The 57671-nt window shown below is 44.1% G+C and carries 45 protein-coding genes and 3 pseudogenes; 19 read left to right on the plus strand and 29 right to left on the minus strand.

What is annotated here, in order from left to right:
* The 9 genes and pseudogenes from JMX93_RS00005 to JMX93_RS00045 all read right to left on the minus strand — a co-directional run.
* Window positions 1-253, minus strand: a pseudogene (locus JMX93_RS00005) (TRAP transporter small permease); the annotation flags it as partial.
* A gap of 168 nt (window positions 254-421) precedes the next feature.
* Window positions 422-1069, minus strand: coding sequence for a 3-oxoacid CoA-transferase subunit B (locus JMX93_RS00010; protein ID WP_198333213.1), 648 nt, complete (start codon window positions 1067-1069; stop codon window positions 422-424).
* Complete coding sequence (locus JMX93_RS00015; protein WP_499203473.1) at window positions 1066-1740, minus strand: 3-oxoacid CoA-transferase subunit A; 675 nt, start codon at window positions 1738-1740, stop codon at window positions 1066-1068. The genes JMX93_RS00010 and JMX93_RS00015 overlap by 4 nt, the downstream gene beginning before the upstream one ends.
* A 59-nt stretch (window positions 1741-1799) precedes the next feature.
* Complete coding sequence (gene pobA, locus JMX93_RS00020; RefSeq protein ID WP_499203474.1) at window positions 1800-2990, minus strand: 4-hydroxybenzoate 3-monooxygenase; 1191 nt, start codon at window positions 2988-2990, stop codon at window positions 1800-1802.
* 103 nt (window positions 2991-3093) lie between these two features.
* Window positions 3094-3717, minus strand: coding sequence for a protocatechuate 3,4-dioxygenase subunit alpha (gene pcaG, locus JMX93_RS00025; protein WP_198333217.1), 624 nt, complete (start codon window positions 3715-3717; stop codon window positions 3094-3096).
* A 3-nt stretch (window positions 3718-3720) separates the two neighbouring features.
* Window positions 3721-4449: a protocatechuate 3,4-dioxygenase subunit beta gene (gene pcaH / locus JMX93_RS00030; RefSeq protein WP_499203475.1), complete on the minus strand. Its 729-nt coding sequence runs from the start codon at window positions 4447-4449 to the stop codon at window positions 3721-3723.
* A gap of 63 nt (window positions 4450-4512) precedes the next feature.
* A complete protein-coding gene (locus tag JMX93_RS00035; RefSeq protein ID WP_499203476.1) occupies window positions 4513-5688 on the minus strand; it encodes an alpha/beta fold hydrolase in 1176 nt (391 codons plus the stop codon).
* The gene (gene pcaF / locus JMX93_RS00040; protein WP_499203477.1) at window positions 5685-6896 is read right to left on the minus strand and encodes a 3-oxoadipyl-CoA thiolase; all 1212 of its coding nucleotides are present in this window, start codon (window positions 6894-6896) and stop codon (window positions 5685-5687) included. The genes JMX93_RS00035 and pcaF overlap by 4 nt, the downstream gene beginning before the upstream one ends.
* Before the next feature lie 371 nt (window positions 6897-7267).
* Complete coding sequence (locus tag JMX93_RS00045; protein ID WP_198333221.1) at window positions 7268-7993, minus strand: GntR family transcriptional regulator; 726 nt, start codon at window positions 7991-7993, stop codon at window positions 7268-7270.
* A gap of 383 nt (window positions 7994-8376) precedes the next feature.
* Between JMX93_RS00045 and JMX93_RS00050 the strand changes: the two genes are divergently transcribed.
* Entirely contained in the window at window positions 8377-9423 is a 1047-nt protein-coding gene (locus JMX93_RS00050; RefSeq protein WP_198333222.1) for a Rieske 2Fe-2S domain-containing protein, read from the plus strand.
* A 104-nt stretch (window positions 9424-9527) separates the two neighbouring features.
* A complete protein-coding gene (locus tag JMX93_RS00055; RefSeq protein ID WP_198333223.1) occupies window positions 9528-10481 on the plus strand; it encodes a PDR/VanB family oxidoreductase in 954 nt (317 codons plus the stop codon).
* Between the two features lie 171 nt (window positions 10482-10652).
* Here the strand turns inward: JMX93_RS00055 and JMX93_RS00060 are convergent, their stop codons facing one another.
* Window positions 10653-11708, minus strand: a complete 1056-nt coding sequence (locus JMX93_RS00060; RefSeq protein ID WP_499203478.1) for a TRAP transporter substrate-binding protein — start codon at window positions 11706-11708, stop codon at window positions 10653-10655.
* A 384-nt stretch (window positions 11709-12092) separates the two neighbouring features.
* Window positions 12093-12875, minus strand: coding sequence for an IclR family transcriptional regulator domain-containing protein (locus JMX93_RS00065; protein WP_227685988.1), 783 nt, complete (start codon window positions 12873-12875; stop codon window positions 12093-12095).
* Between the two features lie 39 nt (window positions 12876-12914).
* Here JMX93_RS00065 and JMX93_RS00070 point away from each other — a divergent pair, with 39 nt between their 5' ends.
* From JMX93_RS00070 to JMX93_RS00085, 4 genes and pseudogenes are all read left to right on the plus strand, one after another.
* Entirely contained in the window at window positions 12915-14273 is a 1359-nt protein-coding gene (locus JMX93_RS00070; protein ID WP_499203479.1) for a lyase family protein, read from the plus strand.
* Window positions 14274-14399: 126 nt separating this feature from the next.
* Window positions 14400-15446: a TRAP transporter substrate-binding protein gene (locus JMX93_RS00075; RefSeq protein WP_499203732.1), complete on the plus strand. Its 1047-nt coding sequence runs from the start codon at window positions 14400-14402 to the stop codon at window positions 15444-15446.
* 39 nt (window positions 15447-15485) lie between these two features.
* A complete protein-coding gene (locus tag JMX93_RS00080; protein ID WP_499203480.1) occupies window positions 15486-16397 on the plus strand; it encodes an MBL fold metallo-hydrolase in 912 nt (303 codons plus the stop codon).
* A gap of 103 nt (window positions 16398-16500) precedes the next feature.
* Window positions 16501-17092: pseudogene (locus JMX93_RS00085) on the plus strand (IS1595 family transposase).
* Between the two features lie 192 nt (window positions 17093-17284).
* On the opposite strand, the gene JMX93_RS00090 reads toward JMX93_RS00085, so the two are convergent.
* The 10 genes from JMX93_RS00090 to JMX93_RS00135 all read right to left on the minus strand — a co-directional run bounded on the left by JMX93_RS00090 (window position 17285) and on the right by JMX93_RS00135 (window position 33159).
* Window positions 17285-19651: a TonB-dependent receptor gene (locus JMX93_RS00090; protein ID WP_499203481.1), complete on the minus strand. Its 2367-nt coding sequence runs from the start codon at window positions 19649-19651 to the stop codon at window positions 17285-17287.
* A gap of 226 nt (window positions 19652-19877) precedes the next feature.
* The gene (locus JMX93_RS00095) at window positions 19878-20528 is read right to left on the minus strand and encodes an RraA family protein (protein ID WP_499203482.1); all 651 of its coding nucleotides are present in this window, start codon (window positions 20526-20528) and stop codon (window positions 19878-19880) included.
* On the minus strand, window positions 20506-22641 hold the full coding sequence (locus JMX93_RS00100; RefSeq protein WP_499203483.1) for an IucA/IucC family protein: 2136 nt from the start codon (window positions 22639-22641) through the stop codon (window positions 20506-20508). Before JMX93_RS00100 ends, JMX93_RS00095 begins: the two co-directional genes overlap by 23 nt.
* Before the next feature lie 5 nt (window positions 22642-22646).
* Complete coding sequence (locus JMX93_RS00105) at window positions 22647-24539, minus strand: IucA/IucC family protein (RefSeq protein ID WP_499203484.1); 1893 nt, start codon at window positions 24537-24539, stop codon at window positions 22647-22649.
* 201 nt (window positions 24540-24740) lie between these two features.
* Window positions 24741-26168, minus strand: a complete 1428-nt coding sequence (locus tag JMX93_RS00110; protein ID WP_499203485.1) for an MFS transporter — start codon at window positions 26166-26168, stop codon at window positions 24741-24743.
* A 91-nt stretch (window positions 26169-26259) separates the two neighbouring features.
* Complete coding sequence (locus JMX93_RS00115) at window positions 26260-26865, minus strand: GNAT family N-acetyltransferase (RefSeq protein WP_499203486.1); 606 nt, start codon at window positions 26863-26865, stop codon at window positions 26260-26262.
* A gap of 55 nt (window positions 26866-26920) precedes the next feature.
* Window positions 26921-28303, minus strand: coding sequence for a lysine N(6)-hydroxylase/L-ornithine N(5)-oxygenase family protein (locus tag JMX93_RS00120; protein ID WP_443557190.1), 1383 nt, complete (start codon window positions 28301-28303; stop codon window positions 26921-26923).
* Between the two features lie 73 nt (window positions 28304-28376).
* On the minus strand, window positions 28377-30185 hold the full coding sequence (locus tag JMX93_RS00125) for an IucA/IucC family protein (RefSeq protein ID WP_499203487.1): 1809 nt from the start codon (window positions 30183-30185) through the stop codon (window positions 28377-28379).
* On the minus strand, window positions 30172-31716 hold the full coding sequence (locus JMX93_RS00130) for a pyridoxal phosphate-dependent decarboxylase family protein (RefSeq protein ID WP_499203488.1): 1545 nt from the start codon (window positions 31714-31716) through the stop codon (window positions 30172-30174). Before JMX93_RS00130 ends, JMX93_RS00125 begins: the two co-directional genes overlap by 14 nt.
* A gap of 93 nt (window positions 31717-31809) precedes the next feature.
* Window positions 31810-33159, minus strand: a complete 1350-nt coding sequence (locus JMX93_RS00135; RefSeq protein WP_193013522.1) for a diaminobutyrate--2-oxoglutarate transaminase family protein — start codon at window positions 33157-33159, stop codon at window positions 31810-31812.
* Between the two features lie 725 nt (window positions 33160-33884).
* Here JMX93_RS00135 and JMX93_RS00140 point away from each other — a divergent pair.
* Window positions 33885-34064: pseudogene (locus JMX93_RS00140) on the plus strand (IS256 family transposase); the annotation flags it as partial.
* A gap of 153 nt (window positions 34065-34217) precedes the next feature.
* Here the strand turns inward: JMX93_RS00140 and JMX93_RS00145 are convergent.
* From JMX93_RS00145 to JMX93_RS00180, 8 genes are all read right to left on the minus strand, one after another.
* Window positions 34218-35003, minus strand: a complete 786-nt coding sequence (locus JMX93_RS00145) for a 2-keto-4-pentenoate hydratase (RefSeq protein WP_499203489.1) — start codon at window positions 35001-35003, stop codon at window positions 34218-34220.
* Between the two features lie 9 nt (window positions 35004-35012).
* Complete coding sequence (locus JMX93_RS00150; protein ID WP_193012716.1) at window positions 35013-35867, minus strand: alpha/beta fold hydrolase; 855 nt, start codon at window positions 35865-35867, stop codon at window positions 35013-35015.
* Window positions 35868-35956: 89 nt separating this feature from the next.
* A complete protein-coding gene (dmpG, locus tag JMX93_RS00155) occupies window positions 35957-36979 on the minus strand; it encodes a 4-hydroxy-2-oxovalerate aldolase (RefSeq protein ID WP_499203490.1) in 1023 nt (340 codons plus the stop codon).
* Between the two features lie 24 nt (window positions 36980-37003).
* A complete protein-coding gene (locus tag JMX93_RS00160; RefSeq protein WP_443509776.1) occupies window positions 37004-37930 on the minus strand; it encodes an acetaldehyde dehydrogenase (acetylating) in 927 nt (308 codons plus the stop codon).
* Window positions 37931-37982: 52 nt separating this feature from the next.
* Window positions 37983-39260 carry a 3-(3-hydroxy-phenyl)propionate transporter MhpT gene (gene mhpT / locus JMX93_RS00165; protein WP_499203491.1) on the minus strand — a complete coding sequence of 426 codons (1278 nt, stop codon included), beginning with the start codon at window positions 39258-39260 and terminating at the stop codon, window positions 37983-37985.
* A gap of 51 nt (window positions 39261-39311) precedes the next feature.
* The gene (locus JMX93_RS00170; RefSeq protein WP_499203492.1) at window positions 39312-40262 is read right to left on the minus strand and encodes a 3-carboxyethylcatechol 2,3-dioxygenase; all 951 of its coding nucleotides are present in this window, start codon (window positions 40260-40262) and stop codon (window positions 39312-39314) included.
* An 86-nt stretch (window positions 40263-40348) separates the two neighbouring features.
* Window positions 40349-41983, minus strand: coding sequence for a bifunctional 3-(3-hydroxy-phenyl)propionate/3-hydroxycinnamic acid hydroxylase (locus tag JMX93_RS00175; RefSeq protein ID WP_499203493.1), 1635 nt, complete (start codon window positions 41981-41983; stop codon window positions 40349-40351).
* 610 nt (window positions 41984-42593) lie between these two features.
* Window positions 42594-43490 carry a LysR family transcriptional regulator gene (locus JMX93_RS00180; RefSeq protein WP_443215144.1) on the minus strand — a complete coding sequence of 299 codons (897 nt, stop codon included), beginning with the start codon at window positions 43488-43490 and terminating at the stop codon, window positions 42594-42596.
* A 1134-nt stretch (window positions 43491-44624) separates the two neighbouring features.
* Here JMX93_RS00180 and urtA point away from each other — a divergent pair.
* The 12 genes from urtA to JMX93_RS00240 all read left to right on the plus strand — a co-directional run bounded on the left by urtA (window position 44625) and on the right by JMX93_RS00240 (window position 57383).
* Window positions 44625-45917: an urea ABC transporter substrate-binding protein gene (gene urtA / locus JMX93_RS00185; RefSeq protein ID WP_499203733.1), complete on the plus strand. Its 1293-nt coding sequence runs from the start codon at window positions 44625-44627 to the stop codon at window positions 45915-45917.
* 125 nt (window positions 45918-46042) lie between these two features.
* Complete coding sequence (urtB, locus tag JMX93_RS00190; protein ID WP_499203494.1) at window positions 46043-47794, plus strand: urea ABC transporter permease subunit UrtB; 1752 nt, start codon at window positions 46043-46045, stop codon at window positions 47792-47794.
* 10 nt (window positions 47795-47804) lie between these two features.
* Entirely contained in the window at window positions 47805-48875 is a 1071-nt protein-coding gene (gene urtC / locus JMX93_RS00195) for an urea ABC transporter permease subunit UrtC (RefSeq protein WP_499203495.1), read from the plus strand.
* Window positions 48875-49840: an urea ABC transporter ATP-binding protein UrtD gene (gene urtD, locus JMX93_RS00200; protein ID WP_499203496.1), complete on the plus strand. Its 966-nt coding sequence runs from the start codon at window positions 48875-48877 to the stop codon at window positions 49838-49840. Before urtC ends, urtD begins: the two co-directional genes overlap by 1 nt.
* A gap of 46 nt (window positions 49841-49886) precedes the next feature.
* Entirely contained in the window at window positions 49887-50585 is a 699-nt protein-coding gene (urtE, locus tag JMX93_RS00205; RefSeq protein WP_499203497.1) for an urea ABC transporter ATP-binding subunit UrtE, read from the plus strand.
* Between the two features lie 128 nt (window positions 50586-50713).
* On the plus strand, window positions 50714-51730 hold the full coding sequence (locus JMX93_RS00210) for an urease accessory protein UreD (RefSeq protein WP_499203498.1): 1017 nt from the start codon (window positions 50714-50716) through the stop codon (window positions 51728-51730).
* Between the two features lie 124 nt (window positions 51731-51854).
* Complete coding sequence (gene ureA, locus JMX93_RS00215) at window positions 51855-52157, plus strand: urease subunit gamma (protein ID WP_193012726.1); 303 nt, start codon at window positions 51855-51857, stop codon at window positions 52155-52157.
* A 154-nt stretch (window positions 52158-52311) separates the two neighbouring features.
* On the plus strand, window positions 52312-54444 hold the full coding sequence (gene ureC, locus JMX93_RS00220; RefSeq protein WP_499203499.1) for an urease subunit alpha: 2133 nt from the start codon (window positions 52312-52314) through the stop codon (window positions 54442-54444).
* A 74-nt stretch (window positions 54445-54518) separates the two neighbouring features.
* Window positions 54519-55106 carry an urease accessory protein UreE gene (gene ureE, locus JMX93_RS00225; protein WP_499203500.1) on the plus strand — a complete coding sequence of 196 codons (588 nt, stop codon included), beginning with the start codon at window positions 54519-54521 and terminating at the stop codon, window positions 55104-55106.
* Window positions 55099-55896: an urease accessory protein UreF gene (locus JMX93_RS00230; protein ID WP_499203501.1), complete on the plus strand. Its 798-nt coding sequence runs from the start codon at window positions 55099-55101 to the stop codon at window positions 55894-55896. The genes ureE and JMX93_RS00230 overlap by 8 nt, the downstream gene beginning before the upstream one ends.
* 38 nt (window positions 55897-55934) lie before the next feature.
* Window positions 55935-56588: an urease accessory protein UreG gene (ureG, locus tag JMX93_RS00235; RefSeq protein WP_499203502.1), complete on the plus strand. Its 654-nt coding sequence runs from the start codon at window positions 55935-55937 to the stop codon at window positions 56586-56588.
* Window positions 56589-56705: 117 nt separating this feature from the next.
* Window positions 56706-57383 carry a HupE/UreJ family protein gene (locus JMX93_RS00240; protein ID WP_499203503.1) on the plus strand — a complete coding sequence of 226 codons (678 nt, stop codon included), beginning with the start codon at window positions 56706-56708 and terminating at the stop codon, window positions 57381-57383.
* The last annotated feature ends 288 nt before the right edge of the window (window positions 57384-57671 follow it).

The following is a 57671-nucleotide window of genomic DNA, read 5'->3' on the forward strand; positions in this document are numbered from 1 at the left end:
TAAAGACGTCGACGATGATTTGCGAGCGTTCGACAAAAGCGGCAAAGGCGGCCAGTAGGGCAAAAAGCATAAAGTAGGAGACGATCTCTACACTGCCTTTGACGGTAAAGCCAAACTCACCACCAGTGAGCTTAAAGATATAACGGGCGACGACGTCTAGCATGGTGGTGAGAACAATAATGATAAGACTGATGCCGCCGATAAACTGGCACAATCTGGAGATTAGGACGCTGAGCTTGATTAGTAGGGCCATGTTGCACCTACCGCGTTACCAAAGGCAGATACATAATGAGTCGACTCATTATGTATAAGCGGCCAAACAGTCTGCATGACTGCTATAGATAATTTTTTTTTCATCATGAAATCCCTTCTTGATGGTTAAGCACTTTACGTATGATGGAACACTAAGCGTTTATCTAAATTATGGCTGTTGCAATGCGGCACCTGTTTTTGCTTGCAACTCATCAAAAGTTAGTCCATCGACCATGTCACGAACCATCAACCCTTGCTCAGTGATGTCAATCACCGCAAGATCCGTATAAATTCGATTGACACATTTTTCGCCAGTGATAGGTAGCTTTAAGTTTTCGACGATTTTAGGATCACCGTTTTTGCTAACATGATCCATGATGACGTACACCTTTTTAGCACCAACTGCCAAATCCATGGCACCGCCAACGGCTGGAATGTCTTTTGGACGACCCAAAAACCAGTTGGCAATATCGCCATTTTCAGCCACTTCAAATGCCCCAAGAACACATAGGTCAATGTGCCCTCCACGGATCATGGCAAACGAGTCACCATGATGAAAATAACTACCACCTTTGAGTAAGGTGATATATTGTTTACCGGCATTGATCAAGTCGCCATCTCTGTCCGCTTCCTCAGGCGCTGGCCCCATACCTAGTACACCGTTCTCACTGTGCAAAAAAATATCTTTGTCTTTCGGGAGAAAATCAGCGACTCGAGTAGGCTGTCCGATGCCTAGATTGACATACATGCCCTCTTCGATATCTTGGGCGACGCGCTTGGCGATCTCATCGACTGAACGTGGGGTGTAATCACTCATGATGCCTCTCCTTCAATACAGACGACTTCGTGGACAAAAATACCTGGGGTAATAATGTGTTCTGGATCGAGCACTCCCAGCTCAACCACTTCGCTGACTTGAGCGATAGTATGGTTGGAGGCTGCCGCCATAATCGGACCAAAATTACGCGCGGCTTTGCGATAAGTTAAATTACCCCAGCGATCACCCTGAAACGCTTTGATCAATGCAAAATCTGCTTTTATTGGATATTCCAATACGTAATTTTTGCCATCGATCGTCCGTGTTTCCTTACCTTCAGCAAGCAACGTACCATAAGCCGTTGGCGTATAAATGGCACCAAGACCACTGCCACCTGCTTGCATACGAGCTGCTAGCGTCCCTTGCGGTACCACTTCCAGCTCAATTTTCCCCGCTCGGTAAAGATCATCAAAGATGTACGAGTCGTGCTGACGCGGAAACGAGCAAATAATCTTGCGCACGCAACCTGATTTGAGCAATAGTGCCAATCCCGTCTCACCGTTGCCTGCATTATTGCTAACGATGGTTAGATCCTTAGCATTGCGTTCAATCAGTGCGTCAATCAATTCTGCTGGTTGACCTGCCAAACCAAAGCCACCTATCAAGATGGTTGCCCCATCATTGATATGGTTCATGGCGTCGATGGCAGATGCTGTCACTTTATTTAACATTAGATCATCCTATATAAAAGCGTTAAGTAGCCAGATACAAATAATTGAAACGCAGCTATTTACTCTAATGCTTCAAATGGTAAGCCGACGTAGTTTTCAGCAATGGTTGCTTTGCCAGCATCCGAATGAATAAAGTAATCAAACTCAGCCTGCTGTACCCGAAAATCAAAACGACCTGCACTCTGAAAACGGTGTAATAGCATCGTCATCCACCACGAAAAACGAACCGCTTTCCAAGCACGTGCCAAACAGATTTCTTGATAACGAGGAATCAGGTCAGTACGCTGTTCTTCATAGATTTTTACAAATAAACGAAAGGCTGTGTCTACGTCACTTGCAGCAAGGTTCAAACCCTTAGCACCCGTTGGTGGAACGATGTGCGCGGCATCTCCTAATAGGAACACTTTGCCGTATTGCATGGTTTCGCAGACATAAGAGCGCAGTGGTGCGATACTCATCTCGATAGCAGGCCCAGTCACCAATCGTTCTGCCATTTCTGGTGGAATACGACGTTTAAGCTCAGCCCAAAATTTTTCTTCGTTCCAGTTTTCGATCTTATCTGTATCGGGCACTTGAATATAGTAGCGGCTGCGGGTTGGAGAGCGCATCGAACATAGCGCAAAGCCACGCTCATGGGCACAATAAACCAGCTCATCATTCACAGGCGGGGTGTCACTCATGAGCCCAAGCCAGCCAAACGGATAGATTTTTTCGTATTCTTCTAGTTCGTTAGAGGGAATTGATTTGCGTGAGACACCATGAAAACCATCGCAGCCCGCGATGTAATCACAGTCCAGATGGAACAATTCGCCATTATGCTGATAGGTCACATAAGGATTGTCTGATTCAATATCATGGAGCTCGACGTTTTCTGCTTCATAAACCGTCGTGCCACCGACTTTTTCACGTGCTTCCATCAAGTCGCGCGTTACCTCAGTCTGCCCATACACAACGACATGCTTGCCGCCACTGTGTTTTTCTATGTCGATGTGGTAGTGCTCGCCCTGAAAACTAAAATCCGTACCAGTATGAACCAATCCTTCTTTATCCATGCGCGCTCCGGCCCCTGACTCGCGAATCAGGTTGACCGTACCCTGCTCTAAAACGCCTGCGCGAATACGACTTAGGACATACTCGCCCGTTTTGCGCTCTAAAATGACATTGTCGATACCCGCTTTCGTCAGTAATTGCCCAAGCAGTAATCCAGATGGGCCTGCACCAATAATCGCAACTTGTGTTTTCTGTTTCATGAAATCCCTCTCACTTGTTATTTGGCAAATTCCACTTTGCCTAAAGACGTTGAATAAAGAATACTAACGGTCTAAAAACACCTCTGTATTGCAAAATGATTCGCTAAAAATCAAAGAAAACCGTTTCATTGTCGCCTTGTAAATAAATATCAAATCGATAGCGGGGCTTACCATCGCCTTGCTCTTTTTTGGCAATCAGCGTTTTACGACGTTCTACTGAAGGCACGCTATTTAATATAGGACACTCGGCATTGGCCTCTGGTTCGTCATCGAAATAGGCACGGGTTTGTAGATGCAAATTGATACCACGAGCAAAAATGGCAAGGCTGACGTGCGGCGCCATGGGCTTACCGTAAAAACCCACCTGTCCTGGTTTTACCGTATGGAAATGGAAATCGCCATCTAAGGCACAAGCACTGCGCCCAAATCCACTAAAAGGTTGTTTATTGTCAAAATTGGCAACATAGTTACCATCGCTATCGGCTTGCCATATTTCAATCAGGGCATCATGAACCGCTTCACCATTACCGTCGTATACATGACCCACTAACTCGATATGCTCGCCTTTAGCACCTTCTTTGGCCAAATCTTGCCAAATCTCATCTGAACGAGATTCAAAACCTGCGATTTCTAATGCCAAACCGATATGCACAAACGGCCCTGACGTTTGAGAGGCTGTCTCACGCAGCAAACCGCTATCATCTTGTAATTTGTATTGGCTATACATGATCTACTCCTCAAAATACGTTTGTAATGCACCGCGCACCACGATATCAAAACGATAGGCCAGACAATCCATTGGCTTGCTCATAGTCATATCTAAGCGGGCAATCATCGTTTCAACCGCTTCTGGGTCTTTTAAGACCTGTACAATCGGACATAGCGGAATGAGCGGATCCCCTTCGAAGTACAATTGCGTAATCAAGCGCGTCGAAATAGAAGGTCCCATCACTGATACGTGGATGTGCGCTGGACGCCACGTATTAACACCATTTGGCCACGGATAAGGTCCTGGACGTACGGTACGAAAATGATAGCGTCCGTCGGCATCGGTGATAAAGCGACCCACACCACCGAAGTTCGGGTCGAGTGGCGCCAGATAATTGTCTTTTTTATGACGATAGCGGCCACCAGCATTTGCTTGCCACATCTCAACCAAGGTATTGGGCACAGGCTTACCAAACTGATCAATGACGCGGCCATGCATGATGATGCGCTCACCAATGGGTAGACCCGCCTGCGTTCCCTCTGTGCGAAAATTCATGAGCAAGTCATTGTCATATTGACCAATCTCTAAACCGTCAAATACAGGACCACTACGCTCTGAGTCACTGGCTCTTTGGATACTGACTAACGCCTGACTGGGTGAACGCGCCACCGAGGTTTTGTAGCCAGGCGTATACTGTGCAGGCTGCCAAGACCGATCACGTGGAAGAAAAGAAGGGTATTTATGACTCATTACGGTATTCTCCATTGCTATAACGCAAACCTTATTGATAATCAGTGCTTATGGTTTTGAATATTAATTGATTGGATTGCCCCAACCATTGTCTTTGGCCAAAGAAAACGCATGGTTGGCCGCTGGCACGCCAGCATAGATAGACACATGCATCAATACTTGACGCAATTGATCTTCAGAGATGCCCAAGCGTTTAGCCGTACGCAGATGCAGACCCAGCTCGCCGTCGCGACCAAGCGCGGCTAATATGCCCGTGGTAATCATGCTGCGCTGCTGTACGGTGAGGCTTGGATCACCCCACAGCTCGCCCCATGCATTACGAGTGATAAATTGCTGAAATGGGCTGTCTAATGTCGTGGCGTTTTTGGAAGCGCGCTCGACATGCGTGTCGCCTAAAATACGCTTGCGCTGTGTCAAACCCTGCTCATAGCTGATGCCTGTTTCGCCAACGGTGGCGCGTCCCGCATCAGTCTGAATATGCGCAACCAAACGATCAGGCGTTTCAATAGCGGGTACATGTCCCACGCTATCGAAAATGCTTAAGCTAGCATCAGCGAACTGTGCTTGTAGGGTTTCTAGTGCCGTAATCGGCGTGGAAACATCCTCTGCACCTGCGATTAATGCGACATGATTTTGATAATCAGCAAGCTTTCCGCGGTTATCCACTTGAGCCAATACCTCACACAGCTTGGCGTAGCTTTCGTCATCATTGCGTCCAAGCTGCACTTGCCAGCCTTGTGATACTTCAGGGTTTTTCTCGATATAAGCAGGTGCAAACCAGCGCGGTACGATGGTTGCTGCCATCTCGCTTAAACCCAACTGGCGCACGTTAGCAGCACGTTCAGCCCACGCATCCGCGGTACCGATGACTGCACCAGTATTGGTCAGCCATACTTGCTCTAAACGCTCAGCGACCAATTGGCATAACGACTGACCAATCACGCCGCCGATTGATGTACCAATAAAACTGAAACCTTCAATATGTAAGTGATCCGCCAACGCTACGACATCCAACGCCAACTGCTCAGCACTCAGTCCTTCTGCGGCTGCACCACTGCTACCATGACCAGGTAAATCCCAGCGAACGCAGCGGTAATGTCCATGCAGTTGATCGCACACGGTATCCCACACATCACGGCTCATACCGAGTGGATGCGCCATAAAGAGTGCAGGTAAATAAGTCTCACCACTGTCTTGGTAAGCAATCAAATGCGCGTCTGTTTTTAAAAACGCCATCATTCTTCTCCTACTCGTGAAACGATGAGCGCGATACCCTGCCCCACGCCAATACACATGGTGCATAGCGCCCGCTGTGCATCGGTACGTTGTAATTCGTGAACCGCTGAAATCAAGATGCGAGCACCTGATGCGCCTAGCGGATGACCCAAGGCAATTGAGCCGCCTCTAGGATTGATACGTGGATCACGGTCATCCAGCCCAAGGGCACGTGAGCAAGCCAGTGCTTGTGCAGCAAACGCTTCATTTAGCTCAATAATATCCATATCATCCAGCGTCAAATTGAGTTTCTTTAACAGCTTTTGAGTGGCTGGTACGGGGCCAATACCCATGATTTCTGGCAGCACACCTGCTGTTGCCATCCCTTCTATTTTAGCTACAGGGGTTAAACCGTACTTTTCAACGGCTGCCGCGCTCGCAATCAGCATGGCAGCCGCGCCATCATTGATACCTGAAGCATTACCAGCCGTTACCGTGCCGTCCTTATATATAGGACGCAGTTTTTCTAAGGCTTCTATGGTTGAGTCTGGACGTGGATGCTCATCTGTATCAACGATGAGTGCTTCCTTCTTGCGTCTCTCGATGGTGATAGGCGTGATTTCAGCCGCCAGTTGTCCATTATCTTGTGCAGCCGCTGCTTTTTGTTGCGACCATAGCGCGAAGCTGTCTTGATCCTCGCGTGAGATGTTGTATTGTTTTGCTAGATTTTCGGCAGTTTGCGGCATGGCCTCTGTTCCATACATCGCATCTAGCTTTTTATTGATAAAGCGCCAGCCCATGGTCGTATCTTGCAACGTCTGGCTGCGACCATAGGCTTTTTCGGGCTTGCCCATGACAAAGGGCGCACGAGTCATTGACTCAACGCCGCCTGCTAGCACCAGATCCATCTCACCGCTGGCAATCGCGCGAAACGCGGTGCCGACCGCATCCAGACCTGAGCCGCATAATCGATTGATGGTATTTGCAGGTACGGTCTCTGGTAGACCTGATAGCAGCACACTCATGCGCGCCACGTTGCGATTGTCTTCGCCGCTTTGGTTGGCACAGCCTATAAAGGCATCTTCAATCGCGCTGTGATCAAAGTCAGGCGCATCATCGATCACTGCTTTGATGACTTGCGCTAACAGATCATCAGGACGAATATCAGCCAGAGCGCCGCCGTAGCGACCGACTGCTGAACGTTTTGGATGACAAATATAGACTGCGGCCATGCTGCTCTCTCCCTAGAGACGATATGAGTACACTATGCGAGTACATTGTATCCTTACAATCCAATATTGATTACTGCCAATATTGTTCTATATAAGAATTATTGTTCGTATAATGAATTAAATTACACCCTTTTTTTTCGCTTGTCAATCGAGTTATTCCGTATTCTCTTCAATTGAAAGTCGTATCCAGCATTTCCTTTATCGCGGCAAATCTCAAGAACATGACGGATGACTTTTCCAAAAACAAAAAAGACCCGATTGGGTCTTTGTTTGATCGTATATAGGGGATATGAATAGCTGCCAATGCATCCAATAATCGTCAGTGGCATACTAGCATCAGCTGCTTTTTAGTCATCAAATCACATCATCCTCTAATCATCATTTGCATCGCCACTGATGATCCGTATCGTATCGGGATCCTTTAGTTCGGAGTTGAATATCTGTGCATAACGCAGGGTGGCGTTGGCATGCTCTCTCATTATTCCTTCAGCCCTTGCCCCTTGACCATGGCTGATCGCATCAAACACCGCGTGATGCTGCATATGGGCAAAATTAAACCGCCGATACTCGCCTGCCAAGTTGTCACGATCAATAGCCAATGAGCTGACGGATGCAAAGGGCATGTGTTCACTGCGTGTTTTTGCGATATCGATGGCAGGATTGTGACTGGCTTCAATGATTAACGCGTGAAAGCGTTGGTTAATCTCATGATAGATCTCAAGATCTTCTTCCGTCACATGCCCTTTGGCAAACAACGCATCCCCTCTTACCAGACATTTCACCATGCTTTGACGATGTTCTGCTGTCAGCCCCCTTTCCGCGGCCTGCCTTGCAGCCAAGCCTTCTAACACGCCTCTCACTTCAACGGCGCCATTGATTTCTTCGGTGGTTACTTCGCGCACGCGATAGCCGCGATTTTTTAGTTTAATCAATAACCCTTCTTGCTCAAGCGAACGAAAAGCGATGCGTATGGGCGTACGAGAGACCCCAAGACGTTCAGCCGTCGGTATTTCAGCGATACGCTCTCCCGCGACCAGCTCACCTGAGAGGATCATTTGCCGCAATGCGCTAATCACACGTTGTCCCGCTTTACTCATTCAAACCTCACCATCCATTCACATTTTTAAAAGACCAAACAAGCCAGCCATCGACACCAACATCAAAATTGACATCAGTTAGCTCAGCATCAGCATAGCACGCTAGCAGCATAAACAAACAGTGCGCGCCCATCATAGACCAACCATACTGTTTTTTATTGGTTATGTCTGCTCAGGTATACTTTCGATAAGAATGACGGAGGCAAAGTAATACCTAGCAGTAAGAATAAATACATCACTGCTGATCTGTATAAAATTCACATGAAGAAATAGATAATATTAACTTATTGGATCCAATATACCCAAATTATAGTAGACAAACGCTATTTTTATGATAAATTGGATCCAATTAAAGGGATTTTTACACACAAAAGGAGTTTGAGATGTTTCCAAAAAATTGCTGGTACGTCGCCTGTACGCCAGATGAATATCAAGAAAAGCCACTAGGACGCACCATATGCGGCGAGAATATTGTCTTTTATCAAAGCGACACAGGGGTCGCCGCCGTCGAAGACTTTTGCCCGCATCGTGGTGCGCCATTATCACTCGGTTATGTAGAAGATGGCCTGCTGGTGTGCGGCTATCACGGCTTAAAAATGGGCAGCGACGGCAAAACCGCCGCCATGCCAGGCCAACGCGTCAGAGGCTTCCCTTGCAACCGCAGCTACCCTGTTGTCGAGCGTCATGGATTCGTATGGGTGTGGACGGGTGATGCTGAGCTTGCCGATGAGTCCAAAATTCCAGAACTAGAATGGGCAAACGATCCTGAATGGGCGTATGGCGGGGGTCTGTTTCACATCAACTGCGATTACCGCCTTATGATCGACAATCTAATGGATCTCACCCATGAAACCTATGTCCATGCCAGCAGTATCGGACAAGAAGAAATCGACGAAACCCCTGTCCATACTACCTCCGAAGACGATATGGTTATCACCAGTCGCTTTATGGAGAACATCATCGCCCCGCCTTTTTGGCAGGCGGCCCTGCGTGCCAATCAACTGGCTGACGATGTGCCTGTAGACAGATGGCAGATATGTAAGTTTAGCCCGCCCAGTCACGTTATGATTGAAGTCGGGGTTGCCCATGCTGGAAAAGGCAGTCACGACGCGGATCCTGAGCACAAGGCAGGCAGCATCGTCGTCGATTTTATCACCCCTGAGACGGAGACCTCTATTTGGTATTTTTGGGGCATGGCGCGTAACTTCAAACCCGAGGACACCGAGCTGACAGAGCAGATTCGTCAAGGACAGCATCAGATCTTCAGCGAGGATTTGGAGATGCTAGAGCGTCAGCAACTCAACCTATTAGCGTATCCTGAACGCAAGCTCTTAAAATTGAACATTGATACCGGTGGCGTCAAATCACGGCGTATTTTAGACACGCTCATCAAAGAAGAAAACCAATTGATAGAGAACGTCAATCTATAGACGCCGATGTTAATACCCTTATCAAATGACAAATCAAATGACAATTTAATGAACAACTGGCTAAACACGCTGGCATGGTGTTTAGCCAGTGAAGGATACCTATCATGATGGAAGTTTTGGTAAAGTCAAAAGAAGTGATCGCGAACGATATCTGTCTTTTTGAGCTGGCAAGCGCAGATAATGAAGCACTGCCCCCCTTTAGTGCTGGCGCCCATGTTGATGTCAAAATGCCTAACGGCATCACGCGCCAATACTCGCTATGCAATCATCCCCACGAAAACCATCGTTACCAAATAGCGGTACTCAAAGACCCAGCCTCACGTGGTGGGTCGGTCGCGATGCACCAGCAAATAAATATCGGCGATCGCATAGAGATCAGCGAACCCAAAAACCTTTTCCCACTGGCTCACGATGCCAAGCGCAGCCTACTGTTTGCAGGTGGTATCGGCATCACACCGATCCTATGTATGGCAGAGCGACTGGCCCATACTGGCGCAGAATTTAAGCTGCATTACTGTACGCGCAGCCCAGAAAAAACCGCTTTTATGCAGCGCATTCAAGCATCGGCATTCGCTGATCGGGTACATTTTCATTTTGATGATGGAGATGCCGCGCAAAAGTTGGATACCGCAAGCATCCTTGCCGCACCTCACTCTGACACGCATGTATACGTGTGTGGCCCCGGTGGTTTTATGGAACACGTTCTTGAAACGGCAAAAGCACAAGATTGGCCGTCTGCACAATTACATCGCGAGTATTTTTCTGCCACGCCGATCAGCACTGCTGATAATGGCAGTTTTGATGTTCAGATCAGTAGCACAGGGCAAATAATCAACGTGCCAGCGGACAAAACGGTCATCGAAGCCTTAGAAGCGTTCGATATTGAGATCCCTTTTTCTTGCGAATCGGGTATGTGCGGCACGTGCTTGACTCGTGTGTTAGACGGCGTGCCAGACCATAAGGACGTCTTTCTCACAGAAGAAGAACAAGCAAAAAACGACCAGTTTACCCCGTGTTGTTCGCGGGCGAAAAGCGCTCAGCTGGTACTGGATATTTAGGGCCTGTTACCTTTAAATCAAGCCTTAAAAAAGACCCAAACAGGGTCTTTTTTTATTGCCTATTATTAAGGCATTTTTTCAATCTGAACGAAAGCCTCTAAATAGACTAAAAGCACGGACACATCCTGGGGTCTATTGAAGATTCAACAGACCCTAGTAAACGTTTGTTAGTTACACTTTGCAAGCCGCACTGGCTTCTTGCGCTTTTTCATACACCATTTGTGCATCTAAACCCAAGGCGGTGACATCGTTTAGATACTTTTCAGTGCCAGCCTTTAGTCGCCCTTTCCAATGCGGGTCATTTAAGGGGTCAGGGATGTCGATCATGGTATCGCCTTTGGCTTTGGCTTCAGCCATATATTTGGCATCCTGAGCATCAAAGACTTTACCAGCGCTCGCTGCCATGGCTTTACCTGAGTTATCATCGATGACTTTTTTAAGGTCGTCAGGTAGGCTCTCATACTTGTCTTTGTTCATCGTGACCATCATAGCAGAGCTATAAAACGGAATATTGGTATGCGTGTTGGTCAGCTCGATCAACCTAAACGGCCCCATCGCATCCCACGTCAGGCTTACCCCATCTAACACGCCACGCTGCAAAGAGGTATACAAATCCGTGGCAGGCAGACCGACGGGCGTACCGCCTGCTGACTCAATGATATCCCCTGCGATCGCTGATGGTCGGCGCATACGCAGGCCTTGTAAGTCATCTGGCGTACGGATAGCTTGGTCAACGGTATGCATCCCGCCAGGGCCAGTACCCATCATAAATAACAAATGGGTATCATCGTACTCACTGGAGATCACTCCATCATCATACAAGGTTTGCAGCATACAGTTCATTTGCGTGGCTGAACTGGACAGCCCTGGTAGCTCGGCGACTTGAGTCAAGGGGAAGCGGCCGTTGGTGTAGCCTTGTAACTGTGTGCCAATATCAATAGTGCCTTTGGCAGCGGCCTCATAGGTGGCATCGGGTTTGCTTAGGGTGGCGGATGGGTATATTTCGACTTTTAAGCGGCCGTTCGAGTCTTCCTCGATGTTTTTTGCCCAAGGCTCTATCACCTCTGTATGCGCGGCGGCTGTCGCTGGCCATAAATGTGACAGGCGTAAGGTGGTGACCTCATCATTACTCGTCTCAGCACTTGTCGCGGTCTCATTTGACTGCGAGCAACCCATCAAGCCCATCAAAGCTGCCAATGTCAGGCTCAGAGGCAATATCTTTTTCATCGTAAAGTCCTTTTTTGATCGTTCAAGTACCGCAGATTCCATATATGCTCAATGAATGTTGTCTTGTAAGCCCATGGTCTGAAGTAAAAACAGTAAATATCCATATTCATATGGTCAAATTTTTATAGTCAAATTACCTATCGATACGATTACTTTTGTTCTATAATAGAATTAATGTTCGTATAGTGAATTAAATTAAACTTTTTTTATTCTTCTGTCAATGGCTTATGCTAGTACGGATGCTGTCTATGCCAGATAACATCAAGCATGACCTATGACGTCAATTGACCTCATAGGAGCTAGGTATCACCTGATAAAAAAGGCTGCCAACGCTATAAAGCGTTGGCAGCCTTGATGTCGAGATAAGAACCTTTTTATGAGCTATCAAATATAATAGGTTTGGATTTTTTCAGCACAATCACGCAATATAGGCAAAAACTCTTCGATGAGCATCTCTTTTGACACGCGCATGGCGTTGGTACTGATATTGATTGCACCGATTAATTCATTATTTGATTTATAAATGGGTAGTGCAAGTGATCGCAGACCGGTATCCAGCTCTTGATCGACAACCACGTATTGCTCATCGTAAGCGTCGCTTAACATTTTTTTGAATTGTTCACGATCAGTGATACTAAATGGCGTATACGCGTTTAGCTCTATTTTGTTGACGTAGTCTTCACGCTCATCTTTGGGCAGATTGGCCAAGATAGCACGGCCCATAGAGGTGTAAGCAACAGGCAGCCGAGTACCGATAGAGAGTGCAATTGATAATAGGCGATGTTTGGCAGCAGAGCGTGCGATATACACCACTTCATCATCATCCAATACCGCAAATGAACAAGATTCACCCGTTTTTTCGGTCACCCGTTCTAGATAGAACTGCACAATATCGTGATGATGCGCACTGCTTAAATAACTGGATCCAATGCTGAGTGTCTTGGGAGAGAGTTTGAATTGACGCTTATCTTTATGGACATAGCCTAATGCATGTAGCGTCAGCAGATAGCGCCGAGCCTTTGCTCTGTCCATATCCGTACATTCGGCGACCTCACTTAACGTCATGGTCGAATGGTTGTCATCAAACGCCCGCAGAACGCTCAAACCGCCTGCAAGAGACGTCACGAAATCTGGACTATCAAAGGGTATTTTCTTATCTTGTGTCATAGAAATATTTTTTACACTTACCAAAGTTAGGGATTCTAAATGAAAATCAATCGATTAATCAATCAGCCTTTTGTACATCTTGGCGTTGCCGAAGCGCTTTCTGATCGAGCTTTTATTCAAGCAATGATAAATTTTGAGTTAGCCGTTTTAGAACATAGGGAGCAGAATCAGCTTATCCCAAAAAACACGTTTCAACAATCTAAACAAGCATTAGACATAGAGTTGTTTGATATTGATGCCATTGGGGCCCAGACTTATTTGGGTGGTAACGCGGCTATTCCTTTTGTGGCACAAGCAAAGTCTTTGCTACCGTCAGACGTAAGGCCTTTTTTTCATCAAACACTGACCAGTCAAGATGTGATTGATACCGCCATGATGATGATGCTCAAGCCCTCACTTGAGCGTATCACACAAGATTTGGAGGAGGTACTCACCGCTTGCTCGGTACTGATTAAAGCGCATCGCTCGTCACCTATGGCAGGTAGAACCTTGATGCAGCAAGCCTTGCCGATCACTTTTGGCACAAAAGTCACCCAGTGGGCAGCCCCGCTGACCGCCATCATACCTGATTTATCGCAGTTAGTGCAGTCAGGATTTTACTTGCAATGGGGCGGCCCTGTGGGGGTAAGCAACGAAGATAACGAAGATAACGATTTGCCACAACAAGTGGCAGCATCGCTTGGGCTATCAGCCCCCCTGCTCCCTTGGCATACCAATAGACAGCCTATCCATGCGATTGCTTCCCTGTTGGATGCTTGTGCAGGCACGATAGAAAATATTGTCGATGACATTGCCTTGATGTCTCAATCTGAGTTGGGTGAAGTGGCTGAACCTCCTATCGAGGGCATGGGCGGCTCTTCATCTATGCCGCACAAACGCAACTCAGTACTATGTGCGTTGATAAAAACCGCCGCGCTTAGAATGCACGGGCACTTGAGCGTCATTAGTAATACAACCGCCCAGCCCTTTGAGCGCGCACTGGGACAATGGCATGCCAGCTGGGTACCTTTGACGGAAGGCACAGCGTTGGTAGCAGGCGGGATGTCGTACTTAAAGACCTTATTACAAGGGCTGCAAGTGTATCCTGAGCGTATGGCCGCCAACCTTGATTTAAATAGCGATGCTTATTTGAGCAAAAGCTTAAAGGCCTACTTTGCAGATAACAAAGACGCCATCTATCCTTTGATAGCGCAAGCGAGCGAGGAGGCGCATAGCAAACACCAAGGGTTTGTCACTACATTTCAGGCCTTGCTAGCAGAGCAATCTGTCGACCTGAGCGAGGATGATGGGCTGACAACTATTTTATCTCCACTCAGCTATTGCGGCGCGGCGCAAAGACAGTGCGACACGATATTGCAAGCCATTGAAAATATGACCTTAAAAAATGAGTCAGCGTGATGCATAACAGCCATCGGATGGATTGACAAAAAACTCAAAAAAAGGTATTTTAAATTCACTATACGAACAAGAGTTCTTATTTAGAACAAATATTTTATAATGCAGCATCAAAAAAGGGATTTTATGATGAAAAAAATATTGCCTCTGAGCCTGACACTCGCCGCTTTGATCGGCTTGTCGGGTTGCTCGCCATCAAACGATACCGCTGCCACAAGTACAGAAGCCGTCACTACCCTGCGCTTCTCGCACTTTTGGCCTGCCACAGCAGCAACGCATACAGAGATATTTGAACCTTGGGCGCGTAAGGTCGAAGAAGAGTCTGGCGGTCGCCTCAAGGTTGAGATATATCCTTCAGCGACTCTCAGTAAATCTGACGCTACTTATGATGCCACTGCCAAAGGCACCGTCGATATCGGCTCTCAGTTGCAGGGCTACACCAATGGCCGATTCCCCTTGACTCAAGTGGCAGAGCTACCGGGTCTGTCTAACTCCGCCACGCAAATGAACTGCATCTTGCAGACGCTCTATGATGATGGGGTGATATCGGATGAATATGAAGACACCCATTTGCTGTTTATGATGGGTACTGGCCCTGGGGGGATGCACACCATCGATAAAGCCATTCGTACGCCAGATGATTTAAAGGGCCTACGTATGCGTCGACCATCAGCGATCGCAGGCGACATCATTGAAACTGCAGGCGGCACACCAGTCGGACTACCGGCTACCGATATCTATACTTCGCTCCAGCGCGGCGTGTTAGATGGGCTTAGTTTGCCATGGGATGCCACAGGCTCTTTTCGATTGATCGAGCTGACCAATACCCATACCAATATTCCTTTTTATAGCTCTGCCATCATGGTAACGATGAATAAAGACAAGTACGAAAGTCTGCCTGATGACCTCAAAAAAGTCATCGATGATAACTCTGGCAAAGCCATGGCAACGAGCGCTGGTAAAGTATTCGATGCTGAAGATGCCAAATACATGGCCGAAGCCAAGGCCAAAGGTGACACCATGATCGATATCCCTGACCCCCTAAACGATCCGCAATGGAAAGGCCCATTAGAGGCAGGCACGCAAAAATATCTAAACGATGTTGCAGCATTAGGCCTCGACCCACAAGCGGTATATGAGAAAGCACAAGAAGCCAGCGCCGCGTGTAAGCTTTAATCCACATCACGGTTTATAAATGATCAAGGAAGATCAAACATGAAAATAAAAACACTTATGACATGGATATCATTGCTTACTGCTGCTGTCTTATCGACGGTCGCAGCGAACGCAGAAACACGGGTCATCATGCTGGGCACAGGAACACCAGTGCCCAGCGCCGAACGCGCAGGTTCGGGTGTCGCTATCATTTATAATAATGAAGCATACTTGTTTGATATGGGGCATGGAACAGTACAACGATCGATCCAAGCTTGGAAAAAGATGGATGCCCCTGAATTAAATCCAACGAAGATTAAAAATGTGTTTCTGACGCATTTACATAGCGATCATACTTTGGATTATCCAGAATTGGCGGCGACTTACTGGTGGCGACGTGACCAGCAGCTACATGCTTACGGGCCAACAGGTCTTCAGGACATGACCAATGGCTACTATGATATGCAAAAAATGGACATTTCCCTGCGCCTCAATGGCAATACGCCTGTCCGCGATACCAATATGTACAAAGTCGCCATCACGGAAATATCAAAAGACGGTATTATTTTCGATAAGAACGATGTCACGGTAGAAGCGTTCACAGTAAGTCATGGCGATATCGAGCCTGCTTATGGCTATAAAGTCACCACGCCTGATAAAACGATCGTCATTTCAGGCGACACCACCTATAACGAGAACTTAGTCAAAAAGGCTGAAAACGTAGACATTCTGATTCATGAAGTGATCAGTCATGAAGGCTGGAGTGCGCTGGATAAAAATTGGCAAAATTACCATCAACTATCCCACACATTGACGACAGATTTGGCTAAAGTTGCAAACAAGACAAAGCCTGGTCTATTGGTCTTGACCCATGTATTGCATTACGGCGCTCCCATCGAAACTGCTTATACTGAGATTTCAGCGCTTTATGATGGAAAAGTGTCATTGGCAAACGATCTTGATGAGTATTGAATTATTAATAATATTGAGTTAATAGTATTTAAGCTCATCAGACCGTTTGCCAAAGCACTTTTTGGAGCTGTCCTAGATAAGTAAAATAATCTAGGATAATCAGATGAGAAAGAGTAGATTAAGTTGGTACAAACAAACCAGACTCATTGAACTATTTGTTGCTGGTTGTACAGTAAGAACAGCACCAAGCTTATTGGCTGTTAATAAAACGACAGCAAGCCACTCCTTTCATCATCTTAGACTACTAATTTATAAAAATAATCGCAGACGCAAAGGCAAACGTGGTCGCGGTGCGGGTAACAAATTTCCTGTTTTTGGACTGCTTAAGCGCAATGGCAGCATCTATGCTTGTACCATTCCTAATGCCAGAGCTGGTACCTTAATTCCTAACATGAAAGAGAAAGTAAAGCCTGATAGTATCGTTTACACTGACTACTTTAGAGGTTAAAAAGCGCTTGATGTCAGTGATTTCATCCATTACCGTATCAATCATTCAAAAGATTTTGCACTAGACAGAAACCATATTAACGGAATATAAAACTTTTGGAGGATAGCGTCATATGCGTAAATATAATGGCATCCTAAAAGAGCATTTCCATGTGTTTTTAAAGGAATGTGAGTAGCGTTTTAACTACAGCGATACAAAAAATCAATTACATCAGCTAAAACAATGGGTTAAACAGGAACTGAACTAATTATCTAGGACAGTCTGATTGTAAAATTAACTCCTCATCCTCAAAATACAAAAAAAGCCTTTCAAACTTTATATTTTATAGCTTGAAAGGCTCTATCGATCACGAATTTTTATCTAGGTGAAAGTTTTAAACTTGGGGTTTAAATAACTCCAAGCGACTTATCCAACAAGATGTAAGCTAAGACTCTATTGTTTAATAATCAACAGTATAACTTAGACCATAGGTTGTCCCTGTGGCAGGTAGACGGTTCAAGTCGCCAAACGTGGTTTGATGATAAACCGTTTGATAGTCTTTATTGAGTACGTTATAAACCCCATAACCCACTCGACCTACTGGCATGTTTACTTGACCCAATACATCTAAAGTCATATAACCTGTGACTGCCAGCGCACCAGCATCAGGGTCTTTTTGTTGATCTTTAAACGCTCTATCATCGCCACCTATAGCCAATGCTTGCAGTCTTATGTTACTACCTTCATCAAAGTTATATTGAGCAAACGCAGTACCTTTGAGCGGTGTCAAGCGCACCGCATCTAACTCCAGCCAATCGCCATCTTTCTTATACTGACCACGAGTGTAAGCCACACTACCGCCCACTTTCCAGTTATCGCTTATATCTTGGGTGAGCGACCCTTCTACGCCATATATTCGCTCATCGGTATCTACCACTTCTACGGTATAGTCGTTGGTAAAACGCACGGTTTTGTCTGAATTATTATAAAAACCCGTTACTCTTGCTGACGTGTCACCACGCTTACCTTCCCACCCTAAGTCGTAGTTATTAATCGCAATAGGCTGTACGTTGTCTGAGTTGACCACAAAACCTGCCCTTACATCACGCAGCGCGCGCTGTATATCAGCGGTAGTGAAACCTTGAGAGAAGTTGGCAAATATTTGATCGTTCGGTGTCAGCTGATAACTGCTACCGAGGTTAAATAACGTTTTGTCGTGATCCGTCTTACCCTTTGCTACTTCACCTGCTTGATAGTCAATACCATATTGCTGGCTGACACCGCTAATACGAGGGTCCTCAAAATACTCCTCTAACAGTTGCTCGTAAATGGGGGTAAAGGCGTCTGTTTCTGCCTTAAGCTTTTGATAGCGCACACCAGCACTGGCGTGCCATTTATCCGTGATGTCTGTATCAGCATTGATAAACACACCAATCTTATCAATAGTCGTGTCCGGCCCACCATTATAGGTCTTGCCGTTAGACACAGCAGTCAGACCATTACTGGCGATAAACGTATTTAAGTCTTGGCCCTTATAAGTTTGTGCGCTGTTTTCACGCTCAAAGTCCGCCCCATAGCTCAATAGCGTTTGTTTACCACCAAACTCGGTGTCCGTCTGCATGGCGGCACGTAGACCCATCACTTCGATATCGGCTTCTGATTGCATCACGTAAGTTGCAGCACCTAGTAACTTCTTCAACGTCTTTTCATCGGTCAATCCGTTTGCCTGCCAGACTTCAGAGGCTTGTTTGTCAGCCGTTTTACCAGAAGGATAAAAACGCCCTTTTTCATCGCGGTAGTAACCCGTAATGCTTAGATTAGAACCAGCAACATCGTCGTTGTTATAATTAAGATTGACCGAAGTTTTGGTGGTGTAAGGCTGATCTTCTATACGAGCACCATCGATTGCCTTTAAAGACGGCGGCGCGGCATTGGGATTTAGTAGTACTTGTAGGTTTTTGCCATAATCTAGGCCATAGTCGGTATCTTGCTCATCGTTATAATAAGTCACTGCAAGATTCACGCTTTGGCTGTCATCGATGTCTATACCTAAGTTGGCGTTGACACTCAATGATTCGGTATCTTGTTGATCGGTTTGATTGACATCTGGGCCGATACGGTCGCCATGGCTATCGAACTTGCCACCTCTATTCTCATAATCCACATCTAAGCGGCCATAAACACGCTCGCCACCATAACCCAAGCTCTGACCCACATGATAACCCAATGAATCTGATTCGAACTCACGGCTGCTGTCAATACCCAATCGAGTTTGACCTGTAAAACCTGCGCCTGCTGCCGATTTGGTGACCAGATTAATGAGGCCACCTGCTGCGCCAGCGCCATAAATACTGGTCGCACCAGAAAGCACCTCTACCCGCTCAAGCTGCGCTGGATCAATACTATTTAGCTCTCGTGATAAGCTGCGTGAGCCTGATAAAGGCACGCCATTTAGCAAGTATTGTACCGGACGACCGCGCATGGTCGTACCATAGTTGCTGGTTGAGCCACTACTAGCACCCAAACTCGGAATCAGCTGTGCCAATATATCGCCTGTAGTACGGTTGCCTGTGGCCTGCTCTCGAATATCTTCTTCACCAATCACTTGGGTAACGGCTGGCATCTCACTGATTTTTTGTGCCAGCGCCGTTCCCGTCTTAGCGCGCGCTGTTACCGTAATAGTATCTAAAGTCACGTTTGGTACATCACTGGCTATCGAGTTTTCGGCAGTGTCTGTCATTGGGATAGTAACGTTGGTTTGCGCATACAACTGCTGGCTAATACAGAGCGTAAGAAGGGATAGAGCAACTTGATGATGGCTTTTCATTGTCATTTCACTTATTTGAATAGTGGCTGGATAATGTTCTGAGTTATGTTTAGCTCGTAATACAGAATGTACTAAGTTTGTGAATGGCATTGTAAATGATAACCATTAACATTTCTATACCTATTTACAAATTCAAAAGCCACTGGTGCTTCATAACAGATAAGTGCGCCAAGGAGATGCATCATCAGCTCTATTGACATACACATCTGGCTCTACCTACCTATGACTAAAATAATAAGTCCAGTTGATTTTTTTTGTAGGCTTCAAAGAATATCTGGAATTTTGTCTCATCTTGCTGATGCTTATCTTGGCAATCAGGTGATAACTGCTGGGCAACTTTTAGCGGCAATACAAATACCCCATCATTATCCATAATAGCGATGTCGCCTGAGCGAATCAGGGTACTTTGCGGGCCAAAGCGATAGCAGATATCAGCTCCTAAAATACCTTTTGTTTCATTACTCTTAAAGGTGGTGACCGCGCTCACGCCTTGAGCGAATACAGGAAAACCCAACTGCTGAATTTGTAACGAATCCGTCGCTTGTCCAATGACGATAACGCCAGCGAGCTTTTCATAAATAGCAGCGCAAGTACGTAACGCACCCCAACAGGCTTTGATGCCGAGCACTTGCGCATCGATACACAAGATGTCATTCGGCTGCGCCTGAATCAACGCTTGATTAATCACCTCCGTATTGTCTGAGTTCAACGTCGCTGTGATGACTTTTCCAACGATAGTACGGGTGCAAGGAGACAGCGCTTTGATATCTGGTAAATATCCCACTTCGGTCAAATGACCAATGGTCGAGGTGGCTATGTCTTTGTAACTCTCTACTAGCGTATCAATATCGATTTTATCCATTAATTTTTCTCTCATTATGCTTTCGTACTGAATCCACCCTAACATTTGCTTCAATGTTTTTTATCCTAAAAAAAGGATTGGTGGTCACACTCTCCCCTGCGGGCATGCTGCCATGCGGATCGTCACCGCGTTCAATCACGGGCAACAGCAATGTCTTATGTGGATAGTATTGAGTGGTCAGTAGCTGCTCGCGGAGAATCTCATATTGATCGGCATCAAAGTCAATATCCGTCAATGCCCTATCAATACTGTCCCTCGCCTCACGCCACAGAACTGCTTCACTAATCTTATAATGCGCTGACAATGCTTCAATAATGGCGCGAAGATTGACCAATATACCCAAGGACTGAAGATAAAATATCAGTGCTTGCGGGGTCTCTCGGTACAAGCGGTTTTTAAAATTGGGCGGGCTTAAATACTCAGGATCTGCTATTTGATGCCGCGCCAGCCACGGCAAATAAATACGTACCGAATCATGATCGCGCAATAGCAAGCTGGTAAAACGATGATTTTTCATCACCATCACGATGTTTTGTCCGTGCATCTCAGGGGCAAGCCCTAAACGCAGGCAGCGCAGCATCGTACCCAAAAACACCTCGCACAGGTTTTTGAAGCAATCAATAGCCGCGCGTTTTATATACGCTGTTTGAGTCGTAGGCGATTTTGCTTGGATGATCTCATCAAAGATATGATGACTTATACCGTCTTTAGACACCAACATGCCGAGGCTTGCCATCGGCAGTAACCGCACTTGGTCATCACACAGATCCGTTGGCAGAATCCTGAGCATAGCGCCCAAATGCGTGGGTTTTTCTTGATAAAAATAGGGGTTGGTTGCACTTTTATCTTGTAGATGCGTGGGTGACATATAGCCCCACCAAAGGCACTCATCCCATAGCCGTAATGTTGCTGATAAGACATTATCAATCTGTCTTGCCTGCATCAAAATCGCTTGGTTTTTTTCGCCATTGATCAGCTTAAGTGCTGGCAAGTAACGTTTGGAGTTTAAGGCGTACACTCCTATGGGCAACTTGATGCTATACGGCGTATCGGCACTCAACAGCATACTGCGCATAGAGGCGCTGGCGTAAGTGATGGGTGCATTAAATACTAACTTTACAACCGTGCCATCTGCCAAATCCTTAGCATAACTATCAGCGTCATGGTTAGAAGCATCGTTATCACAAGAATTATTATTAGAAGGATCAATCACTTGAGCCAGCTGCCAAGGATGGACAGGTATCGCCACATGAGTGTCTATCAGGTTGTGGTCTTTCATCTCCCGTGCCAATCGCTGTTGCTGCGTCTTGTCCAATAAATACGCCGCTGGATGTTGCTGGCTGATGTCTTTTACCTCAGCCGACATCATAAGATGGCTTTTGGCAACCGCTACCCACACCAACGCAATGGGCTGATTGAACTCTGCCATGTAATGCTGATACTCTGCTGCTGTAAACCCCAGCTTGCCCTTAGCCAGCGGATGAAACGGACGATCCATCAATGACGCCCATTGCTCTGCGGCAATCAGGGTTTGATACCAATGCGGCTGACTATAGACCGTCGTAGAGATATCGGCATGGGCAGATTGGGTTTTGGCAATCAAGGACGCTTGCAAACTCTCTTTTAATTTGACAATTCCTGTCGCACTCAGTGCTGAGTGTTCCATAGCAGACAGTAAAATATCTAATAGCGTCTCTACTGTCTCTACTGTCTCTACTGGTTGCAAACAAGCGCTGATAGAGTGGTTCAAACGATATAAAATCGGTACGCAAGACTTATACAGTCGCCATGGTGCGGTATAGGCTGACTCCACGGGTAATAGCAATCGGCTGTCGCTGCTGATTTGAAGCACCAGTAATGGGTTGTCTTGAACAAAAAATGATTGATAAGCGTTTGATAGTGAATCTACAGCCTGTGGTAAATCTTGCTCTGCTAGATAGTCAAACGTTGTGGTTACCACAATACGATTTTTCGCTAGCCACTGCTCAAGTAAAACGCACTCAATCAGATACGTCATCAACGAGCTTTGTATTACCACCATATCAGGCTGGCTGTCCGAATGACTGATTTGGACTGGAAATAAAGTAGGCATGGTATTTATCTTGACTGTTTCATCGGTATTTAACATGGTGTCTATACTCGGATTTTGGCTAATGGATTATTGATATATTTGATCGGAAACACCTGATCGCCGAACAGTCGGCGCTTAGCCAAAGACTCAATACGCGTTTGCTTGGCGAAGACATCAAACAACTCAAACCTCGATTGATGCTCTGGATGACGTACTTGATAGTCCATCACACAGTCAGCAACTTGCTGCCAGAACTCAGCCTCAGGATAGTGGTAATGGGTCTGCATAAAAATAGCAATGTCGGCAAATGCCACAAAGAATAAGCAGGCAACCGTCATATCACGAATGCCATCGGTATCATCCGTTTCAATAAACGAGCCACGATTCAGCGCCGCGTGGGCAGCTGGCAGGCTATGAAAATTGGGAATTAAGTCTTGGCGGGTCAGATGCTTTGGCGAATAGCGCACCCCGTCATGCAAATCTTTTAGCAATACTTTTATAGGAAAACCCGCTTCGTGTACCAATACGATGTTTTGCGCATGGCACTCGAGCGCAATACCGTGACCAAATAACAAGTGCAATATCGGGGTGACAGTCACTTTGATAAGCTGAGCCGTCCAACCCTCTACGCTGTATTTTTTAATCCAAGGATCAATGAGTACAGAGCCATCCGTGTTGATATAGCTGACGCCATTTAAAGGAAAGGCTTTTTGGTTGGTCGATAAATACTGGCTGACGTTTTCGCGCCAAATTGCCCCAAGTCCGCCATAAATATGGGGATGCTGATAGCCGCGCTGTTGTAGCACTTCATGATCCAAACTGACACCCACTGTCTCGCCCAAAAAGGCAATTTGTAATGCTTGCGCTGTCTTATCCTCTGCCACCAATTGGTTGAGCCACTTAGTCACAATCGCAGCATTCATCACCGTATGCTTGGCTAATATACGAGTACTGGAGGTATTCATCAGATGCATACTGAGTTTTAAGTAGGCCTTGTCGTCTTGCAACATAGACAAAGAGCGAATCGACTGCTGCGACCGGTACTCAGCGCCTGTACTGCCTAGGTAAATCACTTCTTGCGTGTCAATAAGTGGCTGCAAAGCAACAATTAATGTGTTTTGCCATTGCCAAGGATGCGCTGGTATCAAACCATAAGCATTGATAGCCTCATCTTCGTTTGCCCCACTTTGATTATTTGTCGTCACCAGAATACGTTTTAGCTTGTCATTTAACGCCGCAAACTTATCGGCATCGATGTAGTCTGCAATCCATTCGTTCAGCGTGGCAGTAGAATTAGCATCAAAAGCCGTATTACTAACCAGCAGCTCTTTTTTGACCGCCAGCCAAACCACCTCGATGTTTTGCGCAAACTCCGGCCCATAGTCGTAATTGTCTTGCAAATCAAAGCCAATCCGAGATTTAAAACACGGATGATAAGGGTGGCCCGCCATCAGATAGCTTTCGAGTTGCTCGTAAGTGAGCGTGTCAACTGGTATTGGTAGATTGGGTGAAAGCTGCTGGGCTTGGGTCTCATTGATTAAAGTGTGACGCAGCTCTTTGATAAAGCTGTCTTTTAAGGACGCATCTGTTATCTTCAATAAAATATCACTGATGACATGCTCAAGTATGGCATCGCTTGCGTTGCCATCAACAACTCGCTGGACGTTCTGGGCATTAAAACGAATGATATCAAAACTATAATGAATATAACCTTGCGCGCAGTAACTGACGTTATGGTTGGCTTTTATGGTAAAGTCTAAAAGCGCTTTGTCATGGTTGGCGTTGGTATTTGTATAGTCAAAATCAATAATATTTTCATACAATAACGCTTGCAACAGTTGTTTGATGACCCGTTGCTCTGTGCGCTGCATGGCTCGATAATCTATCGGCGCTTGCCACGGCTTGGTAACATCAGTCCTGCTATTGCTTGTGCTTTGATATATTTGATGATGCATATATAAATCTCCTCTCTAAAAATAAAAAGTAAACGGCCATACTATTAACCTAACCAAATCGTTAACCCAATCAACTATTAAAGCGAATGAGAATCAGTTACATCCATAAGGTAAAAAAACTTCTCACGGTTTTTTTACAGGCTTGTTTGATAGGTTGATTTGATAGGCTGCAAGTGACGATATACTGCTAAAAACACACTGCTAAATGGATGATGCCGTCTTTGGTAATTGCCGCGCTGAAAAGACCGTCAAAAACAAAATCACAGCCAGCATGACAAAAATCTCTTGGATAGCGGTACTGACACTTTGCGCGCTGCCAGCTTCTAATAACTGCGCGCCGCGTCCTGCCACATAGACCGTCATCAACGTTATAAAAATAGTAGAGACAATTCGGCGGCTAATATTGTTGAGTGCTGCGCCTTCCGTGACCACTTCTTTGGCTAAGCTACTAAAACCCACCGTGGTGGTTGGCAGATACGCCAGTCCCACGCCCACACCTTGTATACTCATGACCGTTATCAGCAGCCAAAGCCTCGGCTCATACAAGCACCATGCCAGTATCAGCATAGACAGCGCGCTGATCACAATACCCAAAACACCCATACTTCTAGCGCCATAACTATCCACTCGCTTGCCTGCAAAATGAGTTGTGATGCTAGATACAAGTGTCGATATCATCAAAATAACGCCCGTCCATAGCGCACGTTCGCCCATCACCTCTTGCACCAATATAGGCAATAACAACAGGCCTACCATCAGACCCAAAGTCTGAGTAATGCTGATAATCGTACTGTGTAAATACACTTTGTTATGAAACAAACGCACGTTCAATAACGGCTGACTCTGACGGCGCTCATACACCCACCAACCTGCAAAGGACAAGAAAAACACAGCAGCCAATAGGCTTGTTCCAACCATACTGGTTAGGCTGGCATAAAAATCTGCCTTAAGCGTACTCAGCCAAGTCATCAACGCCAGCAGCCAAACCAACAAGCTACCAAACCCAATTACATCAAACGTGCTAGAAGCCTTAGGCGCATGAATGTCAGGCAAGAACAACCACACCATAATCATAACCAAAGCACTCAGTGGCAGAGTCACGGCAAATAATGTCCACCACGCAAATTGCTCTACCAAATAAGCCCCTATCAGCGGGCCAAATGCCAATGACATCATAATCACGATGCCCCATAGCGCCATCACTCTGCCATGTCGATGCTGCGGATAAATTTGATAAAGCATACCAATGGACAAAGGAATAATCAGACCACCACTCAGTCCTTGTACAGCACGAGCCACAATCACCATCGTCATGCTAGGTGCCAACATACCAATCACTGAACCCAGCATAAATCCTATGATAGCGAGCGAATACAAGGTCTTAAACGCAAACTGTTTATTCAAATAACCACTGAGCATCAGCCCCACGCTCATAGACAGTATATAAGCGTTCAACACCCAGCCACCCATGACAATGTCGACAGCAAACACCGACATAAAGACCGGAATAGCAGGATTGAGGGCACTATTGCTAAAGCTAATGACCGTGCCGCCAAGCAATAGTGTCAATAGCACTTGTTGACGCTGCTTGCATGTCAATTCATGACTACTGTTAAGTGATGACATCATTCAAAACATTGACTAGTAATGGTGTGACTGGCACTGTCGTACCGCCAAGCCTGATGAGACGTATGTAATCCGACAACCACAAAAAATCGACTCATGAAGCAACCTCACCATAAAAGTTAAGATAGCCTCTAGATTCAAAAAACTCATCACGATTGCAAAAATAAAGCGACGCCTTTTTTTCAGGCATATCGATTAGCCGCTGAATATGATAAGCAAAACTATCAGCCACCCACTTATAGACCTCAACCTTACTGTCTGGCTCAACCACGATTTTTTTGGCATCCGTGTGCTCAAATATAAACTTACTAATCATCATTCCTGTTGGCTTTAAATAGCCTTTCCCCACCACAGCAGGATCGCCCAGCAGAATATGCCAGCCCATGTCACTTTCTTTGGCTTTATAGTAGTGAGACAATCGGTCACGAGCCGTCTCATAAATTTCCGTATAACCAATAGCAACACCCTCACAAGTTATGAGGTAGAGACGCTGATGGTCATCGGCCAGCATTTTTTCAAAATGTACTCGCAGCTGCGGCATCGGCAAATGTAGCTGCCACTGTTCGACCACATGCTCAGCATGCATCCATTTATAAAGCAGCGGCATGTCCTCAGGATATTTGACGGTTCGTAGTCCAAATGTCTTTTGATACGCTTCTACCGTAAAAGTATCGGGCAGATTTTGTGTGTTGGTGGGCATTGGTTATTCCTAATTTTGTGTGATTGATTTTATATTCCGTAAGGCATGTTTGATATTACGATGACGCCCCAAATGTTTGAAATACTTGTAAAGCCTGTGTGTCGTAAACCGTTTTTCCCATCAATTGATTGACGATATACCCCGCTCGATAAGCACCCAACCCTAAATCAGGCGTACCAACACCGTGAGTATGAATTTCTTGGTTTTGCACAAAGACTTTGCCACTATTGCTAGCCTGCTTTTGATACACCAAAGCATAATCGCGATCAATCTTGGGCTGCGCAAAGTCATCATGTTCGATTGCCTGCAGCAGTGTGTTGAGACATGACGGCAGTGCATGACGGTAGCCAGTACCAGCGATAACACAATCATAATCAACCGTAAATTGCTGCTGTTGCTCTCGCTGCGCAAATGCCATTTTTACTGTCTCGTCAAAAGTCGCATCCATTACTTCACAGTTGCACAGCAGCGTGGTGTGCAGGTCTTGATTGCAGATACTTCGCTCATAAAGCTTGTGATAAATATCTCGGATGGTCTCAAACCCCATGCCTTTATAAAGTAAGTCTTGCTTGGGCGCGACGTCTGCTTTGGCTTCTGGTGCCAATTGATAAAAATAATCGGTATAAGCAGGGCTAAAATGCTCCAAGCCCAAAGGTGAATATTCCATCGGAAAAAATCCCGTCGAACGGGTCAGCCAATCCAGTTGAAACATGGGTTGATCATTGCTATCAAATTGTTGATCGAACAACGCGCGGTATACTTCAGCCGATGACTGGCCAGAGCCCAATACCAATATCTTAGTCAGCCTATCAGCCGTCTTGCCGTTTTTTGCTTTGATCGCTTTAAGATCGAAGTTATCGGCAAAATGAGCGGTGTGCATACAGCGTTCGGGCGCTTGATTGGCGATTTTTTGTAGCGAGAGCGGTAATGTTGGCTGCGTACCCGTTCCTATCACTAGATTTTTGGCATAGTACGTTTTTTGCTCGCCTTGCTCTTGAACTGTGACGACAAACCCGTTATGTGTGTCGGCATTGGCGCTATCGGTATCATTATTAATAGAACCATCACCATTTTCGTTGAAAGTCACGTCTAGCACTTGGGCATCAAACGCTAGACTGTCTAACTGTCCTGCGACCCATTGGCAATAATGATTGTACTCTTTGCGATAAATCTTAAAGTCCTCTAAAAAGTAAAACTTAAGCAATCGCTGCTGCGTATGCAAATAGTTTAAAAATGAATAAGGACTAGTCGGATCTATCAATGTCACCAAATCCGCCATAAAGGGCACTTGTAGCGTGGTATGCGGTAAAATCATACCTTTATGCCAGTTAAACTCCGCCTTTTGCTCAAAGAATTTGGCTGTGATGTCTGTTTTTTTCAGCAATGCTGCCAGACTAAGATTAAATGGCCCTAAACCAATACCGAGAAGATCTAACACGTTGATTCCTTAATTATTTATACCAGCAATATATTTTCTTAGCATACGTTTATTTTGGATTGACCAAGACTGCTTATGATTGTGCAACACGCCCAATAGGATTGGGAATATCCACATAAATAGATTGAGTCTCGACAGGCGCAGTCAGCTCATCCAATGCGTGCAATCTGGTGAGTAGATTGCCTTTAAACGGCAGTGTGGGACTACGCAACAATAAGTCAAATAACGAGCGGTGTGGATACTGTTTTTCCAGCGTAACCAGACAGTCTCGGAACGTCGCTAATAAAGTGCTTTCACTGATGAGCTGAGTGCGAGCAATCGCTGTAATAAGACCAAAGATCGTATTGCCCACTAAGTAATAGGCCACGCGTGAGTCGGCAAAATCTTCTGGAATGACGCACTCACTTTCACTGATAAGCTCAGGATACGCATCAATAAGCGGCATGGCATATTCAGCAATATAACCAAATCCTTGATTGTCCCTCGCCCAAAACTTGGCAGGATAACCGTCCTTTAGTTCTATCAGGCTGTTTTGTTGATGAACCTCAAACCCAATACCGTGCTGATAATACAGATGAATAAGCGGTATAAAACCCACTTGTAAATAGGTATCGAACCATTCGGCGGCAATCTTGTCCAAAGGCTCATTGGTACGCTGATGAATAGATTGAAATAAAGTGGCTAAGCGGTTGGTTAGACGAGTGGGATGGTCTTGGCTTAAACTCGCCAAATTGGTGACTTGCATGGATTCAGTAAAAGGATTGTCACGCAAGATACAAATGGTCTCATCGATGATTTTACCGTTGATCTGTAAGGCAATCCAAGCGGGATCATTCAATACTGCAATCGTAGGATATTCAGTACCCAACTGTTTACCATAGTCGCTACGCCATATTCGGCAAGCATGCATACCGCGCTTGCATTCTTTGGGAAAATTAATGCGCACAGAATTGGTAATCGCCACAGATAATGACAGTTTAAACATCCAAGGGGCGTCAAATGCTGCCAGCGTGCGCACCGATGTCGTTGGATGTAAATGCCAGCCAAGCGCGCCTAAATCAACCAACTCTCCCTTCTCAATCAACTTCTGATACCATGCTTGCTGCTGCAAAAACGTCGCTTGCCAAGGATGCAGCGGCAACAATTTATGCTCAGGGTTTTGCGCTATCAATTGTTGCTGATAATCGCTCATATCTGTTAATAGCTTTTCCTTGAGTTCCGCCGTGATGCTATCGCCATCAACAAACTCTTCAATAATGTAGTCCGAATGCACAAGCCAATAATTCAGCTGTGTTTTGCTGTTTGTCTCGGGCGCATACTTTGCCCACTCAGCACCATAAAACCCTGCTCGACCTTTTGGTGTCGGATGCATCGCATGTCCATAAATCAGACTTTGCTCAGTTTGAATAAAATCCTGTTTGTCGTCCACAATGTCATCAATCTCATCATTACGATGCTCTAAAATAATCTGTAGTCCTTCATAACTCTCAAGCCAGCGCTTAAGCACGCCATTGCCATCTAGCGTGACGTCACTTTTATGTTGATGAACGATATCTTCGATAATAAAAGAAGCTAAGCTCATAGCAGAAGGTTTCAGCCACTGATGTTCATGCTGACTATCATTTAATGAGGCTGCACTTAATACAGCGGGCGTATCAGCGAAACGGTGCTGACCCAATTGACTGACTCTATCTACAGGAACAGCCATAACCGTATTGTGCGGCGCAAGGTTTAATAGCAAAATAGGCTTATTTTGTGAGATTTGCTGTTGCAGCGCATTCTGCTCGTCTATCTGTATAATTTTGCCGCGCCCTGTCTCATAACTATAAGCATTCACTAAATTTTGTAGCGTCAAACGATCAAGCGTTTTATGTTGCATCATAGTGTTGTCCTTCAGAAATCTTGAGTCGATTAAAGCCCGCGATAGCCACTTGTTTAAGAATAGTATTAATATCGCTGACTTGGGTATTAGGATTTAAAATGGTGAATTTTAGACAGAGGCGCTGCTCAACTTGAGTGGTCGCCACATTGGCAATATTATGAATCAATAAGTCTTGCGCAATTTGGCGATTCAATTGAGATAGCTGCTTGTCAGATAACGCGGTGTTTTGTGGTTTAAAGTAAAATAAGACACTGCTAATAATAGGCTGATGCATCAACACAAAATCAGCATGGGCTTCAATCAACTCTGCTGCTTGTCTGGCTGTATCAAGACAGGCGTCAATCAAAGCGCCATAATCATCCGTACCCAATAAATCAAGCGCCATCCAAAGCTTTAGGGCATCGAATCGACGGGTAGTCTGTAGAGAATAGGTGACCAAATTAGGAATATTGTCTTTTTCATCATCGGAGGAATTGAGATACTCGCTATGATGACGAATGCTTTCAAAGTCTTGCTGATCGCGTAATAAAAAAGCGCCACAGCTGATGGGCAAAAAGAAATGTTTGTGAAAATCCAAGGTAATTGAATCGGCTTCATGAATGCCGTCAATCAGCTGTCGATAACGCTGAGACAGTAGTAACGCCCCGCCCCATGCTGCATCCACATGTAGCCATATCTGAGCAGTGCGACAAATATTGGCGATGTCTGTTAAGTCATCAATAGCGCCCAAATCCGTCGTGCCAGCAGTTGCTACCACCGCCATCACATTGCTTGCCCCGATCTCTTCTATTTTATGCTGAAGATGCGATGTGAGCATCGCGCCACTCGAATCCGTCTTTATCTTTTCTACGCACTGCACACCAAGCCCTAAAAGCGCCGCGTTTTTTTCAATAGAAAAATGCGCTTGGTCTGAGCACAAAATCGTACCGCGAGGCTGACCTACTAGCTCTTCTTTTTGAACATCAACGCCTTTGGCTGCATAGAACTTATTGCGCGCCAGCAGTAAGCCCATAAGATTGCTTTGTGTACCGCCACTGGTAAATACACCACCTGATTTACATGTCAATGAACTATCGGTTTGTACATCGGTTTGAGCGTTTGTTTGAACAGCAAGACCTGTATCAAACTGCCATCGCTGGCACAGCCACTCAACCAGCTCTTTTTCGATATAAGTGGCCGCTGGGCTTTGATTCCAAGAGTCCATACTTTGATTGGTCGCTGCGATAATCATTTCGGCAATTTGACCAATCAGCAAAGTCGGTGGATGCAAGTGTGCTAAACAATGACGATGCGCTGTTGACACGCAACTGGGCAAAAACTTGGCTTGTATGTCAGCCAATATGGTTTCGATGTCTCGTCCCTTTGCATTGATATTGATAGCGGTTGCCGTTTGGAGCTGCGGCGGGGTTCCTCCTGAGTACACATTATTGTCATCCAACCATTGTTTGATAACAGCACTCGTTTGCTGCATGTACGTGCGGTATTGCTCGCTGGTTTGCTCATTTAATAAATGCAAAGTATCCTCACCCATCTATCCTACGACGTTATAAAAAGTCGCTAAGCGATTATTATTATCAGTTTTTATCAACCTTTTAAGACACATTCATATTAACGCTATGACGTGCTACAAATTGGCTTGCAGCGCACTTTCCAGTTTTGCCAATACTTGCTGTAACTCGTCCTTTGTCACATTGAGCGGTGGCAAGAAGCGCAGTACCGTTCCGCCGCGTCCGCCTTTTTCGATGACCAAACCGTTCTTAAAACAATCCTGCTGAATGCTAGCAGCCACCACGCTATCCGCAGGATAACTGCCGTCGGTTTGTTTGGGCAGACTCGGATTTATAATTTCCATACCGATCATCAGACCTCGACCTCTGATGTGACCAATCCTTGGGTAGTGTTGCTGTAGAGATTTCAGCTCTGCCATAAACCACGCCCCTATGTCAGCGACATACGCGGCCATGTCGTTCTCTTTTAGATACTCAAGGGTGGCAAGCCCCGTTGCCATCGCCAACTGATTACCACGGAATGTGCCAGAATGATTGCCCGCTTGCCATACATCGTATTGTTTTTTGATACCCAATACCGCCATTGGTAAGCCTCCGCCAAGGGCTTTTGACATAACAATCATGTCGGGATCGATATCCGCATATTGATAGGCAAACCAGCGCCCCGTACGGCAAAACCCAGTCTGCACCTCATCAATGATTAATAAGATATCCAGCTCTTTGGTCACGCGGCGCACCTGCTTTAGCCATTCTATTGGCGCAGGATTGACCCCGCCCTCTCCCTGAATAACCTCTAAAATCACTGCCGCGGGTTTTACCACGCCACTTTCTACATCTTTTAAAAAGTTTTCAAAGTAAGTAATGTGTGCGCTGACACTTTGCTCACTAGACAAGCCAAAAGCGCAGCGGTAAGCATTGGGATACGGCAGAAATTGCACTGGGCCCATCAATCCTTCGATGCCTTGTTTGGGGGCAAGATTGCCGGTCACCGCGAGCGCGCCATGAGTCATGCCATGATAACCGCCGCTGAAGCTGACGATGCCTGAACGACCAGTCACTTGTTTTGCCAACTTAATCGCCGCCTCTACCGCATCCGCACCCGTTGGGCCGCAAAACTGCAAGCAATACTCATCACTACTGGTGGCCAAAAGCGTATATAAGAACTCACTAAATTTGTCTTTTAATGGCGTGGTGATGTCCAAGGTATGCATCGGTAGATTGCTATCCAAAAGCTGCTTGATGCTCTCAGTGACCACAGGATGATTGTGTCCAAGCGCGAGCGTTCCTGCGCCAGATAGACAATCTATGTATTTATTTCCTTCCACATCGGTAATCCAAGCGCCTGTTGCTGATTGAATCGCAAAAGGTAGTTTGCGCGGATAACTGCGAACCTTGGACTCGAACTGCGCTTGGCGATGTAAATAGCATTCGTTATCAGTTTTTTCATCTAAAAAAGACATATACATAGTATCGAACCTTATTCGCTATTCTTAACTTCAACTTGAAAACAGGCTTTAAAGAAAGCTTGAGAAAATAGTCGGCTTATACCAAACCCAAAGATCAAAGTAGCGAGGAAAACGAGTGCAAATACTACGCAAAGTAGGCTAAACAAGTTTGACGCGGCTCAGTGTATTTTTGGATCTGGTATTCATTTAAAAAAATATAGTGTGGATGCACTATAACGGGCATTAAACATTGAATGATAATATAAATGATAATCATTATCGTTAATATGATGTATTATTGATGACCTATGCCCTGCTGTCAACCCAATTTATTTATTTTTGAATATTTACCTTGAGAATTAATACAAAATTAAGGTTTTAACGCCCAATAGCAGGCGAATGATTAACACTCATGAATATAAACCCATCAGTATTGGTCGTTAATCTGGCTTTCTTTGTATTAAGTTATCTAACATAGCGATTGTTGCCAGCATCGCAGCAGGTTTGACAAGCACTGACTGATAACTTTACTGTTTATCTCGATTTTCTGAGTAAGTTGTTCGTAGCTCATGCTTCATTTGAGTAGCAAAACTATTTCCCGATATATCGCTGAATTCATCAATATTAAACTCATTAATACCAAGACTCTCTAGTTCCTACTTAATACTACAGCCGCTAGCAAGCCGCCTTATCGGGCTCTTATTACTTTTAGAAATACTCAGGTCACTAGATTGATATTGAGGTTTGAATTACTGAACAGTGTGATTCGTACGGCGGTGAATAAGCGTAATGTGTTCCCATCTGATCAGGCGACTTTCAAGGTAGTCGCAATCCAGCAGGCGTCCAAGAAGTGGTCGATGCCAATCCGTCACTGGATGGCTGCTATCAATCATTTTATGATTATGTTTTATGATTATGTTTTATAACCGCGTCAGCAGGCATTTAATCTAGATGACAATGACACAGAATATGAGATACCCTCATATTCTGTGTCACTAAGCTTTTCATAGTTAGAGTTTTACTTAGGTGAGGTTGCGTACTTCAAATTCCCTTTCAAAAATGACATTCCAATAAATGCCCTAAATAAAATCTATAGTAAGTTCCCCATAACTATCAAACTTAGCGGTATAACTGGTAGGTTCTGTGACTGCTGACATTGGACCTAATGCACCCGTTAAAATGACCTCGCCAGCTTTGATAGGCGTACCCATTTTCGCCATAGTCTGCGCTAACCAACGCGTGGCAATCAAAGGATTGCCAAGACAGTTTCTGCCAACACCTTGAGACACTTCTCTACCATCTGCTAGTAGGCTCATTTTAGTATTAAGCATGTCGATTTCGGAAAGCTGATAGGGACGTTGACCTAATACTATCAATGCTGATGAGGCATTATCTGCGATAGTATCTTCGATGCGAATATCCCAGTTATTGATACGACTATCGACTACCTCAATAGCAATCAGCACGTAGTCAATAGCTGCTATTACATCTAATAATGTACTATCAGGGTGCGGCAAATCTTTTTTTAGTACGACTGCAAGCTCAACTTCAACTTTGGGCTGAATTAGACCTTTTAGCTCAATGGTTTCACCTTCCATTACCACCATATTGGCATAGATGTTACCAAAGTCAGGCTGATCGACTCCTAGCTGTTTTTGAACAACCTCTGAGGTAAGACCAATTTTACGACCAATGATTCTATTGCCCATTGATAGACGACGCTTAGTATTGATCTCTTGAATTTTATAAGCGTCCTCAATGCTCAACGAGTCATCAAACAACTCTCGTACTGGTTTACAGGGTGCGTTATTCTCTTCGGCTTGCCAAAGCAAATCGGCGGCTTGTTGAAAAATTTGTGCTTTCATAATTATCCCTTAAGCTTTTTGACCTGCTAAATAATGAGTAATTAGCTGATTAAAATCATCTGCTCTTTCAATCTGTGACCAATGCCCGCAGCCACTAAATATATGAGCTTCTGAATCAGGGATAGTTGTCAGCAACTCCCAAGTACGGGTTAATGGAATGACTTTGTCATCTTTACCATGAATCAACAATATAGGCATGGTTAACTGGGATAGCTTCTCTAAGTCTAATGGTAACGCATCTCGATCACGGTCACGTGCAGTGACTACTGGAATCAAACGTTCTTCTGCTTCGTCTTTTAGTGCTGCTGCATATCTGATATCCACCAAAGTGTCATTCACTAACGATTTATCAGTAACCATCATCTCTAAACCACGACGGATACCTGCTTTAGAGACATCAGGCTTAGAGTGAGCGGCTAAAGCTTTATTAAGCTTTGCGCCTCCTGTACCCATAGAAATAATGCCATGTAGGCGTTCTGGATGATCAATCGCCATCTGAAAACCAACCCAGCCTCCCAGCGAATTACCGACTAGCCATGTTTTTTCAATATCGAGAGCATCCATAAGTCGAATCGTATGATTGACCCACTCTCTGATACCATACTTTATATCTGCTGGTGTTACCGTTTCACCATAGCCAATAAAGTCAAAGGCTATTGCTCTAACCTCTTTACCGAGCTCTGGTAGGTTCTTCCACCAGTTAGCGGACGCCGATACGCCAGTTCCTGATCCATGTAAAAACATGACCGGAGTACCTTTTCCAATATCATAGTAGTGAGTAAGCTCACCTGAATCTGTCTCAATCCATTTATCTTCAAGACCAAAAAACTCTGGCGTTTTAAAGTTTGGAATAGATGCTGTCATGGTGTTCTCCATATATTTTTAGAATAAATTTTATGCTGTTCGAGATTAATAAAGTTACTGATAGCTTTATGGCTACGTCATGCTATTTTTTAATTGCGATTCAGACTCATCGTTAAGGCTAAATCCTCAATCATATCTTCTTGACCACCAACGGTACCGCGCTTACCTAACTCAACCAGTAGATCACGGGCAGATACGCCGTATTTTTCTTCAGCCCGTTTAGCAAATAGTAAAAAAGAAGAATAAACGCCTGCGTAGCCTAAAGTTAGAGAGTTTCTATCTACACGAATAGGCTGGTCAAGCAGTGGTACGATCAAATCTTCAGCAACATCCATAATCTGGTATAAATCAATACCTGTATGGGCTTTCATACGATTTAAAACGGCTACTAATACCTCCAACGCTGTATTGCCCGCTCCTGCACCAAGACCTGCTACCGACCCATCAATGCGTAATGCGCCCGCTTCAATAGCTGCTAGTGAATTTGCAACTGCCATAGACATATTATTGTGGCCATGAAATCCAATATCTGTCTCTGGCTTTAACGCATCGCGTAAAGCCTTGATTTTACTAGTGACCTCATCTGGCAACATATAACCTGCTGAGTCAGTGCAATAAACGCATTGTGCACCATAGCTTTCCATTAGCTTGGCCTGTTCGGCTAGTTTTTCTTTAGAGATCATATGAGACATCATTAAGAACCCTACAGTTTCTAAGCCATTTTCACGTGCCCAATTTAAATGCTGCTCTGATACATCTGCTTCTGTACAGTGAGTTGCGACCCTGACCATATCTGCGCCGCAGTCTCTGGCTCGCTTTAGATCATCCACAGTACCGATACCTGGTATTAGTAAAACTGAGGTCTTCGCATTTTTTAGCTTAGGTATGACCGCATTTAAATAATCCTCATCAGAATGAGCAGCAAACCCATAATTGACAGAGTTGCCACCTAAACCATCTCCATGAGTCAACTCAATCAGAGGTACGCCTGCTTCATCTAAGCCAGTGGCAACCTTGACGGCTTCATCTAGTGAAATTTGATGACCTTTAGCGTGCATGCCATCTCTCAAGCTCATATCATGTAATACGACATATCTATTTCTTAAATCCATTAGTACTCTCCTTGATTAGTATTATTACGAGATATGATTGGCTGCACGTTCAGGTAATTTAATCTCATTATTTGCCACTTCTTCAGCGAAGATTTCTGCAGTGCGTAATGCAGCAGCCGTCATAATGTCTAAGTTGCCCGCATACTTAGGTAGAAAATCACCTAAACCTTCAACTTCTAAGAAAATAGAAACCCGTTTGCCATCAAATACAGGGCCGTTGACTAGACGGTAACCAGGTACATATTGCTGAACTTTTTCAACCATTTTCTCTACTGAGGCTCTAATAAGTGCTTCGTTAGGCTCTGAGTCTAATAGACAATGTACGGTATCGCGCATCAACATAGGCGGCTCTGCAGGATTAATAATAATCAGCGCTTTACCTTTTTCTGCACCACCCACTTGTTCAATAGCTCTGGCAGTCGTTCGAGTAAACTCATCTATATTTTTGCGAGTACCTGGCCCTACAGACTTGGAAGATACCGTAGCTACAATTTCGCTATAATTCACAGATTGTACTTGCGATACTGCTGCTACCATTGGAATAGTTGCTTGACCACCGCAAGTTACCATGTTGACATTCATTTCTAACTTTTTTGTGTGCTCTTTCAAATTCACTGGCGGTACACAAAAAGGCCCGATAGCGGCTGGTGTCAGATCAATCATGATCACACCAAGCTCATTCAACTTGCGACTATTTTCAGCATGTACATAGGCAGATGTGGCATCAAAGGCAATACGAATATCATCTTCTATAACCGCGTCTAAAATACCATCTACACCACTATCACAGGTTTTGATACCCATTTCTTGAGCACGTTTTAGTCCCGCTGACGTTGGATCGATACCGACCATCCATACAGGCTCAATCCAATTTGATCGCTGCATTTTCATCAATAGATCGGTACCGATATTGCCAGGTCCGATAATGATCGCTTTTAATTTCTGTGTCATAACTTGCTCCTTGATAGTTATAGAATGTAGTGAATGCTTTTATTAAAGCTAATTAATTATTTGTCAATGCTGGCGTGTTTACAGTATTCGTTGTTTCATTCTTGCCAAGCATTGATTTGTCTAAGTTTTCTCTGCGGCTAATGTTGTTAGTTAACATAATGGCAGCAATAGCGGCAATAATAATGACTGGGATACTACTACCAATAACAAAGGAAGAGCTTGAATTATAAGAGAATATGAGCCCTGCCAATAATGGTCCTATAAAAGAGCCAATACGTCCCATAGCAACGGCTACCCCTACACCTGTACCTCGCATACTTTTTTGATAAACTTTAGCAGCAAGTGCATATAGAGCCGACTGACCTCCTGTTAAGAAAAACCCTGAAAGCGCTGCTGACAACATTAGTCCTGTTAAAGACTTAGAGATTGCTAAGGCAGATAAGCCTACTAAAATCCCAACATAAATCATGACGACCACGGTTCTAATCTTAATACGAGATAACAACCAACCTAAACTCAGTACACCCAAAAGAGCGCCAACTTGGTATGACACTTGAATGTTGCTTACGTTTTTCATGCTTAGTCCATTGCTCTGCATAAGAACAGGTAACCAATTTAGAATGAAGTACAATACGATTAGAGTGCCTAAGAAACTGAGCCAAATCTGTAATGTTGATGCCAGCCTGCCCTCACCGAACAAAACAAATTTAAAGTCATTATTTTCAATCTCCTCGGTAGCTGGTCTTTTGGTATAAGTTTCTTTCAGAAATAGAGCAAGCAGCGGTAGAATCAATATTGGCGCTAAGCCACCTAGATAGAAAATATTCTTCCATTGCCCAACTTCAGTGAACATTCCTGCTGCCAAAGCTGTTATCGCGGCGCCTATAGGTACTCCTGCATACATGATGCTTACAGCAGTAGCACTCCAGCGCTCAGATACAGACTCTGACGACATTGCAATAATTAAAGGTAGAGCGCCACCTATTCCTACCCCTGTTAAGAAACGTATTAATACCAATGAATTAAACCCAGTGGTAAATGCGGTCAAAAGCGACATAACGCCAAATATTGCTACACTGAAAATCAGTATTTTCTTACGTCCTATCTTATCTGAGAGGCGGCCAGCAACAATTGCTCCAGGAAACATTCCCAGAGTAGCAGCGCTAAAAATCCAACCTAGCTGCCCTTTAGTAAGATTAAATTCTGCTTGAATAGAAGGTGCCGCAACCCCAATGGATTGGATATCAAAGCCTTCTAAAATAGCAATACAAAAACATAAGAATAGTGTCAGGTATACTGATGATGCTTTTTTAAGCGATGAATTTTTCATGAGCTCTTCCGTGAGTCTAAAATAAATATAAAATTCAATGTTGAGAGTAAACTAGCAGACTGTTTCAGCAGTTATGGCGCCGAACCCAACCAGCCACTCATTAATTTGTTGATAATAGACATCCTGTATCGTATATTCAGAAATTTCAGCTAAAGCAGCAAAAGCGGCTGTCCAACATCTCACTTCATGTCCCCCTCTGCCGCCCATGCTAGAAATCTCGCTATCTGTCATAGCATTGAGATAATCAAAGTCGGCTTGTTGATACTTCTCCATTAATGCTCTATCCCATTCAGCATTAATTTTTAGCGAACTGCTTTCAGCCTGATTGAGCGCTTGAGCGGCTACAACGACAAGGTTTTGCCTAGCATTACGAGAATCCGCTGTTGGGTTTTTACCCGCGATTAGAAACGCTTCAGTGTCTGTGTTTGCGCCTTGCATTTGCGGTGTCGGTGGGTCATGAGACAATCCACCAGTTCCTAATATGAGAACTCTCTTATTTTTTAAATTTGACGTTTTTATATACCGTCCTACAGCTTTACCTAGTTGTGTAGCAAATCGCATTGGTGGTAATGGTTTAGCGGCACAGTTAATAAAAATTGGTACCGTTGGATATTTGATTAATGAACCTGTTAAAAAAGTTAGTGGCTGTGTAACTCCATGATCAGCTTGCATTTGATACGAGCAAGCAATACCCAGCCCATCGTTCAACAGGCTTTGGGTCAAAGATAGCGCCGTTTCCTCATCAGTATTAATAGTGCCTGGACCATAGTTCCAGTCTCCTGCTGCTTCAGCTCGAATACCCACACAAGCGGCTGGCATCATGTCATAAAAGAAGCCATTAAAATGATCAGGGCCAAAAGTGATGATTAGATCAGGATCATACTCATCAACTTGCTGAGCAAGATCATGGATAACCTTCATCGTTGTGTCGCGAATCTCTTTGGGTGGAGAGGCAAACTCGATAAGAGGCGTGTGTGATAAGCAAATCAATTTAACCGACATAAATATTCCTCATTACAAAAGCTATTAATACGACGTGGTTCACAATGTTAATCATTAGGACTTAATGACTATCCTTCAGACGGGTATTAATCTCGAGTCAAATGCAATTTACGGAATAATTCTTCAGACACAGTGTTAAGTTCCTGAGCGTTACAAGTCGCTGCGACAAAACGATCAGGACGTATAAATACCGTTGAGATGTTGTCACGTTGTCCAAGCCATGTACGAATGTCTAGATCATCACCAATTACCAGTTCATCTGCCGTTTCAGATATCTCTATGGCTCTTAAACGCTCTTTTGGTACTACTTTTATGAATCGAGCACCAATAGATTGCCATTGCTGCTTTGTGTTATCTGACATTTTGTTAGCGGCATCACATTCCCAACTCAAAACTGCGAAATTATTGCCTAAGATTTCATCAAGCTTGTGTGCATTATCATCATTCTTCAGATAAACATTAGGTTGAATAAACATCTTACCTATTAAGGATTGTTTGATACTGCGCTTATGTATGACGATCCCATCAGCATAGACAGGCATTGGTTTAAACTTCATCTCTACAAGATAACGTTTTAGTGCTGGCACAACATTTACAGCAAACGAGCACGTATCTCTTAGTTGTCCTTGCCACTTTTTAGGGGGAGCGAGGACGTTTCCTGCCATAACTGATAGATCAATCATAGCCTTGGCATGAGCTTTACGCTCGACTTGATAAGTTTCTAATAGACCGTCGTCGGCTTGGTCTTTGATTACCATGCTCAATTTCCATGCAAGGTTAGACGCGTCACGGATTCCTGTGTTATAACCTTGACCTTGCCAAACTGGCATGATGTGCGCCGCGTCTCCTGCTAATAGAATACGACCAATTTTAAATTGACCTGCTAGACGGGCATTATGAGTGTAAACACGCTGACGAATGACATTGACATTATCAGGATCTGGAACGACTTTAGACAATAGCTCTCGTATACGATGAGGCTGTGATAGCTCTTCTTCGGTTTCATTAGGCATTACCATAAACTCAAAACGGCGAATAGCATGAGGTAGCGCAGCTGATACATAAGGTCGCACAGGATCACAGCATAAATACACATGCGGTGTTGCTAATGGATCATCAGCGACATCAATCACTATCCATTTATTTGGTGCTGTTTTTCCTTCGAAGGGAATATTTAAACTTTGTCTTATGTAACTGTTACCACCATCGCAGGCAATGAGGTATTTACAGCTGATAGTAGTAGGAGGGGTATTTGGAGAATCAAAATTAAGAGTGACACCTCTATCATCTTGTGAGAAATCTTTTAAACAACTATTGAACTCTACGGTAACACAGTCAAAGCGTGATAGTCCTTCTAGCAAAACCGCATCGACTTGTGGTTGCACAAATGCGTTGCGACGTGACCAACCAAACTCACGAGTTGTAGGTTGTATATCTGCAAAACATCTACCACTTGGTGTTAAAAAACGCATAGCATGATCTGGCGTAATATGAGGTAACACCTCGTCGATTACATCTAAAGACTGTAATGTTCGTAGGGACTCATCGTCGATACCAATCGCTCTTGGATAATCAATTAACCTATCCAATTGCTCAGCAACTAACGTCTTCACGCCTTGTAAACCTAAATAATTTGCAATGGTCAATCCTACTGGACCTGCTCCTAAAATCACAACATCGTAATCATATTTATTAATCGTTGCTGTATTTGAATTACCCACTGCGCTTCTCCCTAAGTTGTTATTTCATTCCTTAGTAAGAAGTTAATTTATTTTAACTATCAATACAACATCCTATATTTAGATACTTAGTATTGATAAAAATAATAGTTAGCAGCCATAAATGATTAATCAAAGTCATTACCTTCAATAATATTGTCTATTTTCAGACGATCCTCAGGAAAATATTATGGAAAAATGTGGAGTTATTATTCAAGTAGCCCGTATTTCAAATAAATTGAAACCTATATAAGTCTCTTTATATAGTTCTGAAAATATGAGATTTTTTCATGTCTTTCTATTAAAGACATTTTAGAAATAGGGATATTGTATTAACGCTGGTTTTAAAAAGGAAAAGAGGAAAATAGAGAATTGCTCTCTAAATGATTGAAAGAAGGTGTGGGTGGATTAGAAAGGGAATCGTAAGTTATAGCAGAACATGTAGGCAGAGCTCTTGAGATCGTCAGCGTATCAATAACTCTCTATTTTTTAGAGCTTTCTATGTTAAGTGTGGAATGAACAAATAAATGAACAAAAAACATTTCTATTAGGGCGTGTCCTCATTTCGAAAATGGAGATGAGGACATGCCCTAGTATATTCGATTCAGACTAATTAGGACTGTAGAAGATTAAAACACGTTTGGCGCAACCATTGATTGTCCGCATTGTGATGGGCATATTCATGCCAATATTGCTTAATTGACCAAGAGGGAAGCTCAAAAGGCAATGGATACAAGCTGACACCAACATACTCTTGCAACAACCTCCCCATTTGCTCAGGCACGGTAGCGATAAGATTTGTACGCTGAACAATAGTCCCTAACCCTAAATGACTCGGCAAACGTAAAACAATATTTCGTTTAATATTTAACTTTTGGATTTCATATTCAATTAAATAATGACCTGTACCACGTGGCAAAATACCTATGTGCTCTGCACTCTGATATAGCTCTAACGATAGATCATTATTTAGAATATGTGTATTTTCAGAGTTAGCAATGACTACATAGTGTTCATCAAAAAAACGTTGTTGATAAAACCTTTCCTGTAACTGAGGTACAAAACCAATTACCAGATCAACTTCCCCTTTACTCATGAGCAATGCAGTATCATTGTCGATAGGTACGATATCTAATTTGATAGAAGGGGCATGTTTATCAAAATAACTTATTAAGGTGGGCACAACTGATAAGTAATGACTGTCTGTCATACTAATACGAAATGTACGTGACGCATTTAATGAATCGAAGCCCTTACTAAATTCATTGACTATCCGCATTTTTTCAATAGCTTCCACTACCAGTGGCAACATATCTCTAGCAGTATTTGTAGGCTGCATTTTGTGCCCGACTCTAACAAATAACTGATCATCAAAATGTTGTCTTAACTTTTTAAGTCCACTACTAGCAGCAGGTTGACGGATGTTAAGCTCATGCGCAGCTTCTGAGATCGTGCCCCTTTCATATATACTATTGAATAAGCGTAACAAACGGATATCGATATCAAACATAATTAACCTATTCAGTTTAATGTGATTATGAAGTACTGCTGTAGATACTTTGTTGATTTACGCTAGCTAAAGCTAAATCTTAGGCAGACATTTCATATACGAAGTGAGCATATTCGGTATAAACTTACTTCATAGACTTGACCTATGCTGTCAAGAAGATAGCAGACAACAATAGCAATCTGAGTACAATAAACCCTTGTAAGCCACGATCTGCAAGGGTTTTTTATTACATAGCAAACGATAGTCACCGATTAATCACGGTATCATAGACGGTATTCATCGATACCGTCAAATGGCTAAAGTAATAAAACCGTCAAGCCAAAAATTGCACCAATGACCGCAGCAAATACTTCCGGTAAAAAGAACAAACTTTCAGTAAGACAACGTCCCCAAAGGGTGTGTTTTTAGCATACGCCTTTCCTCAAATTTTAAATAATAAAAAACCCTCAAATCGAGAGTTATATTTTAAATAGCAAACTCACTATTAAATAGCAGACTCACTAAATGTGATGTCTGGCGCTTTGCTCATTATCGTTCCGCGGCGGCTGTCATGCCATGTCATGTCATGTCATGTCAGCACTTTTTGCTGTCTCCATACCCCGTCAATAGGATAGTTGTGCCGTTAGCTGTTTGCACTACAACTTTAACGCCGCTTCTATTTATAAGCAGCGCTTTGGTTTCATGACTGGTCACTGCTTGGATGATAAAGAGGTAAAGTTTGCTACTTATCAGGTTGAGCTTGATGGGGACAAGCTGTTTATCTTATTTTTTTCACCATTTTTAAAATGAGAACAATCCCAATAAATCCATTCACACTTTTTAAACTTAATAGCATATCGCTTTCAATTTAGTCATTTTTTATGCACAGCTTTAGTTCTCTAAAATAGACGCTTATGGTGCATAGAAAATCATAGAAACCAATTATGGTGCAAAAAATTACCATAGCTCCTGATAAAGACCGATATTGGTGCATTTATTTTGTATTTCATATTGGCATAGATATTGAAGTATTAATAATAATTAGGAATGGTTCGTTCACTCGGCCTACCAGGCTGCTACTTTATCTTTCTGGAGAAATATATGTCTTTATTGCCAACGCTTATCACTGCTACTCCTATCAATACAAACTATCGTATCGACTCAAAATTGACATCACGTTTGTCTCTACTAGCAGTAGCTGTTGTCGGCAGCTTAAGTCTTATAGGTTGTCAAAAACCTGCGGAAACTAGTGCAGAAACCAATTCTACCGCCACAAAAACGGAAACCTCTGCGACAGATGGTGACACCATCAAAGTAGGTATCTTGCACTCTTTATCTGGAACGATGGCCATCTCTGAGACGTCATTAAAAGATACGGCGCTCATGACCATTGATGAAATTAACGCCAATGGCGGCGTGTTAGGTAAGCAGCTAGAGCCAATCGTCGTAGATCCTGCTTCTGATTGGCCGTTATTTGCTGAAAAAGCTCGGCAGCTGTTAACCCAAGATAAAGTCGATGTGATATTTGGTGGTTGGACATCTGTGTCACGTAAGTCCGTGCTGCCTGTCGTTGAAGAACTAAATGGTTTAATGTTCTACCCTGTGCAGTACGAAGGTCAAGAGCAATCAGAAAACATTTTCTACACTGGTGCTGCACCTAACCAACAAGCCATTCCTGCCGTTGAATATTTAATGAGTCCAGAGGGCGGTAGTGCAGAACGCTTTGTCTTACTTGGGACAGACTATGTCTATCCTCGGACTACTAACCAGATACTGCGTGCTTTCTTAAAATCTAAAGGGGTCGCTGAAACAGACATCATGGAAGAGTACACCCCTTTTGGATTCAGCAACTATCAGACCATCGTTGGCAATATTAAAAGCTTTTCTACTGGTAAGAAAACGGCGGTTATCTCTACCATTAATGGGGACTCAAACGTACCCTTCTATCGTGAGCTTGCCAACCAAGGTATTAAAGCCTCTGATATCCCAGTCATGGCATTCTCAGTAGGAGAAGAAGAGCTTCGCGGTATCGATACCAGCTTATTGCAAGGGCACTTAGCGTCATGGAACTACTTTATGTCAGTTAAAAATCCTGTCAACAGCGACTTCACCAAAAAGTATAAAAAATACGCGCTGGATCATAAGCTACCCAATGCTGACAAGGTCGTGACGAACGATCCTATGGAAGCCACATACGTGGGTATCAATATGTGGAAACAAGCAGTCGAAAAAGCTGGTACTACTAATGTCGATAAAGTGCGTATTAGTATGGGAGGTCAGACTTTTGATGCACCATCAGGGTACACGCTGAAAATGGATGAAGAAAACCATCACCTATGGAAGCCTGTCATGATCGGTCAAATTCGTACCGATGGGCAGTTCGATGTGATCAGCAAAACGCCAAAAGTCATTCGGGCTGAGCCATGGAGTCAGTACATCCCTAAATAAGTTTATGGTCACTTAAACGCTAGTCCCTTAGTGGTATCAATACCAGCATCCCTTTAGCTTCTCTACTGATAAAAACAATTTTCAGTAGAGGTTAGAGGCGTGTTGACTGTAAAAAAGGAGCCATCATGTCACGTTATTATTCCTATTCTAAAAGTGACGCGCAAGCCAATTACTCTTATAAGACTTTTATCATCGCCCTACTATCTTTAGCACTTTTCATCGCTATCGCATCACCTGCCTACGCTGAAGATACAATATCTTCCAACACTGTGGCAGCGACATCTAATGCTGCAAATAATGAGACCTTACTTGCTCAAAACGAGAAATCTGTGACTACGTCAGCTGATCTTGCGATAAGTAAAGAGGATGCTATCGAACAGTTCGTTGCTGCAGACTTCACTAAGCGCCAAACCATGCTCAATCAGTGGCCCGGGTCAGTTGAGAGTTTAGATACTTTGGTTGAGCTGATAAAAAATGATGAGTTATACCAAGGCAATGGCGGACAAACTTACCTACTTAACAGCGAAGATGAGTTATTTACTTACCCTGCTAAGCAGCTGACCACAGAGTGGCCCAGCGACTTGGCACAAGTAACTTTGACCAATGCACTACGCTCAGCCTTAGTATTTGGACAAGCTAAGGTTAAGCTTGCGTCAAACGATCCTACGCAACGTATGCAGGCAGTTGCTATCTTAGCGGACAATATCGAACAGCTAGATCCAGCACTTATAAGCGCTGCTGCCACTAATGAGGAAGACGTCGACGTCAAAACGGCGTTAAATACCTTGCAAGCGAGGATTGATTTTAGAGATGGCGACGTCGCCAAACAAATTGCCGCGCTTACCGTGCTTGCCAATAGCGATAGCCCACAAGTCTTAGTGGATGTTAAAAAGGCATTGGCGGCAGACGATATCGATCCTGTACTCAAATCTGCGTTATTAGACGCTGAAGATAGTATTGAGCAGCGAATTACCATCAGTACTTGGATCGGTCATCTTTTCACCGGTCTTAGCACTGCGAGTGTCTTACTTCTCGCCGCTTTAGGGCTTGCCATTACCTTTGGACTGCTTGGTGTCATCAATATGGCTCACGGTGAGCTGATTATGATTGGCGCTTACTCTACTTATGTAGTGCAAAATCTGTTTCAAGCTTATTTTCCCAGTATGACAGGGTGGTATCTTGTTGCCGCTATACCTGTTGCTTTTTTAGTTAGTGCCATTATTGGCATGGTTATCGAACGGATCGTTATTCGACCACTTTATGGTCGTGAGCTTGAAACCTTACTAGCAACCTTCGGTGTCAGTCTGATTCTTATGCAGTTGGTTCGGATGATATTTGGCGCGCAAAATGTCGAAGTCAGCAATGTCGAGTGGTTGAGCGGGGCCTATCAAGTGTCCTCAAGCCTTGTACTCCCCTTCAACCGTATCGCTATTATCGGCTTTACTATCATCATTCTTATGCTATTGGTGTACTTACTTAACAAGACTCGCTTCGGGTTGTTTGTACGCGCCGTGACTCAAAATCGGCAAATGGCCCGTGCGGTTGGTATTTCATCTGCCCGTATCGATATGTTGGCTTTTGGACTTGGCTCAGGTCTCGCTGGTCTCGCTGGTTGTGCTTTAGCGCAAGTGGGCAACGTCGGACCTGACTTAGGCCAGACTTATATTATTGATGCGTTCTTAGTCGTCGTGGTTGGCGGTGTTGGGCAAGTATGGGGCGCGGTATTGGCATCCTTAGGTCTTGGTATCAGTGGCACTGTGCTTGAGATTGGCATTGGTGCTGTGATGGCTAAGATTGTATTACTGGTTCTTGTGATTTTGTTTATTCAGAAACGTCCACAAGGTTTATTCGCCCTCAAAGGCCGTTTTGTAGACTAAGGAGAACCTTATGCGTTTCGCTCAATTATTATCTGATTCCCCACGTAATTCCATTTTGATTGGTCTGTGTTTTTTGGTGCTGCTGATATTGCCTTGGCTCCATCTACTACCTGAAACCTCTAGTTTGCACCTGTCTGCTTACTGGATAACTTTGATTGGTAAAATAATGGCACTTGCCATGGTAGCACTGGCTTTAGACTTGGTCTGGGGCTATGCCGGTATCTTAAGCTTAGGTCATGGTCTTTATTTTGCGCTAGGAGGTTATGCCTTTGGTATGTACTTGACGCGAGAAACTGCTGGCACGGGCTTGCCAGACTTTATGCGTTTCTTAAGTTGGACCGAATTGCCATGGTATTGGGCAGGCACTCAACATTTCTGGTGGGCCATGGCTCTAGTGGTACTAGTTCCAGGTCTGGTCGCTTTTATATTTGGTTTCTTTGCCTTTCGCTCAAAAATCAAAGGGGTTTATTTTTCGATTATTACTCAGGCCATGACCTACGCAGCAGCCTTATTATTCTTCCGTAACGAAACAGGCTTTGGTGGTAACAATGGCTTCACAGGTTTTACGACGCTATTAGGTTATGACATCACTGCCTCTTCAACGAGGGCTGTGCTGTGCTTTACGACCGCTTTGGCGCTGCTACTGTCATATCTTGGACTACGCTATCTGATGAGCCAGCCTTATGGGCGTGTGCTCGGTGCCATCCGTGATAGTGAAAATCGCTTGCAATATCTAGGCTATCGTACGCTTTGGTACAAACTTTCAGCTTGGGTATTGTCTGCAATAATAGCTGGTATCGCTGGTGCTCTATATGTACCGCAAGTTGGCATCATTAATCCAGGCGAGATGAACCCCGTCAACTCTATCGAGATGGCAGTATGGGTGGCTGCTGGAGGCAGAGGTTCATTAATTGGTGCCATTATAGGTGCTGGTACAGTCAATGTGATTAAAACGTATTTTACCGTCGCCTATCCGGAGTTTTGGTTGCTTATTCTAGGCGGATTATTTGTGGTGGTTACTTTATTTTTACCTAACGGCATCATTGGTGTACTTGATCGTCTTAAGAAGGAAAAAGAATAATGTCAATAATATCTAATAATACTACTTTCCAAAAGACTGCTAACGATGCACTTATTAAAAATGTAAATAATCCTAGTATTAATAAGGCAATGGAAAATCTTGAAAATGCAAACAACATAACGATTGCAGAGACCACGCCTACCCAACCAGTAACCACTTTGGCTGAAGATTATGGAGATAGTGGCGGCTTCGCTCAACCTGTTTCTAAATCAGGTCCAGATATGAGACATGGTATTGCGCTTTATTTGGAAGACGTTAGCGTGTGGTTTGACTCGTTTCGTGCACTCAATGATTTATCGTTATATATTGAGGCGGGCGAGCTACGCTGCATCATCGGTCCTAATGGCGCAGGTAAGACGACGTTAATGGATGTTATCACTGGTAAAACGCGGCCGACAAAGGGTAGCGCATTTTTTGGTCAAGTACATAATTTAGCAAAACTATCTACCGAAGAAATAGCCGAAGCAGGCATTGGTCGTAAGTTTCAAAAACCTACCGTATTTGAGAAATTTACCGTGCTCGACAACTTAATGCTGGCGGCGCCAAAAGACAAACGGGTGTCAAAAAGCTGGTTTACTAAAATTGATGCTGAAATCAAAGATACGCTTGACTCAACATTAGCTCAAATACGCTTAAAAGATATGATCAACAAGCCAGCTGGACTGTTATCTCATGGTCAAAAACAGTGGTTAGAAATTGGGATGTTACTGATGCAAAGACCAAAACTTATTTTACTTGACGAGCCAGTAGCAGGCATGACAGATGCCGAAACTGAACATACCGCTGAGTTATGTCTGCGCCTTAAAAAGAATCACACCTTAATCGTGGTTGAACATGACATGACTTTCATTGACGCCATAAGTGAAAAAGTAACAGTCTTAGCAAATGGTGCTATTTTGGCTGAAGGGACGTTAGCTGACGTACAGAACAATGAAGCCGTTATTGAAACTTACTTGGGTCGATAGTCGATAGTAGTGCTTAGAAATAGACCTAAAAAATAAGGGTAGTTATATGTTAGAAATTAATGCTATAAATCAATATTACGGCGGCAGTCACATCTTACGTGATGTCACCCTAGCCGCACCGGTAGGAGAATGTAGCGTCGTACTGGGTCGTAATGGCGTCGGTAAAACCACCTTGCTTAAATGCTTGATGGGCATCCTACCAATAAGATCCGGTGAAATTTTATTAGACGGCAAGGATATTAGTAAGATGACGCCTGAGCAGCGTGTGCGCGCAGGACTGGCTTATGTGCCGCAAGGACGTGATATCTTTTCCACTTTGACCGTTGAAGAAAACATCCTCATTGGAATGGCAAAATTCTCTCAACGTAAAGCGAGTAAAGTACCTAAACACTTATATGATGTATTTCCAGTGCTGGATGAAATGAAACATCGCCGCGGTGGTGATCTATCAGGCGGTCAGCAGCAGCAACTCGCTATTGCTCGTGCGCTTGCTTCAGAGCCACGCGTGCTAGTACTTGATGAGCCTACTGAAGGCATTCAACCGTCAATCATTAAAGACATCGGTAGAGTCATTCGGAGTCTTGCTAATAAAGGCGATATGGCAATCGTTTTAGTCGAGCAGTTTTATGAGTTTGCTGAAGAGCTTGCTGATAACTATACCGTGCTTTCTAGAGGACAAGTGGTTGCTCAAGGGGCTGGATGTGACATGGCAGAAAACAATATTCGAGAATTGGTGGCAATCTAGTTAGCAGCCACTAGGTTCTGCGTATTGAACAAAATTTTGAGAAAATAATACACCTTATATTTTTATTAGTGGTCATAATTGGATTTAGGGTTTGACAATATACTGCACAGCTTCAAGGATATTATATTTTGACTTGGCAATCCTCACTACAGCTTCATTTCGACTGCGCCTCTAATACTGCAAAAACTCGACTGTATCATCGCGCCCATACTGGTGCATTAATGGTGCAGCGTGCGCTGTATCCTGAGCCTGATAGTCAAGCAGCGATTTGCCATATTTATGTGTTGTATCCTCCTGCTGGCATTGCCGATGATGACCGCTTAACATTGGAATTTAACCTGAAATCTAATAGCCATGCGGTGATTACTACCCCTGGAGCTGGCAAATGGTATGGGCAACGGCAGTCATTACGGTTCTCTAAACCCAACGATTTATCAAAACCTACCGAGGGCACTCAAGCTATAACTAGCAACGACTCCGACCACCCTCTCGACAATAACTCTGGCTCACATATTATCGACAATACTTTCAACAATGCCGTCAGCGCAGAACAATCTATCGACGCCCGCCTCGATGATCACGCTGTTCTTGAATGGCTACCTCAAGAAAGCATTTATTACGATTATTCCGACTCTAATGCCAATAATCGCTTTTATTTAGCTAAGACGGCAAGTTTGTTGACTTGGGATATTGCGGTGTTTGGACGTCAAGCGCATCAAGAGACTTTTGCTAATGGTCATTATGCCAACCGCTTGGAGATATGGCGTGATGGCCATTTATTAGTCAGTGAATGCACTTCTCAGCAAGCAAATACCCGCTGGTTCACCTCACCATTAGGACTGAATAATCAACATGTTCATGGCTCTTTTTGGGCAATACCTAGCACAGAGGTCATTGCATTAGAACTACAGAATAATCCGCTCAAGCTTGGTCAGTATTTAGATGCCACTATTACCGAGATACGCAGTCTCATTGATACACAGTCATTACCTATTTATTGTACCCACAATTTTCAAGGTATCAATTGCCGTTATCTAGGGGCAGATGTGCGTGCCTGCTTTGAAGCTTTTTACCAAGTCCGCGAGCTTATAAGGTCTACATGGTATGCGCTTGAGCCTCATCGACCAAGGATTTGGGAGACCTAATATCATGCACTCATTCTTAAACAATGCTGAATCAAGCCAGAATGACTCTACTTAGCATATTTACTTTATAAAGATTAAAAACAGTTAATAACTTTCAAAGAACCATAATTATTAAGGAGACTTTATGCAATTAAATCCCACAGAAAAAGACAAGCTCTTGCTATTTACGGCAGGCATGGTGGCGGAACGTCGCAAAAATCGTGGCGTCAAGCTTAATTATCCTGAGTCTATCGCTTACATCAGCATGTTACTGATGGAAGGCGCGCGTGATGGCAAAACCGTAGCGCAACTAATGAGCGAGGGAGCTACCTATCTCTCTGCCGATGAAGTCATGGAAGGTATTGCAGAGATGATAGGCGATGTACAAGTTGAAGCGACTTTTCCTGATGGCACTAAGCTTGTCACGGTGCATAATCCCATCGTATAACTTGCTTGTGTGTCGCTGTCTACTGGCGATGTCTCTGCTCTAGTAATGAATCACCCGAAGGAACGATATAACCTACTAGTAAAACGGTATCAAACGAAAAATGCTTTGAAATTAAATTGTAGCTAATGCGATAAGATGATTAAGGATAATAAAAATGACGATAAAAGCAGGCGAATATAATATTAAAGCAGGCGATATGGCTTTGAATGCTGGTCGATACGTTCAAACCATAACGGTAATAAATACGGGTGACCGCCCTATTCAAATCGGCTCTCACTATCACTTCTTTGAAGTAAACGCGGCACTCAGCTTTGATCGAGATTTAACAATTGGGTACCGACTAAACATCCTATCGGGTACTGCTGTACGCTTTGAGCCAGGACAAGCGCGCGAAGTTGAGCTGGTTGCCATCGCTGGTAAACAACACATCTATGGTTTTACCGGCAAAGTTATGGGCGTTGTAGACCCTAAAACCTCTCAAAATACCTCGAAAAAACGCATTGACAGACGTATCTATGCCGAGCATTTTGGCCCTACCACAGGGGATAAAGTACGCTTGGCAGATACAGATTTATGGCTTGAGGTTGAATATGATTTGACCAGTCACAGTGACCAACGTACTGATGCTGATAGCATCAGCATTGGTGAAGAGGTTAAATTTGGTGGTGGCAAGGTTATCCGCGATGGCATGGGTCAGTCACAGCTACTAGGTGACCAAGTTGCCGATACTATTATTACCAATGCTCTGATTGTGGACTACAGCGGTATCTATAAGGCAGATGTCGCTATCAAAGAAGGTCGCATCAGTGGCATCGGTAAAACCGGTAACCCTGATATTCAGCCTAATATCACTTTGCCTATTGGAGCAGCTACCGAAATCATTGCAGGAGAAGGTAAAATCTTAACTGCTGGCGGAGTTGATAGCCATATTCACTTCATTGCACCGCAGCAATGTGAAACGGCGCTAATGTCTGGTGTGACTACGATGTTAGGCGGTGGCACGGGGCCTGCTGAAGGTACCCTTGCCACTACTTGTACTCCTGGGGCTTATCATATTCACAGCATGCTAAAAGCCACTGATGCTATTCCGATGAATATCGGATTCTTGGGTAAAGGCAATGTTAGTTTACCAGCGCCAATTGTTGAGCAAATCGAAGCGGGTGCTATCGGGCTTAAGCTTCATGAAGACTGGGGCTCTACGCCCAAAGCTATTGATAACTGCCTTAGCGTGGCTGAACAATATGATGTGCAAGTTGCTATTCATACTGATACGTTAAATGAAAGTGGCTATTTAGATAGCACACTAGGTGCCTTTAAAGACCGCTGTATTCACACCTTCCATACCGAAGGCGCTGGTGGTGGTCATGCACCAGATATCTTAAAAGCTATTGCTGAAACCAACGTCTTACCCTCATCAACCAACCCAACGCGCCCTTTCACTATTAATACCATTGACGAGCATCTCGACATGCTCATGGTTTGTCACCATCTAAGCCCAGCCATTGCTGAAGATGTGGCTTTTGCAGAAAGCCGTATTCGTAAAGAGACCATTGCCGCTGAAGATATTTTACAAGATATGGGCGCTATCTCCATGATGAGTAGTGATTCGCAGGCGATGGGACGCGTGGGAGAAGTCATTATTCGCACGTGGCAAACGGCTGATAAGATGAAAGCACAACGTGGTCACTTGGCTCCTGATCAATCGGCTAAAACTGAGCAATCCTTAGCGCATATCATGTTAAGCCCTACTGACTCTGATAGCGGCAATGACAATTTTCGTATCAAACGCTACCTCGCAAAATACACCATCAATCCTGCCATCACGCATGGCATTAGTGATGAAGTGGGGTCAGTTGAAATAGGGAAATGGGCAGATTTAATTTTATGGTCGCCGGCATTTTTTGGGGTAAAGCCCGACCTTATCATTAAAGGTGGCTTGATTGCGGCAGCGCCCATGGGCGACCTCAATGCTTCCATCGCTACCCCGCAGCCTGTGCATTATCGCAGCATGTTTGGCAGCTTCCCCAAAACAGTGGCACAGACTTGCATGACTTTTATGTCAAGCGCTGCGATAGACAAAGGCGTTGATAAACACTTGGGGTTAGAAAAAGTCATTAAAGCAGTACATAACATCCGCCAAGTACGCAAACAAGACATGAAATTTAACAGCTACTGCCCTAATATGGAGGTCAATCCTGAGACCTATGAAGTATATGCCGATGGTGAGCTGTTAACCTGTGAGCCTGCCGAACATCTACCGATGGCACAGCGCTACTTTTTATTCTAGCTGCTTTTTATTGTTGTGCTGATAATCCCCAATCAGCAGTTAATCATCTATTTTAACGGACTCTAAACATAATTATGAACATTTATACGCAACGTCTTGACCAATCAACCCTAAGCGCTGAACAACAAGCAATTATTGATAGGCAAAAACAGGCAGAAAATTTTTTATATTTAGATTTTGACACCCGTCAGCGTAGCCGTTTTAAAGCAGAAAAACAGCACCACGAAACCATTGGTGTTGATTTGCCACGTACGGAAACTATTAAGAATGGCAGTGTACTGGCAGACCATCAAGGCAACTTGATACAGATTATGGCCGCTAATCAAGCCTTAATCGAAGTGACTGCTGATAATGGTTTTGACCTTATGAAAGGCGCTTACCATTTAGGTAATCGTCATGTGCCATTAATGATTACACCTAAGGCCCTGTACTTTGAGCCTGACCATGTTTTAGAAGCGATGTTACATCAACTTGGACTACATACCCAAGCCGTACAAGCACCGTTTGAACCAGAGACTGGGGCCTATAAAGGCGACCTCGGTGGACACTCACACTCTCATGGTCACAGTCTTGACCACAACCATGCTCAGGAAAATAGCGGTAACCATCAGCATAATCACTCTGACGCTACCAGCCACAGCCATGAGCATACTCATGACTAATCACGCCACACACTCACAGCAGACTACCCGTACCGCACAAGGTATAAATGATCTGAATAATACAGAAGTAACTGGACGTCTATTAATGCTGGCGTCAAGTAACCTACCTATTGGCAGTTATACCTACTCGCAAGGCATAGAACCCGCTATTGAGTCAGGGCTCATTCATAATGAAAGCAGTAGTTTAGCGTTTATGAGTGACTATCTGGAGCTGGCATTATGTCGGTATGAGCTACCGCTACTGGCGCTGATGATAGAGGCACTTATGGTTGATGACGTAGCGCTTGCTGATACTTTAGGTGCAGATTACCATGCCAGCCGTGAAAGCAAAGAGTTTGTCTATGAGTCAAGCCAATTGGCTCTTTCTTTATCAGCTTGGCTTGGTGATGTCCTTAAGCTCGACGTGCCTGATAGCTTACTTGCCCATGGGTTTTTGCCACTCTTTGCCCATATCAGCTCGCACTGGCAGCTTAAGCCTGTACAAGCCATGACCACCTACGCTTTTGGTCAAATAGAAAATATGGTTTTGGCTGCGGTCAAGACCGTACCGCTTGGGCAAATGGCAGGACAGCGCATTATTTGGCAGCTACAACAGTTATTAAGTCAGCAAATACAGGCATTGGTTGCCAACGTCAAGCAAAGCTTTTTGCAAGTTCAAGATATGCCTTTAGAGGCTAACGTAAAGCTGAATCTACTTTATCAACAGCTACATATGTCCGCTAACCTACCAAATTTAGCGATGCTGTCTTGTCAGCACGAAAGGCAATACAGCCGTTTATTTCGCTCTTAATCGTTGATAAACACAACTCTCATCAAGGAACTTTATTTATGGCACTGAAACCCAAAGTCGAAAACAAAAATTTAGACACGACGCTCTCGCCACTACGCTTAGGGATTGGCGGTCCTGTTGGCTCAGGAAAAACAGCATTAACGCTAAGACTATGTCAACGCTTGCGGGATGACGTCAATATGGCAGTGGTAACCAATGATATTTATACCAAAGAAGACTCTGAATTTTTAACCCGCCATGAGGCCATGCCAGCTGAGCGCATTCGCGGTGTTGAAACCGGTGGCTGCCCGCATACGGCCATTCGTGAAGATGCCTCAATTAACCTATCTGCCATCGCCGAATTACAAGACCAATTTGCAGGTCTCGAGCTTATTATTATCGAATCTGGTGGTGACAATTTGGCAGCAACTTTTAGCCCTGAACTATCCGACTTAACTTTGTATGTCATTGATGTTTCAGCAGGCGATAAAATCCCTCGTAAAGGTGGGCCTGGCATCATGAAATCTGACTTGCTCATTATCAATAAAACCGATCTTGCCCCTCTCGTAGGTGCGTCACTTGAGGTTATGGCACGTGATGCCAAAAAAATGCGCGGCGATAAGCCTGTGGTCTTTAGTAATATGAAAACAGGGGAAGGGCTTGATGACATTGTTGCCTTTATATTGGATAAAGGCATGATAAATGTAGCGTAGAATGTTGCCTTTAATGTCTTATATTATGGAATAAATAGCTGCTTTACAAACCGCTGACGGATAAGCAGATTATCAGTCAGTTTTTATATCGATTTGTTTACTCATTAAGGATATATCATGACAATAAAAATATCACAAACTATGACATATAGAGCTTTCAACAACAAAACTGCAATGACCAGTGGCTTAGCACTGTTATCATTGCTACCAACACTCGCATTGGCTCACCCTGGGCATGGCTTGATGGCAGCAGAAAGCACATTTAGCACTTCAGTATTGTCTGGTATCATGCATCCTTTAACTGGGCTTGATCACCTCATGCTGGCATTGGGTATGGGCCTGCTATTTACTCAGATGCACAGTTTTAAAAAAGGCCTTATAGCACTGTTAATTGGTTTAGTAACAGGATTTGTACTCAGTTTAAGTGTGAGCTTGAACAGCATGTTTATTGAATTCGGTATCGTACTGTCTATCGTATTACTCACCATGGCGCTTATGAGCCGCTACTTTAACAATTCACTGAATCAAAGCAATGAAGCCTCAGTCAAAACATGGCATAACTTAGCCATCGTTGGCTTTGGTGCACTCGCTATGTTCCATGGTGCGGCGCACGCCATTGAAGTTCCTGCAAACAGTAATACTGCTGGATTTTTTATAGGTATGATTGTTGCCATGCTAGGTCTATATACTGTCGGCAAAGGCGTTGCTACCTATTTAAACACTCACTTGCAAGACAGTTTGATTGTTCAACGTATCATGGCGGTTGTCGGTCTATGCGCAGTACTGTTGAGTTAATTAAGTCCCTATATAAGCAGCCTCAGCAAATACTGTACTCAATTTGAAGGCTTGCCTATGCTAACGATTTATCATTATAGTCCTTAACACCATACTCACTGAGATGCAGGCGGGTAATACGATACAAATTATCTTGCTGATTACTGATATAACGGTTTAAGTTGGTAATCATATAAGAGATATTTGCTCAACAAGAACACAGGATGATTTTTGACTATCCTGTGTTCTATTACCTTTATAAAAGCCTGTAGAAACAATTAGTCTCATCTCGCGTTATTCTACTCAATT

Origin of the sequence: Psychrobacter muriicola 2pS (assembly GCF_904846535.1) — a bacterium.
Lineage (GTDB): Bacteria > Pseudomonadota > Gammaproteobacteria > Pseudomonadales > Moraxellaceae > Psychrobacter > Psychrobacter aquimaris.

Coding starts and splice junctions, on each gene's coding strand:
- JMX93_RS00075 (WP_499203732.1), top strand. CDS start 14,400: ATGAAAAAAATATTGCCTCTGAGCCTGACACTCGCCGCTTTGATCGGC.
- JMX93_RS00035 (WP_499203476.1), bottom strand. CDS start 5,688: ATGATGGCGTTTTTAAAAACAGACGCGCATTTGATTGCTTACCAAGAC.
- JMX93_RS00110 (WP_499203485.1), bottom strand. CDS start 26,168: ATGATGTCATCACTTAACAGTAGTCATGAATTGACATGCAAGCAGCGT.
- JMX93_RS00055 (WP_198333223.1), top strand. CDS start 9,528: ATGATGGAAGTTTTGGTAAAGTCAAAAGAAGTGATCGCGAACGATATC.
- JMX93_RS00100 (WP_499203483.1), bottom strand. CDS start 22,641: ATGTTAAATACCGATGAAACAGTCAAGATAAATACCATGCCTACTTTA.
- JMX93_RS00135 (WP_193013522.1), bottom strand. CDS start 33,159: ATGTATATGTCTTTTTTAGATGAAAAAACTGATAACGAATGCTATTTA.
- JMX93_RS00125 (WP_499203487.1), bottom strand. CDS start 30,185: ATGATGCAACATAAAACGCTTGATCGTTTGACGCTACAAAATTTAGTG.
- dmpG (WP_499203490.1), bottom strand. CDS start 36,979: ATGGATTTAAGAAATAGATATGTCGTATTACATGATATGAGCTTGAGA.
- urtB (WP_499203494.1), top strand. CDS start 46,043: ATGTCACGTTATTATTCCTATTCTAAAAGTGACGCGCAAGCCAATTAC.
- JMX93_RS00060 (WP_499203478.1), bottom strand. CDS start 11,708: ATGAAAAAGATATTGCCTCTGAGCCTGACATTGGCAGCTTTGATGGGC.
- JMX93_RS00010 (WP_198333213.1), bottom strand. CDS start 1,069: ATGAGTGATTACACCCCACGTTCAGTCGATGAGATCGCCAAGCGCGTC.
- pcaH (WP_499203475.1), bottom strand. CDS start 4,449: ATGAGTCATAAATACCCTTCTTTTCTTCCACGTGATCGGTCTTGGCAG.
- ureG (WP_499203502.1), top strand. CDS start 55,935: ATGGCACTGAAACCCAAAGTCGAAAACAAAAATTTAGACACGACGCTC.
- ureE (WP_499203500.1), top strand. CDS start 54,519: ATGAACATTTATACGCAACGTCTTGACCAATCAACCCTAAGCGCTGAA.
- JMX93_RS00090 (WP_499203481.1), bottom strand. CDS start 19,651: ATGAAAAGCCATCATCAAGTTGCTCTATCCCTTCTTACGCTCTGTATT.
- JMX93_RS00080 (WP_499203480.1), top strand. CDS start 15,486: ATGAAAATAAAAACACTTATGACATGGATATCATTGCTTACTGCTGCT.
- JMX93_RS00115 (WP_499203486.1), bottom strand. CDS start 26,865: ATGCCCACCAACACACAAAATCTGCCCGATACTTTTACGGTAGAAGCG.
- JMX93_RS00230 (WP_499203501.1), top strand. CDS start 55,099: ATGACTAATCACGCCACACACTCACAGCAGACTACCCGTACCGCACAA.
- JMX93_RS00130 (WP_499203488.1), bottom strand. CDS start 31,716: ATGGGTGAGGATACTTTGCATTTATTAAATGAGCAAACCAGCGAGCAA.
- urtE (WP_499203497.1), top strand. CDS start 49,887: ATGTTAGAAATTAATGCTATAAATCAATATTACGGCGGCAGTCACATC.
- ureA (WP_193012726.1), top strand. CDS start 51,855: ATGCAATTAAATCCCACAGAAAAAGACAAGCTCTTGCTATTTACGGCA.
- JMX93_RS00070 (WP_499203479.1), top strand. CDS start 12,915: ATGAAAATCAATCGATTAATCAATCAGCCTTTTGTACATCTTGGCGTT.
- urtC (WP_499203495.1), top strand. CDS start 47,805: ATGCGTTTCGCTCAATTATTATCTGATTCCCCACGTAATTCCATTTTG.
- JMX93_RS00145 (WP_499203489.1), bottom strand. CDS start 35,003: ATGAAAGCACAAATTTTTCAACAAGCCGCCGATTTGCTTTGGCAAGCC.
- pcaF (WP_499203477.1), bottom strand. CDS start 6,896: ATGGCCGCAGTCTATATTTGTCATCCAAAACGTTCAGCAGTCGGTCGC.
- JMX93_RS00045 (WP_198333221.1), bottom strand. CDS start 7,993: ATGAGTAAAGCGGGACAACGTGTGATTAGCGCATTGCGGCAAATGATC.
- pcaG (WP_198333217.1), bottom strand. CDS start 3,717: ATGTATAGCCAATACAAATTACAAGATGATAGCGGTTTGCTGCGTGAG.
- JMX93_RS00105 (WP_499203484.1), bottom strand. CDS start 24,539: ATGCATCATCAAATATATCAAAGCACAAGCAATAGCAGGACTGATGTT.
- JMX93_RS00150 (WP_193012716.1), bottom strand. CDS start 35,867: ATGACAGCATCTATTCCAAACTTTAAAACGCCAGAGTTTTTTGGTCTT.
- JMX93_RS00160 (WP_443509776.1), bottom strand. CDS start 37,930: ATGACACAGAAATTAAAAGCGATCATTATCGGACCTGGCAATATCGGT.
- urtD (WP_499203496.1), top strand. CDS start 48,875: ATGTCAATAATATCTAATAATACTACTTTCCAAAAGACTGCTAACGAT.
- JMX93_RS00065 (WP_227685988.1), bottom strand. CDS start 12,875: ATGACACAAGATAAGAAAATACCCTTTGATAGTCCAGATTTCGTGACG.
- JMX93_RS00170 (WP_499203492.1), bottom strand. CDS start 40,262: ATGTCGGTTAAATTGATTTGCTTATCACACACGCCTCTTATCGAGTTT.
- JMX93_RS00095 (WP_499203482.1), bottom strand. CDS start 20,528: ATGAGAGAAAAATTAATGGATAAAATCGATATTGATACGCTAGTAGAG.
- pobA (WP_499203474.1), bottom strand. CDS start 2,990: ATGAAACAGAAAACACAAGTTGCGATTATTGGTGCAGGCCCATCTGGA.
- JMX93_RS00050 (WP_198333222.1), top strand. CDS start 8,377: ATGTTTCCAAAAAATTGCTGGTACGTCGCCTGTACGCCAGATGAATAT.
- mhpT (WP_499203491.1), bottom strand. CDS start 39,260: ATGAAAAATTCATCGCTTAAAAAAGCATCATCAGTATACCTGACACTA.
- JMX93_RS00015 (WP_499203473.1), bottom strand. CDS start 1,740: ATGTTAAATAAAGTGACAGCATCTGCCATCGACGCCATGAACCATATC.
- ureC (WP_499203499.1), top strand. CDS start 52,312: ATGACGATAAAAGCAGGCGAATATAATATTAAAGCAGGCGATATGGCT.
- JMX93_RS00240 (WP_499203503.1), top strand. CDS start 56,706: ATGACAATAAAAATATCACAAACTATGACATATAGAGCTTTCAACAAC.
- JMX93_RS00180 (WP_443215144.1), bottom strand. CDS start 43,490: ATGTTTGATATCGATATCCGTTTGTTACGCTTATTCAATAGTATATAT.